Source organism: Rhodovulum sp. DZ06, from assembly GCF_050586345.1.
Taxonomy (GTDB): domain Bacteria; phylum Pseudomonadota; class Alphaproteobacteria; order Rhodobacterales; family Rhodobacteraceae; genus JBOCEF01.
Window position 1 is genome coordinate 18,700 of record NZ_JBOCEF010000013.1, and the last position, 55,168, is coordinate 73,867.

A 55,168-nucleotide genomic window follows, 5' to 3' on the forward strand; every position below is an offset into this window, starting at 1 on the left:
GCTGACAACCCCCCCCCCCGCCCCCCTTCCCCGTAAACGGGCGGGGGGGGGGGGGGGCCCCCCCCCCCCCCCCCCCCCCCCCCAAACGCCCCCCCCCGCCGAAGGAAGGCCCGGCCGCAGGCCGGCGCCGACCGGAGGCAGGCGGCGGGAGGGAGAGCCCGCCCTCTCACCGCCGCGACCCGGCCCCCGCCCCCGGCCCCGCGGTCAGGCGTTCTCGTCCACGTGCAGGTTGTCCCAGGCGGCGTTGATATGCGGCACCCGCAGCGCCCGCCGCTCCCCGAGGTAATCGCAGGCGGCCAGCGCCTGGTCGATCAGGTAGGGCGCGTGATAGCCCGCGAAGCCGATCCCGGCCTTGGGGTAGAGCGTGTTGAGCAGATGCGCCAGCACCTCCTCCGTCGCCTCGACCTTGTAGCGCCGGGCCACGCGCAGGAAGATCTTGATGAAATCCTCGCGCGTCGGGCGGTCCACCAGGATCTTGTAGTAGATGCGGCGCAGACCGGCCGAATCCACCAGCGTCTGCGGCGGGATGTTGGTCGAGAAGATCAGCAGCGCGTCGAACGGCACCTGGAAGCTGAGGCCCGATTGCAGGTTGAGGTAGTCCACCCCCTCCTCCATCGGGACGACCATGCGGTTGATGAACTGCTGCGGCGTCTCCCGCTGGCGGCCCATGTCGTCGATGATCATCACGCCGTTGGACGCCTTCATGTGCAGCGGCGCCTGGTAGACCCGGGTCGTCGGGTTGAACGACAGGTCCAGCATCGCCACCGTCAGTTCCGCGCCCGTCACAACCGCCGGGCGGCGGCAGCGGATGTAGCGCAGGTCGGCGCCGTCCAGCGCGTCGAGCTCGTCCTGGTCCACCACGTCCAGCGGCTCCAGCGGCGTGTGCACGGTCGGATCGAAGAACAGGATCACCTCGCCCCCGACCTCGACCGCGTGCGGCACGTAGATCTCGCCGCCCAGCGCCCGCGTCAGCGCGTGGGCGTAGGAGGATTTGCCGTTGCCCGGCGGGCCGTAGAGCAGGATCGAGCGCCCGGAGTTCACCGCCGGGCCGAGCCGGTCGAGCATCCCTTCGGGGATCACCAGGTCGCCGAAGGCGCGGGCCAGCTGGTCGCGCCCGACCCGGTGGCTGCGCACCGATTGCGAGGCGATCATCGCCTTGAACTGGTCCAGCGGCACCGGCGCCGGGCCGGTGTAATCGAGCCGCGCGATGGCCTCGAGCGCCCAGGCGCGGCCCTTCTCGGTCAGCTCGTAGCGCATCTCCGAGCGCATGTCGCCGCCGAGCTGGCCGAGGGGCGCGATCAGCCGGTCGGTGCGCATCCCCTCCATCAGCTCGGCCACCACCGCGCCCGACAGGCGGGTGATGCGGCTGATCGCCGACAGCTTGTCGGCGCCGCGCCGGTACATCACCCGCGCGACAAGCTCCACCAGGAAGGGACGGGTCAGGCCCGTGTCCTCGATGGTCTGTGCGCCGAGGGGGGGCTCCGGCGTCTCGGCCCCCGGCGCGTCCGCCGTCATGTTCATGCGTTTTTCTCCGGCTTCTGTCCGGCCGCCGCCCGGTCTTCCGCCGGCCGCCCGGAGGGGGCGCGCCGGGCCGGGCGGTCCTTCGGCGCCAGTGAAGCCGAGCCCGGCCCCCGAGGCAAGCGCCCGCGGGCGCGCGGGACAATCTTGTCATGGAGGAGTCAGGGAAAATTGTTGATAGTGCGGGGGTGTTCAGGCCCCTGCGGGCCGCCAATACCTTCCCCGACCGCGCGCCGCCGCACATCAAGGCGCCCGGACCCGGACGAACGGAGCGTTTCATGAACCTGTTCTCGGACAAAGCCGCGGACGCGCCGGGCCGCGCCGCCAAGGATGCGCCCGCCCCGGGCGATGCGACCCCGGGCGATGCAAGGCCGGGCACCGGGGAGACCGCCGGGTCCGCGCCCGCCGGGTCCGCGCCCGCCGGGACCGAGGCGCCGGCCAGCCTGCCGATCCTCGACTACGCCGCCTATTACGAGGCCGCCGAGACGCCCCTGCCGCCCCCCGCGCCCGAACCGCAGCCGGGCGCCGCGAGCACCCGCCGCACCCGCCGCGCGGCGGGGGATGCCGAGACGGGGGACGCCGACGCGCGGCCCGGGGGGACCGCCGGGGCCGGGGCCGGGGCCGGGGGCGCCGAAGCGGACGCCGGGGCCGGGCGCCGTCCCGGCCCGCCGCCGCGGATCGCCGCCGGGACGGGCTGGGCGCTGCTGCTGGCCCTCTCGGCCGTCGCCGCCGCCCTGGCCGCGGCGCTGCTGGGCACGACGCAGATCTTCATGTCCGAGATGATCCACGACGTGCTGCACCTGATCGACGGCGCCCGCCGGATCGCCGTCGGGCAGGTCCCGCACGTGGACTTCCACACCCCGCTCGGGCGGCTCAGCTTCCAGCCGGTGACCTGGGCGGCCGAGCTGTTCGGGCTGAACTGGGACCGCGCGATCCTCGCCGCCAACGGCCTCGTGGCCGCGGCGCTGCTGCCGCTGCTGGTCTGGGCCGGGCGCTCGCGCCTCGGGTTCTGGCCGGGGCTGGGACTGGGGATCTTCTGCCTCTACCTGTGCTTCGCCCTGACCTGGCGCTTCGATTACGAGGCCTCGACCCTGGCGATGAGCTACAACCGCTGGGGCTGGGCGCTGGCGCTGCCGCTCTCGGTCCTGATGATCGTGCCGCCGCGGATGCAGTCCCGGCGCGCGGCGGACTGGGTGGACGCGGTGCTGATCGGCCTGGGGGCCGCGGCGCTGGTCTGGCTGAAGATCACCTATGCCGCGGGGGTCGCGCTGCTGTGGCTGGCCTGGGCGGCGGCGGGCGGGCGGCGCATGGTCGCGCTGCGCTCGGTCCTCGTCGGCATCCCGGCGATCGTGATCCCGGCGATCATCGTCGCGGGCGGCCCCGGCGCCGCCATCGGCATGGCCGAGGGCTATTTCGGCGACCTGATGGACGTGCGCAATTCCAACATCCGCGCCTCGGCCGGGGCGCCGCCGCTGGCGATCCTGGCCGCGCCGGTGCACGCGCCGCTGGCCATCATCTGGGTTGTCGCGGGGCTGCTGCTGCTGAAGGCGGGCCTGCGGCGCAGCGCGCTGATGTGGTTCGCGGCGATGGCCGGGACCACGCTGATCGCCTGGCAGAACTACGGCAACAACCAGGTCGGGCTGGTCGGCCTGGCCGCCTGCCTGCCGGTCTTCGCCGTCGTCATCGGCGCGGTGCGCCCGGACGTGAAGCTGGCCGGCATCCCCGCCGACACCGCCCTGCGCGCGATGACCGTCGCCGTGGCGCTGGTGGCGGCGCAGCAGGTGCTGCTGCTCAACCGCTCGATCTTCGTCGGCTACCGCGAGGCGGACGGCCTGCGCGAGCATCCCTTCGTCGCCCTCGGGGCCCCGGACCTCGCCATCAAGACCTCGCTGTCGGGGGTGGTGGCGGAGCAGTCCATCGTCCCGCCGCGCACGGCGCCCGAGAACCTCGCCCCCGACCAGCGGCGGCGGGAGCTGTTCGGCACCCTCGGCGCCCGCACGCTGGGCGGGCGGGAGTTCCCGGACTGCACCGTGCGCCGCGGCATCCCGCAGGTGCAGGAGGCGTTGCAGGAGGCGATCGCGGCCCGCCCCGCGCTGCAGGGCCGCACGATCCTGGTGGCCGACATCGTCAACCACATGTGGATGTCCGTCGGCGCCCCGCCGCAGGAGGGGGTGCAGATCTGGCAGTACTCGCCCCATGGCGACACCATCGCCGAGGCCGAGCTGTTCGCGGTGCCGACCTGCGCCATCGACACCTCCAACCGCAACCAGGCCATCGACGAGGCGCTGGCCCGCGGCGACCGGCTGACCAGCGTGCTGTCCCTGCCGCTGTGGGAGGTGTTCGAGACCGCGCCCGCCCTGCCCGCGCCGGGGAACTGAGGCGATGCCGCGTCCGGGAACCTTCCGGGGCGTGCTGGTCCCGCTCCTGATCGCCTGGGCGCTGCTGGCGGCGGTCGAGCTCGGGGCCGGGGCGCTTGCCGCCGCGACCTTCGAGGTCGACATGCTGCACTTGATGGAGGCGGCGATGCGCGGCCTCGAGGGGCAGCGGCCGCATGTCGATTACATCACCCCGATGGGCGACTTGTTCCTGGCGATGCTGACCGCGGGACGGGAGTGGTTCGGGCTGGGGCTCGGCGCCTCCTTCGCCTTCGGCAACGTTCTGGCAGGGGCCGCCGTGGTCCCGCTGGCGGCGCTGGCGGGGGCGGCGCGGCTGGGCAAGGGCCCGGGGCTGGCGTTGGGGCTGTTCGCGCTGCTGCTGGCGATGGCGCTGACGCCGAAGCTGGGCGCCTCGTCCGAGAGCTTCGCCATGGCCTATAACCGCTGGGGCTGGGCGCTGGCGCTGCCGGTCATGGCGCTGATGCTGCTTCCGCCGCAGGGGCCGCGCGCCCCGGGCCTGCGCTGGGCCGAGGGGCTGGCCGTCGGCGCCGCGATGGGCGCGCTGTTCTGGATCAAGGCGAGCTTCGCCGCCGGGCTGGTCCCGCTGTGGCTGGCCTGGGTCTTCGCCGCTGCGGGGGGCCGGGCGGCGGCGGCGAGCGCCCTCGCCGGGCCGCTGACCGCGCTGCTGGTCCCGGCGCTGGTCTATGCCGACCCCGCCGCGCCGCTGACCATGATCCCGGCCTATGTCGCGGATCTTCTGGGCGTCGCCGGATCGGCCTACCGGCCCGAACAGGTGCTGGGGCTGGCGAGCATCCTGTCCGCGCCCGACCGCATGTTGCTCTCGCTCGGGCTGCTGATCGGGGGGATGAGCCTCTTGCGCGCGGGGCTGCGGCGCCACGCGCTGCTCTGGGCCGTGGGCGCGGCGGGGATGATCGGGACCGCCTGGCAGAACCACCTGTCCGAGCTGACCGGCGCCTTCGCCTTCGCCGCCGTGCTGCCCGCCGCGGCCGAGGCGATGCGGCGGCAGGCTCCGGACGCGCTGGTGCTGGGCCTGCCCGCCCCGGCGGCGCTGCGGGTGATGGCGCTCTGCGCCGCGGCGCTGGGGGCGCAGCTTTCGGCCTATCACTTCCGCTCGGCCTTCAGCGGCTGGCACGCGGCGGGGATGGCGGAGACGGGGACGGAAGCGACGATCCGGCCCCTGCCCGGCGGCCCGGCGGGGGACATCGCCTTCACCCGCTTCGCCGAGGGGCCGACGGGCACGATGCTGGTTCCGCCGGGGCCGGTGGACCGGCTGCGCGGCGCCTGCAAGCTGGTCGGCGGCGTGCCCGAGACTCTGGAGGATCTGCGCGCCGCCGTCGCCGCGCGCCCGGACTTGCAGGGGCGGACGATGCTGGGGGCGGATATCGTCAATGTCGCGCGCCTCGCCGCCATGGCCCCGGCGCAGACGGGGGTGCAGATCTGGATGTTCGACATCCATGGCGACGCGCTGGACCGCGCCGACCTGCTGGCCGTGCCGGTCTGCCCCTTCGACACCGCCAGCCGCGCGCGGGCGCTGGACGAGGCCGAGGCGCGGGGGCTGGCGCTGACGCCGGTGCTGGAGACCCCGCTCTGGACGCTGCTCGCCGTCTCGCGCTGAGGCGGCGCTGAGGCGGCGCTGAGGCGGCGCTGAGGCGGCGCTGAGGCGGCGCTGAGGCGGCGCTGAGGCGGAGCTTCAGAGGTCCGGCGGATGCGACAAGGGCCCCGGGATCACGCCCGGGGCCCTTTTCTGCGTCTGTTCCTGCGCGCTTCTCAGCGCTTGTCGAAGCGCACCGCCACGTATTCGCCCGGCGCGTCGCACAGGGCCCCGTTGACGGCGCCCGGAACCCGCGCGTCGACCTTCTTGCCCGAGCGGCGGGCCAGCCACTTCTTCCACTCCGGCCACCAGGAGCCGGGGGTCTCCTCGGCGCCCTCCATCCACTCTTCGAACGTGGCGCAGGAGAGGTCCTTGTTGGTCCAGTACTGGTACTTCTTGGCCGCGGGCGGGTTGATGACGCCCGCGATATGGCCCGAGCCGGCGGCGACGAAGGTCATGTCGGCGTTGGTGTGGTTCAGCACGCCGCGATAGACCGAGGCCGCGGGCGCGATGTGGTCTTCCTTCGACACCTGGTGGAACACCGGCACGTCGATATCCGCCGGGGACACGCGCACGCCGCCGAGCGTCAGCTCGCCCGTCGTGAACTTGTTCCCGTTATAGAAGGTCTCCAGGTAGAAATGGTGGACCTTGGCGGGCATCGCGGTGCTGTCGGCGTTCCAGTACAGCAGGTCGAACGGGAACGGATCCTTGCCGAGGTAGTAGTTGTTGACCACGTAACCCCAGATCAGGTCCGAGGCCCGCAGCATGTTGAAGGCGTTGGCCATGGATTCGGCCGGGAGGTACCCCTTCTCCATCTGCTCGTCGACGATCTGCAGCGTCTGCTCGTCGACGAAGACCTGCAGCTCGCCCGCGTCCTCGAAATCGGTCAGCGCGGTGAAGGCGGTCAGGGACTTGACCCGGTTGTCGCCCATCTTGCGCATGTAGGCCAGCGCGGTCGAGGACATGGTCCCGCCGATGCAGTAGCTGGTGAGGTTGAGCTGGTCCTCGCCGGTCTCGGCCAGCACCTTGTCGATCGCCTCGAACAGCCCGGTGCGCATGTAGCTTTCCCAGGTCTCGTTCTTCTGCGCCTCGGACGGGTTGACCCAGGAGATGAGGAAGACCGAGAAGCCCTGGTCGGTCAGCCACTTGACCATCGACTTCTCGGGGTTGAGGTCGAGGATGTAGTACTTGTTGATCCAGGGCGGGCAGAACAGGATCGGCGTCGCGTAGACCTTTTCCGTGGTCGGCGCGTACTGGATCAGCTCCATCACGTTGTTGCGGTGGATCACCTTGCCCTCGGTCAGGGCCATGTTGCGGCCCACGGCGAAGGCGTCCATGTCGGTCTGCCGGATCAGCAGCTTGCCTTTGCCCCGCTCCAGGTCCTCGGCCATCATCTTCAGGCCGCGGACCAGGTTCTCGCCCTTCTGCTTGATCGTGGCGTCGATCACGTCGGGGTTGAGGGCGGCGAAGTTCGACGGGGACAGCGCCTCGATGAACTGGCGGGTGTAGAAGGCGACCTTCTTGCGGTCGCGGTCTTCCATGTCGCCGACCTCGACCGAGAGGTCCTGCAGGTACTTCGAGGTGAGCAGGTAGCTCTGCTTCATGTAGTCGAAGATCTGGTTCTTCTGCCATTCTTCGTTCTTGAAGCGCTTGTCGCCGCGGGCGGGCTCGACCACCGGGGCCTGCGGCTCGCCGAACCACGACATGGTCGCGCGGCGCCACAGCTCGAGCTGGTTGGTCCACAGCTGCATCGTGCGCTCGGCCACCTCCTGCGGGTGGGCCATCAGCGTCTGCTGCAGCTCCAGGAACGCGGGCATGGTGTTGAGCGGGTCGCCGTGGACCGGGTGGTCCTCGGACATGTTCTTCTGGAGCATCTTGAGCCAGATGTCGCGGCTCTGCTCCACCACCTGCGCCATGTTCTGCGCGAATTCGGCGGCGGTCTCCGCGCTTTCCTGCGCGGTCTTGGCCATATCTTCAGCGGCCGCGGCGGCCATGTCGTTCGGGGTGCGCGCGGCGGTCTGGTCGTCCTTCATGGCGTATCCTCCGTAGTCGCCTTGCTGTCGACCCGACGCGGACGGCTTCTGACGAGCGTGTTGCGCGGCCGGGTTCTCTCTGGCGCCGCGCACGCCGTGCCGGTATGGTCCCGCCATTATGACGAAGAACAGCCCGGCGCACAAACTCCACAGGCCCGCGCGACATGTTGAATGTTGCACTGCAACAGCCATGCCGCAATGCGGCAGAACGCCCGTCGCACGCGACGGGCGCGGGTTTTTTGCGCGTATCGGGCGTATTCGCATGGGAATCGCGCTGATCCTCTGCGCCCCGGCCCTGTCGGCCTGCGGCGTCGCGGGAGACGCTTTCGGCGGATACGACCTGCCGGAAACGGCGCGGGAGGTCCCGGACGGCCCCTGGCCGCGACTCGCCGACCATGATTTCCCGGACGAGGGGCCCGATCCCGCGGCCGGGCAGGCGCTGATCGCCGAGCTTTCCATCGACGCGGCAGCCGCCGCCGCCCGCGCCGAGGCGCTGGCAGGCCCGATCATGACCGAGGCCGAGGCTAAGCGGCTGCGCGACGCGGGGCGGCGCAGCCGGTAGGAAGATCGCCCCGCGAGCCGCGTCGCGCGCGCCGGACATGCTCCGGCCCCGCGCGGCGGCCTTGATCCTGGCGCGGACGGCGCCGCATCGCCTGCAGATCGGCCGAATTGGCCGCAGGCGCGCCCGAAAACCGGCCTGTGCTTGGCCGAGAATGCCGTTATAACCGCGCCCGAAACATTCGCGAGTCCGTCATGACCGACACCCCCGCCCTGGGCCACAACTCCCAGCCCGAGGAATTCTACCGCATCAAGCGGCTGCCGCCCTATGTCTTCGCCGAGGTGAACCGGCTGAAGGCCGAGTACCGCGCCGGCGGCATGGACATCATCGATTTCGGCATGGGCAATCCCGACGAGGACACGCCCAAACACATCGTCGACAAGCTGATCGAGACGGTCCAGAAGCCGCGCACGCACCGCTATTCGACCTCTCGCGGCATCCCGGGCCTGCGCAAGGCCCAGGCCGGCTATTACATGCGCCGCTTCGGGGTCGAGCTGAACCCCGAGACCGAGATCGTCGCCACGCTGGGCTCGAAGGAAGGCCTCGCCAACCTCGCCATGGCGATCACCGCGCCGGGCGACGTGATGCTGACGCCGAACCCGTCCTACCCGATCCATCCCTACGGGTTCATGATCGCGGGCGGCGCGCTGCGCCACATCCCGGCGCTGCATAACGGCGCGTTCGACCCCGAGGCGTATTTGCGCGAGGTCGACAAGGCCGCGCATCACACGGTGCCGAAACCGGCGGCGCTGGTGGTGAACTTCCCCAGCAACCCGACGGCGCAGGTCTGCGATCTCGACTTCTACACCGACCTGGTGGCGCTGGCGAAGAAGCACGGGATCTGGCTGCTCTCCGATCTCGCCTATGCCGAGATCTATTTCGACGACAACCCGCCGCCCTCGATCCTGCAGGTGCCGGGCGCCAAGGACGTGGCGTGCGAATTCACGTCGATGTCCAAGACCTATTCCATGCCCGGCTGGCGCATGGGCTTCGCGGTCGGCAACACGCGGCTGATCGCGGCGCTGACCCGCATCAAGTCCTATCTCGACTACGGCGCCTTCACGCCGATCCAGGTCGCCGCCGCCACCGCGCTGAACGGCCCGCAGGACTGCGTGGGCGAGATCCGCGCGCTCTACAAGAACCGCCGCGACGTGCTGATCGACGCCTTCGCGCGCGCCGGGTGGAACATCCCCTCGCCGCCCGCGACGATGTTCGCCTGGGCCCCGGTGCCGGAACCCTTCGCGCATCTCGGCTCGATGGCCTTCTCGAAGATCCTGCTGCGCGAGGCCGAGGTGGCCGTCGCCCCCGGCGTCGGCTTCGGCGAGTATGGCGAGGGCTTCGTGCGGCTCGGCCTCGTGGAGAACGAGCAGCGCATCCGCCAGGCCGCCCGCGGCGTGAAGAAGATGCTGGCCAATGCCGACGCCCTCATCGCGCGCGAGATGCAGGAACGCGAGGAGGCCGGCGCGTGAGCCGCGAGAACTTCAACGATCCCGGCGAGGCCTGGGACTGGGACGCCCAGCGCGCGGACACCGAGTGGGTGTTCCGCGACCTGAAGGGCAAGGGCATGGCCGAGGTCGGCATGTCCATCGACCTCGACATCCTGTTCGTCCCGCTCGAGGACGGCGGCGCCAATGCCGACGGCGCCGCCTGCGTCGCGGCCCTGAACAAGGCCGGTTTCGCCGCCGAGGCCTTCGAGGAGGACGGCGAGGTGCTGGTCGAGGCGACGGCGGAAGGGGCCGAGTTCACGCTCGACACCATCTGGTACGCCGAACGCAAAGCCACGGAAGTGGCGCTCAAACACGGCTACGCCCCCGATGGATGGGGCTTCGCCACGGACGACGCAGACGACGACTGAGCCGTCCATTTCCCTGCGCGCCGCTCCCCGGGCCTCCCGGGGGGCGGCGTTCGTTTCATGCCTTCCCGGGGGCGCGCCCCCCGGACCCGAGCCAAGGAAGACCCGCCATGACCGACCGCCAGACGCCTCCGCTCCGCCTCGGGATCGCCGGCCTCGGCACCGTGGGCGGCGGCGTGGTCGCCATCGTGCAGCAGCACGCCGCCCTGCTCGCCGCCCGCTCCGGCCGCCGGATCGAGATCACCGCCGTCTCCGCCCGCAACCGCTCCCGCGACCGCGGCGTCGACCTGTCGTCCTATGCGTGGGAGGACGACCCGGTCGCCCTCGCCCGCCGTCCCGACGTCGACATGCTGATCGAGGTGATGGGCGGCGAGGACGGCCCCGCGAAGGCCGCGATCGAGACCGCGATCGCCGAGGGCAAGCACGTCGTGACCGCCAACAAGGCGCTGATGGCGGTGCATGGCCAGGCGATGGCCGAGGGCGCCGAGGCCGCGGGCGTGGCGCTGCGCTATGAGGCGGGCGTCGCCGGGGGCATCCCGGTGATCAAGGCCCTGGGCGAGGGGCTGGCCGCCAATGGCGTCACCCGCGTCATGGGCGTGATGAACGGCACGTGCAACTACATCCTGACCGAGATGGAGAAGACCGGCGCCGACTACGCGGACGTGCTCGAGGACGCGCAGCGGCTCGGCTATGCCGAGGCGGACCCGAGCTTCGACGTCGGCGGCATCGACGCGGCGCACAAGCTGGCGCTGCTGGCCGCGCTCGGCTTCGGCACCCGCGTGGACTTCAAGGGCGTGGTGATCGAGGGGATCGAGCGGATCACGCTGGCGGACATCCGCCACGCCTCGGACATGGGCTTCCGCATCAAGCTTCTGGGCGTCGCGCAGATGACCGAGAACGGGCTGGAGCAGCGGATGACGCCCTGCCTGGTGCCCGCCGCCTCGCCCATCGGGCAGCTCGACGGTGTGACCAACGCGGTGCAGCTCGAGGGCGACATGGTCGGCGACGTGTTCCTGCAGGGGCCGGGCGCGGGGGCCGGGCCGACCGCCTCGGCGATCATGGCCGACGTGGTGGACGTGGCGCGCGGGCTGTCGGTTCCGGCCTTCGGGCTTCCGGCCGCGCAGCTGGCCGAGGCGCCGCGGGCGGGGGACCGGTCCTCGGCCGCCTTCTACCTGCGCCTGTCGCTGAAGGACCGCCCGGGCGCGCTGGCCAAGGTGGCCGCGGCGCTGGGGGAAGAGGGCGTGTCGATCCACCGGATGCGCCAGTACGACCATGACGGAGAATGCGCCCCGGTGCTGATCGTGACGCACGAGGCCCCGCGCGGGGCCATCGACGGCGCCATGGGCCGGATCGGCGCGATGGAGGAAAGCCTCGCCGCCCCGGTGGCGCTGCGGATCGAAGAGGTCTGAGGCGCTTCGCCGATGGGATGAGAGGGGGCCGCGGGGAACCGCGGCCCCTTTCGCGTTCGGGCGGGGGCGGCCCCGTCCCCTGCGGCGGCCCCGTCCCCTGCGGCCGCCCCCCGCGCCGTTCCCCGCCCCGCTACCCTGCGCCGCGCCCGGTTTCGCTTGGCCCCGGCGCCGCCCCCCGGTAAACCTTCCCACGCGCGCCGCGAGGCCCCGCGGCGCCCGATATTTTCGCCCGGCAAGGCCCGCCGGGCGCCGCAAACGACTTGAGGAGCCCCGCCATGTCCGACGCCAGCGAAGACATCTTTCTCGACCGCATGCTCTCGCTCGGGCTCGCCCGCGTGTCCGAAGCCGCGGCCATCGCCTCGGCCAAGCTGATCGGCCATGGCGACGAGAAGGCCGCCGACCAGGCCGCCGTCAACGCGATGCGCGAGCAGCTGAACATGCTCGACATCAAGGGCGTCGTCGTGATCGGCGAGGGCGAGCGCGACGAGGCGCCGATGCTCTATATCGGCGAGGAAGTCGGCAACGGGAACGGCCCCGCGGTGGACATCGCGCTCGACCCGCTCGAGGGCACCACGCTGACCGCCAAGGACATGCCCAACGCGCTGACCGTCATCGCCATGGGCCCGCGCGGCTCGATGCTGCACGCGCCCGACGTCTACATGGAAAAGCTGGCCATCGGCCCGGGCTTCCCGGTCGACACGGTGACCATGGAGATGACCCCGACCGAGCGGGTCGAGGCGCTGGCCAAGGCCAAGGGCTGCACCCCCTCGGACATCACCTGCTGCGTGCTGGAGCGTCCGCGCCACGAGGCGCTGGTGAAGGAGCTGCGCGCCACCGGCTGCGCCATCCGCCTGATCACCGACGGCGACGTCGCGGGCGTGATCCACTGCGCCGAGGCCGAGAAGACCGGCATCGACATGTACATGGGCTCGGGCGGCGCGCCGGAGGGCGTGCTGGCGGCCTCGGCCCTGAAATGCATGGGCGGCCAGTTCTACGGCAAGCTGCTGTTCCGCAATGATGACGAGATCGGCCGCGCCCGCCGCGCCGGGATCGAGGACCTGGACCGGGTTTACACCCGCGACGAGCTGGTGACCAAGGACGTGATCTTCGCCGCCACCGGCGTGACCAACGGCTCGATCGTGTCCGGCATCCGCAAGGATGGCGAGTACCTGGAGATGGAGACGATCCTGATGCGCTCCAAGACCGGGTCGGTGCGCCGCCTGTTCTACCGGACCAAGGACGTCTGATCGGCGCCCCTTCGCCCGCCCCGGCGGACCTGAACGCCCCCCCGCGCGCGCCTCGCGCGGGGGGGCGTTCTGCGTTTGCGGGGCGTCCCCGCGGCGTCTGCAGGGCGTGAGCGGGCCGCAACCGCCCGTCAAATCGCCCCGGGCGGCGGCGGGGCGGCTTGGCCCCGCGACCGGGCCGTGCTGCGCTGCGCCCAGCGTAGAAATGACGGGGGCGACGCGTGTCCAAGTACAACTCCGACGACGAAGAGGCCGAGGCGACGGCCGAGATCCTGGCGATGGCCCGCGCCGACATCGACTCGGGCCGCACCAGGGAAGGCGCCGAATACGATGTCGAGGCCTGGTGCGTTCCCGAATATCTCGACAGCCCCCCGGACCTCGCCGCCGCCCATGCCGCGCTCGGGGCCGCCGGGTATCGACACTGGACCCCGGAGGACCCGCCGGAGGACGAGAATTACGTGCTGGTCACGGTGCTGCCGCGGGTGGTGAACACGCCCGAGACCGTGCTGGCGGCGCTGCGCGCGCTCGACGCGCTGCTGGCCCCGGCCGAGGTGGTGACCAAGGCCTGGACCCTGCGCCCTCCCGCCCCCCGCACCGGCGAGGAGCTGCTGGCGCGCTGGAGCTTCGAGGGCCAGCGCAACCGCACCGCCTGGACCCGTGACCGGATCCTCCGCCGCGCCCCGCGCCGGAAGGGGGCGCCGCTGACGCTCGACCTGCAATTCGACCCGCTGCTGCCGGGCGCCGACTATGACGGTCTGATCGCGGCGCTGCGGGCCGAGGGGCTGGAGGCGGCGCGGATCGAGGGCGAGGCGGGCGACTGGATCGAGGCCTCGGCCCCGGACACCCCCTTCACGGTCGATGCGATCTGGGCGCTTGAGCGGCGGGCTTCGGAACTCGCCCTCCTCCACGGGTTCCAGCCCGACGGCTGGGGCGTGATGCTGCCGCCGCTGGGCGGGCTGGCGGGGCTGGAGGAGCGGGCGCGCAGCTGGCTGGACGTGATCTTCGGCGGGGGGCGGCGGATGCCGCTGGACTGAGACGCCGCCGGGCCGAGCCCTTCCCCGGGCGAAAAACGCCCCGCGCCGAAGAAACGGCGCGGGGCGCGACAGGGAGGGCCTCGATGGTCCGGGGCGCACGCCCCCCGGCGCCGCCCCGGACCGGCCGGGCAATCAATGGATCGAATGGCCTGCTGAAATCGGCGCCCGGCGACGCGCGCGCCGCCGGGCCTGGAAACGCTGCGCTTACTTCGCGGTGATCACGTCCATCACCAGCTTGCCGCCGGGCTTGATCGGGCCGTCCTCCTTGGCGCCGAGCGTGTATTCGAAGACGCCGGTCTGCATGCCGCCACCTTCGCCGTGGACCATCAGCATCAGCATGTCGCCGGGCTTGACCTCCTCGGTCAGGATCGCGGCGACGTCCATGGTCTCGCCCTTGCGCAGCGGGGCGTGGCCGACCACCGGGCCGGGCTTCATCGCGGCGTCGGTGCGGTGGACCACCAGCCAGCCATTGGCCGGGGCCATCACCTGCTGGGCGCTGACCACGCCGTTGGCGACGGACTGGTCCATGGCTTTCACGCCCGCATGCATGCCGTGATCGTCGGCAAGGGCGGCGGTCCCGGTCAGCATCAGGGCGGCGGCGGCGGCGGCGGTGGAGAAGGTCTTCATCATCAAGCTCCGAAATCTGTTGCGTGGGGGGCCGCCCGAGCGGCCCGGATGCAGGAAGACACGCAAGGCGCCCGGCGATGGTTTCAGGCCGCGACGAAAATTTTTCGCGCCCGGCCGGGGGGCGGGGCGTGCATTGCGGGTTGCGCCGCGGCGGCGCGGGGCGCGAGACTCGGCCCCGGCGCCCCCGTACACGCGGGGGCGCCCCCGTTTCCCCGGCCAAGGCCCGTCCCCGCCCATGCGTCCCACCGCCCCCCGTCCCACGCGGCTGCTGCTGCACCTGCGCCACCTCGTCGGCGCGCGGCGCAGCGCGGGGGCGGATGCGCGGCTGGCGGTGCTGCTGGCCGCGGTGGCCGGGGCGGCGAATGCGGGCGGGTTCATCGCGCTCGGCGAATATGCCAGCCACATGACCGGCTACCTGAGCCAGGCGGCCGACGGTGTGGCGCTGGGGCGGGGGGCGATGATCTGGACCGCCGTGCGCGCGGTCCTCGCCTTCACCTGCGGGGCGGCGCTGGCGCCGGTGCTGATCGGCTGGGCGAGGGCGCGGCGGCCGCGGGCGCTCTATGCCGCGCCGCTGGCGGTGCAGGGAGGGCTGCTGCTGGGCCTCGCGGCGCTGGGGCTGCTGGGGCCGGACTGGGACGCGGCCGAGGTGACGTTGCTCTGCTTCGTGATGGGGCTTCAGAACGCCACGATCACCCGCATCTCGGGCGCCGTGATCCGCACCACCCACGCGACGGGGATGGTGACGGACCTCGGGATCGAGCTGGGCTGCGCCCTCGGGCAGGTCCTGCCCTTCGTCGAGGTGCGGCGCCCCGACTGGGGCAAGGTCCGGCTGTTCGGCGCGGTGCTGGCGGCCTTCGTCGCGGGCGGGATCGTCGGCGGCCTCGGCTACGGCGCGGTCGGCACGTCCTTCTCGGCCCCGCTCGGGGCGCTGCTGCTGGCCATCGCCGTCCCGCGGCTGGCGGCGGGACGGCGGCGCGCGGCGGACGCGGGCGGGATCACTCCGCCGGAACGTTGAGCGGCTTGCCCTTGTCGACCACGTGGGTGGTGATGACCACCAGCACCTGGCCGGTGTTGTTGGTCAGCCCGCCATGCACCAGCCCGCGCGGGAAATGCGCGGTCATGCCGTCCGAGAACGGGATCTCCTTGCCATTGCCCGCGGTCAGCATCCCGCCGGTTTCGACATAGAGGAACTCGTCCCCGTGATGGGTGTGGCGGGGCACGGTCGCGCCAGGCTTCAGGGTCAGGCGCGCGACCCGCACCTCGGTCCCCTCGACGCCGGCGAGGTCCACGCGGCGCAGCTCCTCGCGCAGCGGGGCGGGATCTTCGGCGAAGGCGGGGGCGGCGAGGCCGAGGACCAGCGCGGCGGCGGCGATGCATTTCATGACTATTCCCTCCCAGGACGGTCCGGGGGCGGACCGGCTGGGGGCATCATGGCCGCAGCGGAAAAGTTTACGCAACGTTTTCGCAGGCTTTCGAAACCTCTGGCATCCTGCGCGGCGGCGCCGTTCCCTGTGGTTGATCGCGCCCGGGGATGGGAGTACCGTGCGCGCAACAATTGAACGCTTGTTCACCGGCAGCAGACCGGGCCCGAGCGACAAGGAGGACCCGCCATGACCACCGAAGATCCCGTCGTCATCGTCGGCGCCGCCCGCACCCCGATGGGCGGCTTCCAGGGGGAGCTGTCCGCGCTGACGGCCTCCGAGCTCGGGGGCGCCGCGATCAAGGCGGCGCTGGAGCGCGCGGGCGTCGAGGCGACCGCCGTCGACGAGCTGCTGATGGGCTGCGTGCTGCCCGCGGGCCAGGGCCAGGCGCCCGCCCGCCAGGCCGGGTTCCACGCGGGCCTGGGCGAATCCGTCCCCGCCACGACGCTCAACAAGATGTGCGGGTCGGGCATGAAGACGGTGATGGCCGCGCATGACCAGATCCTCGCCGGCTCGGCGAAGGTGATGGTCGCGGGCGGCATGGAATCGATGACCAACGCGCCCTACCTGCTCCCGAAGATGCGCGGCGGCGCGCGGCTGGGGCATGGCGAGGTGAAGGACCACATGTTCCTCGACGGGCTCGAGGACGCGTATGAGCCGGGCCGCCTGATGGGCACCTATGCCGAGGACTGCGCGACGAAGTTCCAGTTCACCCGCGAAGCGCAGGACGAATACGCGCTGCGCTCGCTGTCCAACGCGCTCGAGGCCGGGAAATCCGGCGCCTTCGCCGGGGAGATCGCCGCCGTGACGGTGAAGACCCGCAAGGGCGAGGTGACGGTGGCCGAGGACGAGCAGCCGAAGAACGCCCGCCCCGACAAGATCCCCACCCTGAAGCCCGCCTTCCGCAAGGACGGCACGGTGACGCCCGCCAACTCCTCCTCGATCTCGGACGGCGCCGCGGCGCTGGTGCTGATGCGCAAATCCGAGGCCGAGGCGCGGGGGCTGCCGATCCGCGCCACCATCCGCGGCCATGCCTCCTACGCCGCCGCGCCGGGCGACTTCCCCACCGCGCCGGTGCCGCCGATGAAGGCGATGCTGGAGCGTTGCGGCTGGTCCGTGGAGGACGTGGACCTGTGGGAGGTGAACGAGGCCTTCGCCGTGGTGCCGATGGCCGCCGAGGCGATGCTGGGCATCCCGCGCGAGAAGCTGAACGTCAATGGGGGGGCCTGCGCGCTCGGCCATCCCATCGGCGCCTCGGGCGCGCGGATCCTGGTGACGCTGCTCCATGCGCTCGAGACCCGCGGCGGCAAGCGCGGCATGGCGGGCATCTGCATCGGCGGCGGCGAAGGCACGGCCGTCGCGCTCGAATTGGAGTGAGGCAATGGCTAGGATCACGTCTTTCCACGAGGGTCAGCACAACCCCAATGCACGGCCGCATACCGAAACAGAATGCAGCTTCTCCTTTGTGGAAGTGCATGGCGAGCCGATGGTGAATCTCGCTACGTTCGGCTCGAAAGACCGACAGAAGAAGGGTTCCACGAGCCAAACTATCCAGCTCGACAGAGAGGCCGCATTGGCCTTGGTCGAGATTCTTCGACGGCAGTTTGATGACATCTGAAGAGCGGCCATGAGTAGCGAGAAAGGGGGCGTTTCTCCGCCTGCCAAAGAGGCGGCCCCGGGCTTCGACCCCGAGGCGCAGGCCGTCGGCGACACCGCCCAGGCCGAGGCGCTGGCGCAGGGCATCGCCCCTGCCGCCGCCGCCGAGGTCGGGGCGGCGGCCGCCGCCGCGGCGGACATGTCGGCGGCGGAGTATGCCGAGCTGCGGCTGTCGGACCGGCCCGACTGGCTTTACCTGCTGCGGGAGTTCCAGGAGCTGTACCGGCGGCGCAGCGCGGGCGGCTCCAAGCCGATCCGCAGCCACATGAAGGCCGTGCGCGACGCCATCGGCAAGGTGATCGCCGCCGACGCCCCGGTGCGCCCGCGCGCGCCCGAGACCAAGCCCGTCACCGCCCATTTCGCCCGCGCGCTCGACAACGGGCGGATGCAGGTCACGGGATCGGTGGTGCGCAGCCTCGAGCATGTCGCGCCCGAGCTGTCCTGGCTCTACGGCTATGACAAGGTGCCCGCGGGGCTGGGCCGCAAATACGCCTATGCCGAGATCGCCGGGCCCTTCGGCCCGGTGGTGTCGGAACACGTGATCCTCGGGCTCGTGCTGTTCGGCCCGTCCTGCACCTACCCGGCCCATGCCCATGACGGGCTGACCGAAAGCTACGTCACCCTCTCGGGCTCGGTGTCCGAGAACGACGCGGGCGTGTTCGCCCCCGGCTCGCTGATCTTCAACCCGCCGGGGCGCACCCACCGCATCACCACCGCCGACCACGAACCCTCGCTGCTCGCCTATGCCTGGCATGGGCCGGCCGAGGTTCTGTCGGGCCAGAAGATGGTCTTTTCCCGCCCCCGCGGCGCGCGAAAAAGATCATCGACATAAATGTTCACTCGCATAACAATGCGCCGCTGATCCGGGCCGGGGAGGGCCGACCATGACCGCACCGAAAAAGACGCTGACCGAGATGCTGGCCGAGGCCGAGGCGGCGGTGGAGACGCTGACCGTCGAGGAGGCGCAGCCGCTCCTGGGCGTCGACGGGATCACCTTCGTCGACATCCGCGACGTGCGCGAGCTTCAACGCGACGGGATCGTGCCGGGCGCCTATCACGCCCCGCGCGGGATGCTGGAATTCTGGATCGCCGAGGACAGCCCCTACACCAAGGACGTGTTCCAGACCGGGAACAAGTTCGTCTTCTTCTGCGCGGGCGGGCTGCGCTCGGCCCTTGCAGCCCAGGTGGCGCAGACGCTGGGCCTGGAGGTGGCGCATGTCGAGGGCGGCTACGGCGCCTGGAAGAAGGCGGGCGCCCCGACCGCGCCCAAGCCCGAAAAGAAGGGCTGAGGGGGGGACAGGAATGCTGACTGAAGAACAGGAGATGATCCGGGACGCGGCGCGGGCTTTCTCGCGCGACAAGCTCGCCCCCGGGGCCGAGGCGCGGGCCGAGGCGGCGCTGATCGAACCGGAGGTGCGGGCGGAACTCGCCGCGCTCGGGTTCCTTGGCATGACCATCGACCCGGACTGGGACGGGGCGGGGGCGGACTACGTCTCCTACGCCTTGGCGCTGATGGAGATCGCGCATGGCGACGGGGCCGTGTCGACCATGGTGTCGGTCCACAACGCGCCGTTCCTCGCCATCCTCGACCGTTTCGCGAGCGCGGAGCAGAAGGAGCGCTGGCTGCGCCCCGCCGCGCGCGGCGAATTCATCGGCTGCTTCGCGCTGACCGAGCCGCAGGCGGGGTCCGACGCGGCGGCGGTGAAGACGCGGGCCGAGAAGTCGGGCAATGGCTGGAAGATCAACGGCGCCAAGCAGTTCATCTCCTCGGCCCGGATCGGGGGGGCGACGATCCTCTTCGCCGTCACCGATCCGGCGGCGGGCAAGAAGGGCATCAGCGCCTTCATCGCCCCCAATGACGCCGAGGGGTTCCATGTCTCGAAGGTCGAGGCGAAGTCGGGCCAGCGGGCCTCCGACACCTGCGCGCTGGCCTTCGACGACCTCGCGCTGCCCGCCGACGCGCTGATCGGGGCCGAGGGCCAGGGCTACGCCATCGCCCTGTCGTCGCTTGAAACCGGCCGCATCGGCATCGCCGCCCAGTCCGTGGGCATGGCGCAGGCCGCCTTCGACCACGCGCTGGCCTATGCCCGCGAGCGCCAGTCCTTCGGCAAGCCGATCTTCGAGCACCAGGCCGTGCAGTTCCGCCTCGCGGACATGGACACCCAGCTCGAGGCCGCGCGACAGATGGTGCTGAACGCCGCCCGCATGAAGGACGCCGGCATCCCCTGCCTGCGCGAGGCCGCGATGGCCAAGCTCTTCGCCTCGGAAATGGCCGAGCGCGTGTGTTCCGACGCCATCCAGGTCCTGGGCGGCTACGGCTATCTCTCCGACTACCCGGTCGAGCGGATCTGGCGCGACGTGCGCGTCTGCCAGATCTACGAGGGCACGTCGGACATCCAGAAACTGATCATCGCGCGCCAGATGGGCGCGTGACCCTGAACGGGAGGAAAAAACAATGAAGCTTTCCAGCGAAATCGCCGCCGTCATCACCGGCGCCGCCTCGGGCCTCGGCGAAGCCACCGCGCGCCGCCTGGCCGCCGAGGGCGTGAAGGTCGCGATCTTCGACAAGAACGCCGAGCTGGGCGAGGCCGTGGCGAAGGAGCTCGGCGGCGTGTTCTGCGACGTCGACGTGACCGACCCGGCCAGCGTCGCCGCGGGGTTCGAGAAGGCCCGCGCCGCCCATGGGCAGGAGCGGATCGCCATCAACTGCGCCGGCGTCGGCTGGGCGGCCAAGACCATCGACCGCGAGGGGAACCCGCACAACGCGGACATGTTCCTGACCACGCTGAAGATCAACCTGTTCGGCACCTTCAACGTCGCCTCGCAGGCCGCCGCGGGCATGGCCACGGCCGAGCCGCTGACCCAGGACGGCGAGCGCGGGGCGATCGTGAACACCGCCTCGGTCGCCGCCTTCGACGGGCAGATCGGGCAGATCGCCTATTCGGCGTCGAAGGGCGGCGTGGTGGGCATGACCCTGCCGATGGCGCGCGACCTGTCGCGCACCGGCGTGCGGGTCAACACCATCGCCCCGGGCCTGTTCCTGACCCCGATGCTCAAGGGTCTGCCGCAGGAGGCGCAGGACAGCCTCGGCGCCCAGGTGCCGTTCCCGGCGCGGCTCGGCGATCCGTCGGAATACGCGGATCTGGCGCATTTCATGGTCACCAACCCGATGATCAACGGCGAGACCGTGCGCCTCGACGGCGCGATCCGCATGGCGCCGAAATGATCGGCGCGGGCCGAATGGCGCCGAAGTGATCGGCGCGGGCCGCGGGACGTCGGGGCCATCCGCCCGGGCGCCTGGGGGCGCATCATGTTGAAAGCAAAGGGGCGGCGCAGCGATGCGCCGCCCCTTTCGCATCCGCGGGCCCGGGCCTATATCGGCTGCAGGGGCGGCGGCGCCATGCCGGCGGACGCCGCCCGGCAGGAGACCGCCATGCACGCCCCCTCCCCCATCCGCTCCCCCATCCGCGCCGCCCTGCTTCCCCTCGGCCTCGCGCTCGGCCTCGGCGCCTGCGCCGCGCCGCTGGGCACCGCGCCGCTGCCGGACCGCCCGGTCGACGACGGCTTCACCCTCTCCGAGCACGGCGTTCCGGGGACCGACCTGCGGATGCAGTACTGGTCCCGCGCCGCCGAGCACGAGGGGCGGCTGGCGGTCTGCTCGGCCGTGGCGGTGCACCTCGCCCACGCGCCCTACGCCCGGGAGACGGCGCAGCGGATGATCGCGGGCGCCCGCGCGGTGATCGAGGGCGAGACGGCGCTGCGCGGCATGGGCGGCCGGGTGACGGCGGTGTATGATCGCAGCCTTCCCCGCCCGAAAACGGCGACCTGCGTCGCCACCGAGCTCCCCTGGCGCTGGGACGCCGCGCCGGAGGTGGTGGTGAAGCCGCCGCGCTCGGTGTCGCTGGGCAAGCGCGGGTTCGAAGGGGCGCCGATCCTCCTGCCCTGACCCGCGCCCGGCGCGCCCGCCCGACGCCCGCCCCGGCCCCATCGCGCGCCCGCCGCGCCCCCGCACCCCGATCCGGGCCGCGGGGCGTGAACGGGTGCGCGGCGCAATTGACGCCACGGCCGAAAACGCGCGGTTGCGGCCGAACAGGCCGCCCGCCATGGTCGGCGACCTGAACGATTTCCCGGGAGGGAGAGGTCATTTCCATGCGCCTTCACGCACGCATCTGCGCGGGCCTCGCCGCCGCGGCGCTGTCCGGCTGCTCCGGCGCCGCCGGGATCGCCCAGCGCCCGGCCGAGGACCGCGACGTCGATTTCACCTACCGGACCTACACCCAGAACTGGACCGCGGGCGACACCTACAAGCACTGGTTCCGGGCGTATAACGACGGCTACAGGATGACCATCTGCGGCGCGACGGCCTACAGGACCGGCGCCTCGCTGTTCGAGGACGAGGTCGCGCGGATGATCCTCGACCGCACCCGCCTGCGGGTCGGGAAGGACACCCTGTTCACCGGGGTGCGGGAGCGGTTCAACGTGGTCGAGGACCCCGGGCTGGCCCGCCCGGCGCGCGCGAAATGCACCGCCACCGACCTGCCCTTCACCGTGAACGGGTCGGAGGCGCTGTCGATGCAGGGTCCGCGCCGGATCAGCTATGGAAGCTGAGCCGCGCCGGCGCGGGGGGGAGCGAACGAAAAGGGGCCGGGGCGCATCCACGCCCCGGCCCTTTTTTCCGGCGAAGGATCGCCGCGATCAGTTGTTGGCCAGGATGTCCACGATCAGGCTGGTGGCGGTGGCGATCAGGAACAGCTCGCCATCCATCCGCACGTAGACATGGCCGCGCGGCGGCGGCGCCAGGCCGCGGTCGCGCCAGCCGTCGATGATCACGTAACGGTCGCGCGGGGCATGGTCGCCGCGGGCCCAGCGGCGGCGCTCCTCGTGGCGATGGTCATGGCCATAGCCCTTCTCGGCGCAGCGGCCCTGCTTGGCGAGGCCCGGCGGGCAGCCCTTGGGCGCGGCGACGGCGACGGATCCGCCGAGCACCGGGGCCACCGGCCCGAGCGCGAGGCCCGCCGCGACCGCCGCGGCGCCGAGCGCCCGGGCGGAGGGAAGAACGGATTTCAGGGTCCTGGCATGCAGGCGCATGGGAAGCTCCTTTCATCAATCATCCGGCCGTCAAAGACGCGAAGGGGCCCGGGCGCGCCGGGTCCCTCCCGCGCGTCCGGGCCCCCTCAGGCCGTGACGTTCACTTAATGCGCCGCGCGGCGGCCTCAAGGCGCCGCAGCGTCAATCAGCGCATCGATCACCGCGCCGACATCCGGTCATTCGCCCAGCAGGGCGGCCATGCGCGGCGGCTTCGGGGCGCCGGCGAGGCGCACCTCGTAGACATGCATCCCCTCGATCACCCGCTGGACGTAGTTGCGGGTCTCGCGGAAGGGGATCGTCTCCATCCAGTCGACCATCGCCTCGACCCCGCGGCCCCGCGGGTCGCCATAGCGTTCGAGCCAGGTGCGCACCCGGTGCGGCCCCGCGTTGTAGCCCGCGGCGACGAGCGGATAGGCGCCGAATTCCTCGATCAGCCAGGACAGGTAGGTGCGCCCGAGGGTGGCGTTGTAGCGCCAGTCCTCGGTCAGGCGGTTGAATCCATAGGGAATGTCCAGCTTGCCCGCGACCAGCTTGGCGGTTCCGGGCATCAGCTGCATCAACCCGCGGGCGCCGGCGGGAGAGATGGCGCGGGGGTTCAGCTCCGTCTCCTGCCGCGCGACGGCGAGGGCGAGGGCGACGGGGACCGGGCCGTCATGGCGCGCAAGCTCGGTCACCGGGTAATAGGCGGCGGGCAGCAGCCCGCCCTCCCGCGCCGCCATCTTGGCGGTGCGCACGGCGATGTCGGGGCGGCCGATCTCCAGCCCCAGCCCGGCGAGGGCGGCGAACTGCGTCTCTCCGCGCGCCTCTCCGGCCAGCGACAGGAAGAACCAGCGCGCCAGCCGGTCCTCTCCGGCCGCGTGCAGCAGGAGGGCGGCGCGCATCAGGTGCGGGGGGCCGAACTCCACCTCGGGCATGTGCGGCACGGGGTATTCGGCGATCAGCACCGGGTCGGGGGCGCCGCCGAGCTTCTCGGCGGCGAGCTGGCCGTAGAAGCTGGTCTGGTGCAGGGCGGCGGCGGCATAGGCCTCGCGCGCGTCCGCGGTCCGGCCCAGCGCGTCGAGCGCGCGGCCCCGCCAGTAGCCCGCGCGGCCGAGGGAAATGGGCGTCTCGACGGCGGCGGCGAAGCGCTCGAAATGGGTCAGCGCGCGGTCGGGCCGGTCCAGGAAGCGCAGCGACAGCCAGCCCGACAGCCATTCGAGGTCGGCATAGTCCGACCCCTCGGACAGGTGGTGGCTGGAGGCGATGCGGTAGGCATGGGCGTATTGCCCGTCCCGCTGCGCCTGGCGGGCGAGGATGCGGCGCCGGTCGGCCCAGACCTCCGGGCGGCCGAGGGCGGCGGCGGAGGCGGAGCGTTCCAGCAGCATCTCCTCGGCCCCGTCCCGCAGGCCGCGGGACCAGCGCCAGTCGAACCGCTCCCACGCCAGGCCCGGGTCGTCGGCGTAGCGGGCGGGGACGGCGGCGACCAGCCCGTCGACGCCGCGCGCGCGGGCGTTGAGGCCGGAGCGGGCGCGGGCGAGCGCCTGTTCGGCGGGGCCGAGCCGGGCGGCGGCGCGCTCCGCCTCTCCGGCGAGGCCGCGCCACAGGAGCATGTCGAGCCGCTGCCAGTGGAGCTTCGAGAGGGTCTGCGGATGGGCGGCGAGGAGGGCGTCTTCCTCGGAGGGGGTGAGGGAGAGCTCCGTCCAGGCGCGGGCGGCCTCGGCCTCGGCCGCCGCGCGGTCCCCCGCGGCGGCGAGGGCGCGGGACAGCGCGAAGGCGCCGATGCCGGTGCGGGGGGCCTCGGCCTCGAAGAAGCGGCGGATGGCGCCCGCGGGCAGGTTGGGGGGCATGGCCCGCTCGGCCTCGGCCCGCAGGCGGGAGGCGCCGGGCCAGCCGGAATGATCGGCCAGGAAGGCGGCGTAGTCGGACCAGGAGGGGGTCCCCTCGCGCAAGGACAACCAGTCGGCGAGGGCCCTGGCGGCGGGGTCGGAGGCCGCGGCGGCGAGGGCGCGCAGGGCGTCGATCTCGCCCCCGTTCGCGGCCTGGACCATGGCGGCGACCGAGGCGGCCTCGGAGGGCGAGGGGCGCGCGACCTTCGCCGCCGCGGGAACGGCGAAGGCGAGGGCGAGCGCGAGGCCGGCGGAGGCGGCGGCGCGCAGGGCGCGGCCGCGCGGCGCGGCGCGGGCGGCCCGGGCGTCGGCTGCCGGTGCGGCGGATTCGGGTGTCATGACTGCTGCGATCCCCATTCGTGTTTTGGGAAACGCTAACACGGCGGCCTTGGGCGCGCGATGAAGGCGCGCGCGCGATTTCGTGAGCCGAAGCGGGGGCGCGGGGAATGGGATGGAGGGCATGAAGGGAGGGGGGAGCGCGTCGCCTCGGGGGGCGCGGGGCCCCCGCTCGGCCCCGCGCGCCGCGCCGGGGCGCGGCGAGGCGCCCGGGATGGCTGGCGGGGGCGCGGGACGGCGCGCGGCGGGACCCTGCCGAGACGCGCCTGAAGGGAGGGGCCTCCCTTCAGGTCGCAGGTCCAAGGGTCGGTCGGCCCCGGACCGCGTCAAGGACAAGCGGGCTGCGCCCGTCGCCCGCGCCTGCGGCTTGGCGATCCTTGACCCGGCCCGGCGCCTCTCGCGTGGATGGCGGGCCGGGGCGCGGCAGGCGCGCCGGGGCGGTGCAGGCCGGGGCCGTCAGCCCCCTGCGCTCAGGGCAGTTTCGGCAGAAGTTCCGCGAGGATGGCGGCGATGCGGCGCCCGGCATGGGCGGCGTTCTCCAGCACCTCCTCGATCGTGTCGGGCTGCTGCTCCGGCCCGCCATCGGCGGCGTTGGTGATGGCCGAGAGGCCGACGCAGCGCATCCCGCAATGGACCGCCGTCACCGCCTCGAGCACCGTGGACATGCCCACCGCGTGCGCGCCGATGGAGCGCATCCAGCGCCGCTCGGCCGAGGTTTCCAGCGACGGGCCGGCGATGCCGCAATAGATGCCGGAGGGGAGATCTTCTCCCGCCGCATCCGCCGCCGCCAGAGCCAGCGCCCGCAGATCCGGGTCCCAGGCGCGGGACATGTCGGGAAAGCGCGGGCCGAGGGCGTCGTCATTCGGCCCGGTCAGCGGGTTCACGCCGGTGAAGTTCAGGTGATCCTCGATCAGCATCGGAACGCCGGGCTTCAGCGCGGGGTCCAGCGCCCCGGCGGCGTTGGTGGCGACCAGGGCGTCGGCCCCCATCCGCCGCATCAGGCGCACCGGCAGGGCGATGTCCTGCGCGCTCCACCCTTCATAGAGATGCACGCGCCCCTGCATCAGCGCCACGCGCCGCCCGTGCAGCCGCCCGATCACGAAGCGCCCTTCATGCATCGGCGCGGTGGAGACGGGGAAATCCGGGATCTCGCCATAGGGGACGAAGACCGGGTCCTCCACCGCCTCGGCCAGCTGGCCAAGGCCGGAGCCGAGCACCAGCGCGACCTCGACGGGATCGCCGATGCGCGGGGCGACGGCCTCCCAGGCGGCGGAAAGACGGGCGGATTGATCGGGAAGCATGGCGGCTCCGTTTGTGATCACAGGACTGTCGGCGGTGTGACGCGCCGGTGCGCGCAGCGCGCCGCGGGCGGCCGAGCGGGGGCTTCACGCCCCCCGAGACCGCCCGCCCCCGGCGCGAGGCTCAGGCGATGGAGGCGGCGATTTTCGGGGTCAGCTCTTTCACCTGCTCCAGCGTCGGGGCGATGTCGAAGCTCTCGAGCTTGCCGCCGCGCACGATGCGCCGCCCGCCGACCCAGACATCGGTCACATCCGACTTGCCCGCCGAATACACGAGATGCGTCAGCGGATCGAACAGCGGCTGCGCGTGCGGGCGGTTCACGTCCACCAGCATCAGGTCGGCGTATTTGCCGACCTCGAGAGACCCGGTCACGTCCCCGAGGCCCATCGCCTCGGCGCCCGAGAGCGTCGCCATCCGCCAGGCCTGCTCGGTCGTCACCAGCGTCGCGTCCTGCGCGGCGCCCTTGTGCAGCATCGCCGCCAGACGCAGCGCCAGCCACATGTCGATATCGTTGCCCGAGATCGCCCCATCCGTCCCCAGCGTCACCCGCACCCCGGCCTTGAGCATGTCCGGGATCCGCGCGATGCCGCTGGCCAGCTTCAGGTTGCTCACCGGGTTATGCGCGACCACGGCGCGGGTCTCGGCCAGGATCGCGATCTCCTCGTCATCGAGATGCACGCAATGCGCCAGCACCGTCCGCTCATCCAGGATCCCCAGCTTGTGCATGTGCCGGATCACCGTGTTCCCGTAGCGGTTCAGGATGTCGGCGTTCTCGGCCTGCGTCTCCGCCGCGTGGACCGAGTACAGCCCGTTGTAGCGGCTGCTGATCTCGTGCGCCTTCTGCAGCCCCTCCGGCCCCACGGTGTAGGAGCCATGGGGGAACACGCCCGGAACCATCATGTCGGTGCGCGGGAACGCCTCGAAGAAGTCGATGCATTCCTGCGCGCGCCCCTCCGGCCCCCGCTTGTCCATGCCCGGGAAGTCGAAGAACAGCCCGCCGCAGGAGGTGCGCAGCCCGATCTCCGCCCCCGCATGGGCCGACTGCTCGGGGTGCCAGAACATGTCGATGACCGAGGTGCAGCCGGTCAGCGCCAGCTCCGCGAAGCCGAGGCGCGCGCCGATGCGGCAGGTCTCCTCCGACAGGATCGCGCCCTCGGCCTTCCACACGGTCTGCAGCCAGGGCTCCAGCGGCAGGTTCTCGACCAGGCCGCGGAACAGGCTGTCGGGCGCGTGGCAATGGGTGTTCACCAGGCCCGCGGCGACCACGCCGCCCTGCGCATCGATGGTTTCCGCCGCCCGCGGCTCGGCCTCGCCCCCCGGGATCAGCGCCTCGATCCGGCCGCCCGAGACGGCCAGCGCGCCGCGGAAGGGGGCGGCGCCGTCGGCGCCGGGCACGATCCAGGCGTTGCGGATCAGCAGGTCGGTCATGAGTCGGACTCCTTGAACGGGTGCGGCCCCGCACGCGGCATTCGGCGCGCCGGGGGCCGGAGCGTACTGCGCCCCGCCCCCGCAGGCCAGCCCGCCCGCACGCCGCTGGCCCTTGATTTTACGGGGGAATAACGGAATCCGCGGAAATGGGCGCTTGAAAACGCGCCACGCCCAATGAACAGTGAGTTGCGCAGGCAGTTCTGCGGCCGCGAATAGGATACGGTCGCGCGCGGCCCTCCGTCTGCATCGCAACCAGAAGTCACTTTCATGACGATGACGAGCACATTCGCTTCGCTGAGCTTCGAAAGCGCGTCCTACGCGCCGTCGCCGCGACGCCGCGACGAGGTCTGGACGACCGAGCGATGCTTCATCCGTGAGCTGTACAACACCCCCTCCGACCCCGAGGGCTCGCTGGCCGAGGCCCGCGTGCCGCCCGGCGTGACCACCGTCCTGCACCGGCTGGTGGACGTGCACGAACGCTACGTGATCCGCGAGGGCCGCGGCCGGATGGAGGTCGACGGCGTGACGCGCGACGTGAAGGCCGGGGACAGCGTGGACATCCCCGCGGGCGCGCGGCAGCGGATCCGCAACACCGGGCCGCTGGACCTGGTGTTCCTGTGCTTCTGCACCCCCCGCTTCGTGCCGGAGTGCTACCGGGACCTCGAGAACGACTGACCCCGCCCCGGGCCGCCCTCCCCGCGGCGGATCGCGGCCCCTTCAGCCGATGTCCGACATACCCTGAAGCCGGCCCCGCAGCCGTTGCAGGACGCCGGTCGCGCAAGGGCGCGCCCGCGCCGCCCGAGTCCGGCGTCCGCCGCCGGTTGCACCGCCGCCCGGCGCCCATTAAACTTGGCCGCCCGAGCCGACCGGAGCGCGCCGCATGCAGAAAACCGCCAAGATCTCCCTGCGCCTGTCCTCCGAGGTGGTCGACGCGCTCTCGGCCCAGGCCGAGGCCAAGGGGTTCGGGATGACCGAGCATGTCCAGCGCCTGCTGGAACGCCGCGCCGCCAAGTCCGGCCACATGGCGCCGGACCACGCCGCCGCCATCCGCCTGCGCTGGGACGTGGTGGAGAAAATGCAGGCCCTGGCCCGGAAACTCGACGCCAAGGGGCGGTTCGACGCGCATTTCACCCTCTCCGTGTTCCGCGCGGCGATGGAGGACGAGGCCCTGCGCGCCCGCTACGAGGAGGCGATCGGCGGCGACGCCTACGGGGCCGAGGCGCCCGGGCGCTCGCCCTTGAACATGAATCTCGGCTCGGCCATCCGCCGGGCGGTGGGGGCCGAGCCGATGCGCGGGCCCGGCGGCGCCCCGCTGCGCGCGCAGGTGCGGGGCGAGCCGATCCAGACCTACCAGCTGCTGGTCAAACCGGCCTGAGCCCCACCGGCGACGGACACCGGCTGCACCGGCGGCAGGCGCCGCGGCGCAGCCGCCCGACACGGGATCGCCGACGCCCGCGCCGCGTTGCATCGACGTCGGACGCAGCCGCCCGGCCGGCGCCGGGCGCCGGTCGCCACGCCCGCGCGCAACCGGCGGCGGACACGCGCTGCAGACGCCCCGACGACACGTCCCGCGCGCGCCCCCTCGCCCCCGGCGCGCGGCGCGGATAGACTGCGCGCCATGCGCCGTCGCCTCGCCCTCGCCGCCGTCCTGCTCTGCGCCCTGCCCGCCGCCGCGGGCGGGATCGCCTGGCGCGCGAGCCTCGAGGACGGGCTGTCCCGCGCCCGCGCCGCCGCCGCCGCCAAGCTCGAGGCCGCGGCCCAGCGGCTCGACGGGCAGATCGCGCGCTACCGGCAATTGCCGCGCGTGCTCGCCGACGCCGCCCCGCTGGCCGAGGCCGCGGCCGAGCCCACCGTCGCCCGCACCGCCCGCCTCAACGCCCTGCTGGAGCGGATCGCGGACGTGACCGGCGCGCTCGACATCTACGTGATGGACAGCGCGGGGTGGACCGTGGCGGCGTCGAACTGGGCCTCCGAGCAGACCTTCATCGGCCGCAACTTCGCCTTCCGCCCCTATTTCCAGCGCGCGATGGATGGCGGGCTGGGCAGCTACTACGCCCTCGGCACCACCTCGCTCCAGCGCGGCTGGTACTTCGCGGGGCCGCTGCGCCTCGACGCCGCCGCCATCGGGGTGGTGGCGGTGAAGGCGGACATGGACGCGGTCGAGGACGCCTGGCGCGAGGAAGAGGGCCTCGTGTTCTTCACCGACCCGGACGGGGTGGTGTTCGTCTCCAACCGCCACGGGCTGGTGTTCCGCTCGCGCGCGCCGCTGGCCGAGGACGCCCGCGCCCGGATCGAGGAGGCCCGGCGCTACCCGGGGCGGGAGATCGCGCCGATGCCCGTCATGGCGCGCGCCCCGGCCTGGGATGGCGGCGATCTCGGGACGCTCAGCCTCGAGGGGCCGGACTGGGCGGCGCTGGACGTGGCGATGCCGCGCGCGGTGATGGCCTCGGCCCACCAGCCGCGGCTGGGGATGACCGGCCACGCGCTGATCGACGTGGCCCCCCCCGCCGCCGCCGCCAAGGATGCCGGGCTGGCCGCCGGGGCCGCGGCGCTGGCCATGGGCGCGCTGCTGCTGCTGCTGGTGCAGCGTCGGGACGCCGCGCGGCGTCGCCTGGCGATCGAGACCCGGGCGCGCGATGAGCTCGAACGCCGCGTGGACGAGCGCACGCGCGACCTGACCGCCGCCAACGCCGCGCTGGAAGGCGAGATCGCCGAGCGCCGCGCCGCGGAAGAGGCGCTGCGCCGCGCCCAGGCCGACCTGGTGCAGGCCGGCAAGCTCTCGGCCCTCGGGCAGATGTCGGCGGGCATCAGCCACGAGCTGAACCAGCCCCTCGCCGCCATCCGCAACTTCGCCGAGAACGGCGCCGTCTACCTGTCGCGCGGGCGCCCCGAGAAGGCGGCGGGGAACCTCGAGCGCATCGCCGAGCTGACCGCCCGCATGGACCGCATCATCCGCAACCTGCGCGCCTTCGCCCGCAAGGAAGGGGAGCCGGCCGCCGACGTGGACCTCGGCCGCGTCGCCGCCGACGCGCTGGCGCTGATGGATGCGCGCATCGCGGCCGAGCGCGTCGCCGTGCGCTTCGACCCGCCGCCCGAGCCGGTCATGGTCCGCGGCGGGCAGGTGCGGCTGCAGCAGGTGGCGCTGAACCTGATCGGCAACGCGCTCGACGCCATGTCCGGTCAGCAGGCGCCGGAGCTGGAGATCGAGGTCGCGCCCCCGGACCGCCCCGGCGCCCCCGCGCGCCTGTCGGTCCGCGACCGCGGCCCGGGCCTGGCGCAGGAGGCCGAGGGGCGCATGTTCGACCCGTTCTTCACCACCAAGCCCGTGGGCGAGGGGACGGGGCTGGGCCTGTCGATCTCCTACGGCATCGTCCAGAGCTTCGGCGGCCGCATCCGCGGGCGCGACCGCGATGGCGGCGGCGCCGTCTTCACGGTCGAGCTTCAGCCCAGCGCCGCCGCCGCCGCATCCGCCAGCATCGAGGCCGCCCAATGACCCATCCCGCCCCTGCCCCGGCCGCGGGCGCCGATCCCGCCGCCGCCGCGGGCGCGCCCGGCGCGGATGACCCGCGGATCCTGCTGGTCGACGACGAGGCGGCGCTGCGCGAGTCGCTGGCGCAGGTGCTCGACCTCGCCGGCATCCACGCGGACGAGGCGGGGAACGTGGACGAGGCGCTGGCGATCCTGTCGCCCGACTATCCCGGCGCGGTGATCGCCGACATGCGCATGCCCGGGCGCGACGGCTTCGCGCTGCTCGACGCGGTGCGGGCGCTCGACCCCGACCTGCCGGTGGTGATCCTGACCGGCCATGGCGACGTGCCGATGGCGGTGAAGGCGATGACCGCCGGGGCCTATGATTTCCTGGAGAAACCCTGCCCGCCCGCGCGGCTGGTGGAGATCGCCCGCCGCGCCGCCGAGAAGCGCCGCCTGGTGCAGGAGAACCGCGCCCTGCGCGCCCGCATCGACGCGGCCGAGGCCGGGACGCTCGAGGCCGCGATCCTCGGCGACGCCGAGGTGACGCGCGCCTATCGCGCGCGGCTGGAACGGATCGCCGCCGCCGGGCTCGATGTGCTGGTGCTGGGCGAGACGGGGGCGGGCAAGGAGCTGGCGGCGCGGGCCATCCACGCCCGCTCGGACCGCGCGCGCGGCCCCTTCGTGGCGGTGAACTGCGGCGCGCTGCCCGCCGAGATCGCGGGATCGGAGCTGTTCGGCCATGAGAAGGGCGCCTTCACCGGCGCCGCCGCCCGCCGCATCGGCAAGTTCGAACATGCCGAGGGCGGGACGATCTTCCTCGACGAGATCGAATCCATGCCGCTCGACCTCCAGGTCAAGCTGCTGCGCGTGTTGCAGGAGCGGGAGCTGGAACGCCTCGGGGGCAACGAGGCGATCCCCCTCGACGTCCGCGTCATCGCCGCGACCAAGCCGGACCTGAAGGCGCTGGCCGAGGCGGGCAAGTTCCGCGAGGACCTCTATTACCGCCTCGACGTCGCCCGGGTGCGGGCGCCGCCCCTGCGCGAGCGGCTGGAGGACGCGCCGCTCCTGTTCCGGCACTTCGTGCAGCAGGCGGCCGAGCGGCGCGGGCGCCCGGCCCCGGCGGTGGAGGCGGCGGACCTCGCCCGCCTCTCGACCCATGACTGGCCGGGCAATGTGCGCGAGCTGAAGAACGTCGCCGAGCGGTACGCGCTGGGGCTGGGGCTGCAGCTCGGGCCGACGGGCGAGGGGGCCGAGGACGCCGCGCCGCCCCGCGGGTTGGCCGCGCAGGTGGAGGCGTTCGAGAAATCGCTCCTCGAGGCCGCGCTGCGCCGGTCCGGGGGGCGCGCGTCCGAGGCGGCGCAGGCGCTCGAGCTGCCGCGCAAGACCTTCTACGACAAGCTCGCCCGGCACGGGATCAAGCCCGAGGCGTTCCGGGGCTGAGGGCCGCGCCGACCCCGCCCCGTCGCCCCCCGCCCCGTCGCCCCCCGCCGCCGCCAAGGGTGAATCCCGCCATGCGCAAGGCGCATGCGCCGGGGCGGGAACCTGTGCGGAAGCCCGCACATTCGCTCGCGCAGCATGTGCGGGGGACCGCACAGATCCCGCATGGGGCGTGTTTCAACCCCGCGCGGCGAATGCCTGCCATGCGCATGGCGCAAGGCCCCGCGGGCGCCGGTTACGGTTTCTCAAGACTTGGCACGGGGCCTGCATGGGCTTGTCCGAGCCCCCATCGCGGGGCCGGCGCCGCCCCGACGCGCGGCGTCACGACCCGAAACGACCAGCATGATCCCCAGGGAGGACCCCCATGCGCAATCTGATCGCCGCGGCCGCCGCCGCCGTCATCGCCCTTTCCGCCCCGGCCGCCATGGCCGCCTGCGACGACGGCGAGATCCTGATCAAGTTCAGCCACGTCACCAACACCGACAAGCACCCCAAGGGCATCGCCGCCACCATGCTGGCCGATCGCGTGAACGCCGAGATGGACGGCAAGGCGTGCATGGAGGTGTTCCCGAACTCCACCCTCTACAACGACGACGCCGTGCTGAAGGCGATGCTGGCGGGCGACGTGCAGATGGCCGCCCCGTCCCTGTCGAAATTCGAGAAGTTCACCAAGAAGTTCCGCCTGTTCGACCTGCCCTTCATGTTCAAGAACATCAACGCGGTGGATGAGTTCCAGAACTCCGAGGCCGGGCAGAAGCTGCTGAATTCCATGACCCGCCGCGGCCTGCAGGGCCTCGCCTACTGGCACAACGGCATGAAGCAGATGTCGGCCAACAAGCCGCTGCTCGTCCCCTCGGACGCCGCCGGGCTGAAGTTCCGCGTGCAGTCCTCGGACGTGCTGGTCGCGCAGATGGAGGCCATGGGCGCCTCGCCGCAGAAGATGGCGTTCTCGGAGGTCTATGGCGGCCTGCAGACCGGCGTCGTGCAGGGCCAGGAGAACACCTGGTCGAACATCTGGGGCAAGAAGTTCTTCGAGGTGCAGGACGGCATCACCGAGACCGACCACGGCATCATCGACTATCTCGTCGTCACCTCGGTCGACTTCTGGGACGGCCTGCCCGATGACGTGCGCACCCAGCTCAAGACCATCCTCGACGAGGTGACCGCGGCCCGGAACTCCGAGTCCACCAAGGTCAACATGGCCGCCAAGCAGTCGATCATCGACGCCGGCGGCGTGGTGCGCGAGCTGACCGACGCCCAGCGCGCCGAGTGGGTCGCCACCATGAAGCCGGTCTGGTCGAAATTCGAGGGCGACGTGGGCGCCGACGCCATCGAGGCCGCCCAGGCGATCAACGCCAAGCACTGATCGGGCCCGTCCCGATCCAGCGCGCCTTCCGGCCGGGTCCGTCCCGGCCGGGAGCAGGGCCCGGAACGCGCCGCCAGAGCGCCCGGCCCGACCGGACTTTCCTTTCCGAACGAGTGGACAGGCCGCCGCGGCGGGGCGCTTCGCCCCGCCCGGCGCGCGCCCGCCGCCGCGCCGCCGCCGCCCTGCCGCCGCCCCGCGCGCCCTTCGCCCGCGCAGGCGCCCCCGAGGAGCCCCGAGGACCCCATGACACCGCAAGCCCCCGCATCGCGGCTTGGCCGCGCCATCGATTCCGCCGAGGAGACGCTGATCGCGATCACCATCGGCGCGATGACCCTGATCACCTTCGCCAACGTCGTCGCCCGCTTCGGCTTCAACGACAACATCCTCTGGGCGCTGGAAATGACCAGCTTCCTGTTCGCCTGGCTGGTGCTTCTGGGCGCCAGCTACGCGGTCAAGAAGAACGCCCATCTCGGCGTCGACGCGCTGGTCAACCTGTTCGGCCCCGCAGGGCGCCGGGCCCTCGGCCTGCTCGCCGGGGTGCTGAGCGTGCTCTACGCCGCGCTGCTGCTGAAGGGCGGCTGGGACTTCTTCGCCCCCTTCGCCAACCTCTCGCCGACCTCGGGGCGGTTCATCCCCACGGGGTTCGAGGACGTGCGCGGCCAGGGCTGGTACGAATCCCTCGACATCGACATGCCCGCCTTCCTCAACCCCCTCTTCTCCGAGTGGTTCAACGAGGGCGAGCGCTACGAGAAGATCCCGCTGCTGATCCCCTACGCGGCGCTGCCCGTGGGCATGGCGCTGCTGCTGCTGCGCTTCGTGCAGGCCACGATCCGCATCTGGACGGGCGAGAGCCTGATGCTGATCGCCAGCCACGAGGCGGAGGACGCGGTCGAGGAAGCCTCGCGCAACGCCGACAAAGACGAAGACGGGGATGACGCCCCGCGCAAGGAGGCCTGAGCCATGGACGTCGCCCTTCTTTTCGCGATGATCATCGCGATGCTGCTGATCGGCGCGCCGATCGCGGTCGCGCTGGGGCTCAGCTCCACCGTCTTCCTGCTGCTCTACTCCGACAGCTCGCTCGGCTCCATCGCCCAGACGCTGTTCGACGCCATGGCCGGGCACGCCACGCTGCTGGCGATCCCGTTCTTCATCCTCGCCTCCTCCTACATGTCCACCGGGGGCGTGGCGAAACGCATCATCCGCTTCGCCATCGCGCTGGTCGGCCACCTGCCGGGCGGCCTCGCCATCGCGGGCGTGGTGGCCTGCATGATGTTCGCCGCCCTGTCGGGCTCCTCCCCGGCCACGGTGGTCGCGGTCGGGTCCATCGTCATCGCCGGCATGCGCCAGGTGGGCTACACCAAGGACTTCGCCGCGGGCGTGATCTGCAACGCGGGCACGCTCGGGATCCTGATCCCGCCCTCGATCGTCATGGTCGTCTACGCCACCGCCACCGAGGTGTCGGTCGGCCGCATGTTCATGGCGGGCGTGATCCCGGGCCTGCTGGCGGGCGTTATGCTGATGATCGGCATCTACGTGGCCGCCCGTGTGCGCAACCTGCCCAAGGGCGACTGGCCCGGCTGGGGCGAGGTGATGACCGCGGCGCTCGACGCCTCCTGGGGCCTGTTCCTGATCGTCATCATCCTCGGCGGCATCTATGGCGGCGTGTTCACGCCGACCGAGGCCGCCGCCGTCTCGGCCGTCTACGCCTTCTTCGTGGCGATGTTCATCTATCGCGACATGGGCCCGCTGGCGGGCAAGCCCTGGCTGCAGGAGGGCGAGCGCGCGGTGGGCGAGCTCGGCGCGCGGATCTGGGGCTTCGCCATCGTCGCGGTGATCCTGTACCTGTCGCTGTCGCTGATGCTGGGCTTCGCGGCCTGGATGGCGCTGGTCGGGGCCGCGGGCTTCACCGCGGTGATCCTGTTCGCGGGGCGCCTGCTGGCGCTCGGCGGCCAGGCGGGCGAGCGGGCGGTGATGCTGCTGATCGCGGCGCTGACCGTGGTTCCGTCGCTGATCGCGCTGTTCGCGGGCGTCTCCGTCGGGGCCACCGTCGGCCTGGCGCTGTTCCTGTTCGTCGCCGCCGCCCTGCTGGCCTTCGCCCTGCGCGAGGCGGGGGACAAGCTGGCCGCGACCGGCCAGGACTTCAACGCCTCGCTCGGCCTCGGCGGCAAGGCCATCGCCCGCGGGCTGGGGCAGCTGGCGCTGCTGTTCTTCCCCGCCGCGATGTCCAAGGCCAACCGCGACTCGCTGTTCGAGGGCGGCAAGCTGACCGTCACGCTGCTGTTCATCATCGCCAACGCGCTGATCCTCAAGCACGTTCTGACGGATGAGCAGATCCCCCAGCAGATCGCGTCCTCGATGCTCGAGGCCGGGTTCGGGCCGATCATGTTCCTGGTGATCGTCAACGTGATCCTGCTGATCGGCGGCCAGTTCATGGAGCCGTCGGGCCTGATCATCATCGTGGCGCCGCTGGTGTTCCCGATCGCGATCAGCCTCGGGATCGACCCGATCCATCTCGGCATCATCATGGTGGTGAACATGGAGATCGGGATGATCACGCCGCCCGTGGGCCTCAACCTCTTCGTCACCTCGGGCGTGGCGGGGATGCCGATGATGCGGGTGGTCAAGGCCGCCCTGCCCTGGCTGGCGATCCTGTTCGTGTTCCTGATCATGGTCACCTACATCCCCTGGCTGTCGACCTGGCTGCCGACGACCTTCATGGGGCCGGAGATCGTGGTGAAGTAACCGCGCCGCGCATGGCGGACCGGGACGCCCGGCGGGGAAAACCTCGCCGGGCGTTCGTTTTTGGCGTATGCCCGGGGGAACCCGGATCCGGAGGCCGCCATGACCCTCGCCCCCCTCGCCCTCGTCTACTGGCTCGACCTGCTCGGGACCTTCGTCTTCGCGCTGTCGGGGGCGACGCTGGCGGTGCGCAAGGGGATGGACGCGTTCGGGATCGCGGTGATGGCGCTGGCCGCCGCCCTGGCCGGAGGGGTCGCGCGCGACGTGATGCTGGGCGCGACGCCGGTGGCCGCGCTGGCGGACCCGACCTATCTCGCGGTCGCGCTGGCCGCGGGGGCGCTGGCCTTCTTCGCCCACCGGGGGATCGAGCTTCTGTCCCGCCCGGTGATGGTGCTCGACGCCATGGGCCTCGGGCTGTTCGCCGTCGCGGGCTGCCGCAAGGCGCTGGGGATGGGGCTGGAGCCGCTGCCCGCGGCGCTGCTCGGGGTGCTCTCGGCGATCGGCGGGGGGGTGGCGCGGGACCTGCTGGCGGGCGAGACGCCGCGGGTGCTGTGCGAGGACGTCTACGCGCTCGCCGCCCTGCTGGGCGCGGGGGTGGTGGTGATCGGCGACGGGCTGGGCCTGCCCTTCGCGCCGGTCGGCCTCGGGGCCGCGGCGCTGGCGGCGGGGGTGCGGGTGATGTCCGTGCGCCGCGGCTGGCAGGCGCCCCGGCCGAAGGGACGCTGACGGAGGCCGCGCCCCGCGCCCCGCGCCCGCGCCGCCGGCGAAACCAGACCTTTTCCCGGCGCAACAAAACTTGACCCCGGCGCGCGCCTGCGCCCCCTTTCCCTTGTCCCCGGCCCGCCCGATGCTGGCCGCCCACCCCGAAGGAGGCCCCCTTGCGCGCCCACCTGTTCCTGATCGCCGCCGTCGCGGCCGAGGTGATCGCCACCACCGCGCTCGCGCGCTCCAACGGCTTCACCCGCCTGTGGCCCAGCGTGGTCTGCGTGGTCGGCTACGCGCTCGCGTTCTGGCTGCTGGCCGAACCGCTCAAGACCATCCCCACCGGCGTGGTCTACGCGATCTGGTCCGGCCTCGGGGTGGTGCTGATCGCCCTCGTCGGCTGGCTCTGGGCCGGGCAGGTCCTGGACCTTCCGGCGATCCTCGGCCTCGCGCTCATCCTCGCGGGGGTGCTGGTGATCAACCTGTTCTCGCACAGCGTCTCGCACTGACGCCCCCGCCATTCCGGAGACCCCCATGCCAGACGCCCCCCGCGCCATCTTCGACCTCGACGGCACCCTGATCGACAGCGTCCACGCCCTGCGCGTGGCCGGCCTGTCCCTGCTGGAGGAGCTGGGGCGGGAGCCGGTGGACGTCGCCACCTACAAGACCTTCGTCGGCAAGGGCCAGAAGGTGCAGGTGGAGCGGCTGCTGACCCATACCGGCGGCATCCCGGACGGCGATGTCGAGCCGTGGCTGGCGAAGTACCGCGCCGCCTATGACCCGCGCGCGGGCGGCGCCGGGCCCTATCCCGGCGCGGTCGCGGCGCTGCGGGCGCTGGCCGATGCGGGTTGGCGGATCGGGGTCTGCACCCAGAAGCCCGAGGGCAAGGCGCGGCTCGCCCTCTCGGCCTTCGGTTTCGACATGGTGGAGAGCGTGGTCGGCGGCGACACCATCCCCGGCGCGCTGAAGCCCGATCCGCGCCTGCTGGAACGCGCGCTGGCCCCGCTCGGGGCGGGCGAGGCGATCTATGTCGGGGATTCCGAGACCGACGCCGAGACGGCGCAGAACGGCGGCCTGCCCTTCATCCTGCACCTGAACGGCTACCGGCATTCGAGCCCCGACGCCCTGCTGCCCACCGCGCGGTTCGACGACTGGGCCGACCTGCCCGCCCTCGCCGCGCAGGTGGTGGCGGAGCATGACCCGGCAGGCTGAGCGCCGCCCTCAAGACGCATTCAACGACGTCAGGACACTTTCAGGGCCGCGCGGGTTTTCCGCGCGGCCTTCGCGCTCTTCCGCGCCCGCGCTTTTCCACGCCCTTTCTTTTTCCACGGGCCCTTTCGCCCCCGGAGGCCCCCATGCGCCGCCACGCCCGGGGTCGACGACCTGCGCGCCGCCCTCGTGACCTTCCAGGATGCGCAGAGCGGGCGGAACGAGCCCGATCTCGACCCCGATGACGCCATCCCGACCCGCGGCAGCACCGTCCGCCAGCAGATGACGACCGATTTCGCCGCCGTGCAGGCCGGTTTCAACGGGGTCGATACCTACAGCGCCTCGAACGAGGCCCTCACCGCGGTCGACCTCTAACCTGCCCGACGGCCTGTATGGCGACCGCGCGGGCTGGTCCGACGGCGCCATCAAGACCACCGTGCTGATGAACAACGACCTCGCGCGGGACCGCGCCTGGTTCGCCGGGCAGGAGGCCTGGCTCGGCGCCCGCTCGGACCAGACCGGGGTGCTGCTGAACATCCTCACCCAGGCCGCCTGTTTCGACACCCGGGAGCCCGCCTCGCGCCCCCTCGGCGCCCCGGGCGATCCCCTGGCGCCGTTCGACATGGAGCCGATGCTCCGCCGCCTGGAGCAGCACCCGACCATTCCCGACCTAGTCTACCAGCGCCCGGCGACGCTGGAGGAGACGGCGGACGTGTTCCGCATGATCGGGGAAGTGAAGGGGCGGGAGATGCTGGACCACGGCGTCGTCACCGCGGCGCTGGGGGCGGCGGGGCTGACGCGCCCCCCCGCGACGGATTTTCCCCACGGGGCGCCGCCGGACGGCTTGCGCCCGCGGCGCGCTCCGGGTTTGTTGACGCCGCAACGCCACACCCGACGCCAACCCCCGGGGGAAGATCCATGGACACCATTTCCGACCAGCGCGCCTTCGGCGGCCGCCAGCTCGTGCTGCGCCACAAGGCCGAGACGACGGCCTGCGACATGACCTTCTCGGTCTTCACCCCGCCGCAGAAGGGCCCGCGCCCGGCGGTGATGTACCTCTCGGGGCTCACCTGCTCCCACGCCAACTGCACCGAGAAGGGCGGCTTCCAGCGCATCGCCGCGGACCTGGGCCTGATCGTGATCTGCCCAGACACCTCGCCGCGCGGCGAGGGCGTGGCCGATGACGAGGGCTATGACCTCGGGCAGGGCGCGGGCTTCTACGTGGACGCGACCGAGGCCCCCTGGGCCCCGCATTTCCAGATGGAGAGCTACATCACGCGCGAGCTGCCCGAGCTGGTGCGCGGCGCGTTCGACATCTCCGCCATGGGGGTGTTCGGGCATTCCATGGGCGGGCACGGCGCGCTGACCCTGGCGATGCGCCACCCGGGGCTGTTCGGCTCGGTCTCGGCCTTCGCGCCCATCGTCTCGCCGCTGAACTGCCCCTGGGGCGAGAAGGCGATGACCGCTTACCTGGGCGCCGACCGCAAGGCCTGGGAAGGGCACGATGCCTGCGCCCTGGTGAAGGCCCGCGGGTTCGAGGGCGAGATCCTGGTGGACCAGGGCATGGCCGACAACTTCCTGGCCGGAGAGCTGAAGACCCACCTGTTCCAGCAGGCCTGCGCCGAGGCCGGGCAGGCGGCGACGATCCGGATGCAGGCGGGCTACGACCACTCCTACTACTTCATCGCCAGCTTCATGGAAGACCACCTGCGCCACCACGCCGCCGCGCTGGCGGGGTGAGGACCGGGCCCCGGCGCCCGGGGCATGGAACGACGAAAGGGGCGGCCCCGGCGGGCCGCCCCTTTTTCATGTCCCGCCCCGCGGCGGCGGCGTCAGACGCCGGTCTGGCGCATCATCACCCCGAAGGTGCGGAAGATGAGGACGAGGTCGATGCCCATCGACATCTCGCGCGCATAGCGGGCGTCGTCGATGGCGCGCGCGGCGAAGGAGCTGTCGTTGCGATCCCCGGTCTGCCAGAAGCAGGTCAGGCCCGGGCGCATGGTGTAGTAGGCGCCGCCCGGGTACATCTCGGCCTGCTCGGGCATGAACGGGCGCGGGCCGACCAGCGACATGTCCCCGCGCAGCACGTTCCACAGCTGCGGCAGCTCGTCGAGCGAGGACTTGCGCAGCACGCCGCCCCAGCGGGTGATGCGCGGGTCGCGGCGCAATTTCTGGCAGCGGTCCCACTCGGCCTTCGCGGCCGGGTCGGCGTCGAGATAGTCGGCCAGCGCCTTGTCGGCGTCCACGACCATCGAGCGCAGCTTCCACAGGTTGAACAGCTTGCCGTCCTTGCCGACCCGTTTCTGGTAGTAGAAGGCCGGTCCGCCGTCGGTACGCACCAGCAGGGCGAGGAACAGGATGACGGGCGCCACCATGGGCGCGGCGAGCAGGACGAGGACAATATCCATCGCCCGCTTGCCGAAGCGCCGGTATGCGCCGCCGCGGGACAGGGCGATCGCCTCGGCCTCCGCGGGCGCAGCCTGCGCGTCTGATCTTACAGATTGGAGCAAAACAACCCCCGGTTCATGATCAATAAGGTCCAGAGAAACCTGAACTGTCAGAGCATTGAGGCCCGGCCCCGAAAGAACGGTTTTCCGCGCCCCGCCTCCGACGTCCCACCGTCGGGGGCGCGGCGCCCGCCGCTTGATGGCTGGCCGAGTCCATCCCACGCCCCAAATCAGACCATAAATGCCCCCACCGCTCAACTGCTTTCCGCCAGCGCATTTAATGCTTTAGACGCGGCTGCACGCGCGCTGAACGGCGCCAATAAAGAAAGTACAATCCATGTGAATTAAGTGAATAGCGCGGTCATGACGCGCGAGTCGTCCCGGCGCAAGACGGCTATGCGCGCCGCGAATATCGGTCGCGTTCAGGGTGCATTCAGACGCCCGCCGCGGCGGCGCGTCGCCGCAGGCGCCCCGGCGGGCGGGGAACCACGGGCGCGGCGCAGGGCTTCGACCCGCCCCGCGCCGGGGTCGAAACCCCCTCGCGAAGCCCTCCGCGACGCCCCGGGGGGCGCCCCCGCGGGCGCCGGACCGCCCCGCGGCGCGGCGCCCGGGGTGCGGCGCCTCGGCAACGGGGCGGGACTTTCCGCCATCCCCGGCGCCGCGCCCGGCGGCGCGACCGTGGAAAACGGCGCCGTCATCGGGCAACACTTCGGCAAAAGACTTGATGCATCGCGACAATGCGAAGGAATGGGGCCTTGAAGAATCTTGCTTTTCTCGCGCTCGCCGCGGCCATCGCCGCGCCGGCCGCGGCCCAGGACGGGTACTACTCGATCAAACCGGGCGACGTGCTGAACGTCACCGTCCTCGAGGATCCGAACCTCTCCAGCCAGGTGCTGGTGCGGCCCGACGGGCGCATCTCGCTGCCCATCGCCGGGTCGGTGATGGCCGAGGGCCGCTCGCCCGAGCGCCTCGAGGCCGTGCTGCGCAGCCGCTTCGCCTCGGGGTTCGAGCTGACGCCGACGGTGACCGTCGCCCTCGCCTCCACCCGGCCCGAGTCGCCGCAGGAGCAGATGGACGAGGTCGAGACCCACACCTATTACGTGTTCGGCCAGGTCGGCCGCCCGGGTCCGATCACCGTCGAGGCCGAGAAATCCCTCTCGATCCTCAAGCTGATGGCCGTCGTGGGCGGGGCCGCGCCCTTCGCCGACGCCGACCGCATCCAGGTGCGCCGCACCGCCGAGGACGGCACGACGGAGATCATGCTCTTCGACTACACCGCCCTCGAGGACGGTCTCCCCGTCGAGGATATCGAGCTGCAGGACGGCGACGTGGTGTTCGTCCCCGAGCGCAGCCTGTTCTGAGGACGGCCCGCAGGGGCGTCCATCGCGGGAGATCGGGATGAGCATTCAGAGGCTGCACGGCTCCGCCGCGGCGGTCGCGCTCGCCGCAGCGGCGGGCGTGGCGCTGGCCGCGGTCGGCGCCATCGCGCAGGAAGACGCCGAGGCGCCGGCGCGCGGCGCGCGGGTCGGCGCGATCCCCGAGGCGCGCCCGCTCTCCGAGGCGCTGAGCCCGGCGGAGATCGCCCGCCTTCGCGCGGCCGAGGCCGAGGCCGCCGCGGCGGCCGAGGCGCAGGCGGCCGAGGATGCGGCCGCCGCCGAGGCCGAGGCGGCCGAAGCCGCGGCGGAAGAGGAAGAGGAGGAGCCGACCCTGGCGGCCCGCCGGGGCCCGAGCCTTGGCGGCTTCGGCGCGGGCGCGGTGAACCAGGACCCGGAGCGGCGCTTCGACCTGACCCTGTCGACGGGCGTGTCGTTCAACAGCGGCGGCGGGTCCAACACCTCGGACTCCATCGTCTCGGCCAACACCAACGCCCGGCTGATGTACACCTCGGTCACCTCCGACAGCGCGCTGAACATCGGCCTGTCGGCGGGGTTCCGCGCCCTCGGGGGGAACGAGACGGACCGCAACGTGGTCCCGATCCCGGACCTGAGCGTGGGCTACAGCCAGGCCATCGACAGCACCACCTCGTTCTCCACCTCGTTCTCGGCCCGGCTCGACCAGGTGGCGTTCACCGAGGCGGACACGATCAGCATCATCACCGACCCGACCTCCGGCCTGCCGATCGGCTTCGTGCAGATCGAGGGCGACGAGGGCGACGCGCTCAAGCTCGCGCTCGGGGCGGGGATGTCGCTGTCGCACGCGATCAACCCGCGCAACCAGCTGTCGTTCGGGCTCAACCTCTCGCGCACCGATTACGTCGACGAAACCTCGCCGGCGCTGTCCTCCTCCACCGCCGGGTCGCTGAGCCTGAGCTGGAGCCACCAGTCCCAGCCGACGCTGTCGCACTCGCTCAGCGCCGTGACCTCGGTCAGCCAGACCGACAACGCCGCCGACCAGCGCAGCCTGACCGTCGCGGTCACCGGCGGCGCCAACTGGTCGGTGAACCGCCGGCTGTCGATGCAGGGCTCGCTCGGCCCCAGCCTGACCTTCTCCCAGCGCACCGTCGGCGGGGTGGACGAAACCTTCACCTCGCCCGGCGTGCGGGCGCTGGCGGGGCTGACCTATTCGGGGGCGCGCAGCTCGCTCAGCGCGTCCTTCTCCAACGCGGTGAACCCGGACAGCGACGGCGCCGGCATCGCCAACATCACCGCCTTCACCATCGGCGGGCGGCTCCAGCTCGACGCCGACAGCTCGGTCGGGGCCAACGCCTCGCTCGGCTGGCAGCAGGCGCTGTCAGGGGACGAGAATTCGGCGCAGGAGCGTCTGACCGCGGCGACGGGGGTGAGCTTCAGCACCCGGCTGTTCGACGAGATCAGCGCCTCGGTCGGCTACCGGCTGTCCTGGTCGGACGAGAACGCGGGTTCGGATGTGTCGCACCGTGTCTCCTTGACCTTCAGCCGCGGTTTCACGTTCCTTCCCTGAGCAGCGGCCGACGCCCGGCGCCGGCCGCCGCGCACAGGTGAAGGCCACGCTCGGGAGACCGCCATGAAGATCGAAACGCTGGACCTGCCGGGGCTGACCCTGATCACGCCGCCCCGGTTCGGGGACCATCGCGGCTGGTTCCGCGAGACGTGGAACCAGGGCCGGATGGCCGAGGCGGGGCTGGATTTCCCGTTCTGCCAGGACAACCATTCCATGTCCGCGGAACCGGGCACCCTGCGCGGGCTGCACTACCAGGCCCCGCCCAGCGCGCAGACCAAGCTGGTGCGCTGCACCCTGGGCGCGATCTGGGACGTGGCGGTGGACGTGCGCACCGGCTCGCCGACCTTCGGGCAATGGCGCGGCGTGCGGCTCGACGCCGAGGGCGGCGCGCAGCTGCTGGTGCCGCGCGGCTTCCTGCACGGGTTCCTGACCCTGACCCCCAACGCCGAGGTGCAGTACAAGGTCGACGGCCTTTATGACGCCGCGGCCGACGGCGGCGTGGCCTGGGACGACCCGGACCTTGCCATCGACTGGCCGCTGGCCGAGGCCGGCGTCGACGCCCCGATCCTGTCGGGCAAGGACGCCGCCCAGCCGAAACTGGCCGACTGGACCTCTCCTTTCACTTACGAATCCTGATTACGGACGCGCGCATGAAACTCCTCGTCACCGGCGGCGCCGGCTTCATCGGTTCCGCCACCATCCGCCACGTGATGCGCGACCACGGCTGCTCGGTCGTGAATGTCGACAAGCTGACCTATGCCGCGACGCCCGAGGCGCTGGAGGATTGCGCCGACAGCCCGGACTACACGCTGGTGAAGGCCGACATCGCCGACGCCGCGGCGATGAAAGCGGTGTTCGAGACGCACCAGCCCGACGCGGTGATGCATCTTGCGGCCGAATCCCACGTGGACCGCTCCATCGACGGCCCCGCGGCCTTCATCGAGACCAACGTGGTCGGCACCTTCACCCTGCTCGAGGCCGCGCGCGACTACTGGAACACGCTCCCGGGCGCGAAGAAGGAGGCGTTCCGCTTCCACCACATCTCCACCGACGAGGTGTACGGGACGCTCGGCCCGGACGATCACCCGTTCATGGAGACCACGCCCTACTCGCCGAACTCGCCCTATTCGGCGTCCAAGGCCGGGTCCGACCACCTGGTGCGCGCGTGGCACGAGACCTACGGCCTGCCGGTGGTGACCACCAATTGCTCGAACAATTACGGCCTGTGGCAGTTCCCCGAAAAGCTGATCCCCGTGGTGGCGCTGAACGCGAAGGACCGCAAACCGCTGCCGGTCTATGGCAAGGGCGAGAACATCCGCGACTGGCTGCATGTCGAGGACCACGCCCGCGCGCTGTTCACCGTGCTGACCAGGGGGCGGCTGGGCGAGACCTACAATATCGGCGGCAACGCCGAGAAGATGAACATCGACGTGGTGAAGTTCATCTGCGCCTGGATGGATGACCGCTTCCCGGATGCGGGGGCGCATGAAGACCTGATCGAATACGTCACCGACCGCCCCGGCCACGACCTGCGCTATGCCATCGATCCGACCAAGATCCGGGACGAACTGGGCTGGGAGCCGCAGGAGACCTTCGAGACCGGCATGGACCGCACCCTCGGCTGGTACATGGACAACGAGCCGTGGTGGCGCGCGATCCGCGAGGGGCGCTATGACGGCGGCCGCCTCGGGGGGGTGAAATGAGCATCCTCGTCATCGGCCGCGACGGCCAGCTGTCGGAATCCCTGCTGCGCCTCGACCCGACCCTGACCGCCTATGGGCTGGACAAGGTGGACCTGACCAAGCCGGAAGAGGCCGAGGCCGCGGTGATCGCCGCCAAGCCTTCGCTGGTCATCAACGCCGCCGCCCATACCGCCGTCGACAAGGCCGAGACCGAGGAAGACCTCGCCTACGCCATCAACGCCTCGGGGGCCGAGGCCATCGCCCGCGGCGCCGCGAAGGTGGGCGCGGCCTTCGTCCAGATCTCCACCGACTACGTCTTCCCCGGCGAGAAGGACGGCGAGTGGACCGAGGACGACCCGACCGATCCGCTCGGGGCCTATGGGCGCACCAAGCTGGCCGGGGAGCAACTGGTGGCGGCGGCCAACCCCCGCGCGGTGGTGATCCGCACGGCCTGGGTCTATTGCGATTACGGCGCGAATTTCGTGAAGACGATGCTGCGCCTCGCGGATCGCGAGCGGCTGACGGTGGTCGCCGACCAGTGGGGCAAGCCGACCAGCGCCGTGGACCTGGCCGAGGCCATCCTCGCCATCGCGCCGCGCCTCGCGGCGGCGCCCGCCGGGGACCCGGTCTTCGGGACCTACCATTATTCCGGGGCCGGGACGGTCAACTGGGCCGGGTTCGCCGAGGCGGTGTTCGAAGAGGCCAGGGCCCGCGGGATGATCGAAAGCGCCCCCGAGGTCGCCCATATCCCGTCCTCGGACTACCCGACGCCCGCGAAGCGCCCGGCGAACTCCGCCATGGATTGCACGAAATTCGAGACCACGTTCGGCCTGAAGACGAAGCCCTGGCGCGAGTCGCTGGGCGCCGTCCTCGATATTTTGAACAAGGGAGATTGAGCGCATGAAGGGCATCATCCTCGCCGGAGGCTCCGGCACGCGGCTGCACCCCGTCACCAAGGGCGTGTCGAAACAGCTGCTGCCGGTCTATGACAAGCCGATGATCTATTACCCGCTGTCGGTGCTGATGCTGGCCGGGATCCGCGACGTGCTGATCATCACCACCCCGCATGACCAGGACCAGTTCCAGCGCCTGCTGGGCGACGGGTCCGAGTGGGGGATGAACCTGGAATACGCCGTGCAGCCCTCGCCCGACGGCCTGGCGCAGGCCTTCATCATCGGGCGCGAATTCGTCGGCGGCGACAACGTCGCGCTCGTCCTCGGGGACAACATCTATTACGGCCACGGCTTCGCGGACCTTCTGTCGGCGGCGGCGGCGCGGCAGACCGGGGCGACCGTGTTCGGGTATCGCGTCAGCGACCCCGAGCGCTACGGCGTGGTGCATTTCAACGACGAGGGCCGCGCGCTCGACATCGAGGAGAAGCCCGCCAAGCCGAAATCGAACTACGCGGTCACCGGCCTCTATTTCTACGACAACGACGTGCTGGACATCGCGGCGAACGTGAAGCCCTCGCCCCGCGGCGAGCTGGAGATCACCGACGTCAACAAGGCCTACCTGGAGCGCGGGGACCTGTTCGTCGAGATGATGGGCCGCGGCTACGCCTGGCTCGACACCGGCACGCACAAGTCGCTGATGCAGGCGGGCGCCTATGTCGAGACGATCGAGGAGCGGCAGGGCCTCAAGGTCTGCTGCCCCGAGGAGATCGCCTGGCGCAAGGGCTGGATCGACACCGAACAGCTGATGGCCCTCGCCGCGCCGCTGAAGAAATCGGGCTATGGCGTGTATCTCGAGCGGATCGTGGCCGAGAAGGTCTACTGACCGCGCGTGCGTCGCCCCGGAGGGGCGCGAGGGGGTCGCCCCCGGAGGGGCGCGTGGGGATCGCCCCCGGAGGGGTGCGAAGGGGGCGGCCGCCGGGCCGCCCCTTTCGCATGCACGCCCGCGAAACCGAAAGTTCATGCTTCACGCTCATAAACCTCGTCAGCGAATGGGTATGACGAGGGTGAGGACATGGTTCCAGCCGCCGATGACGCGCGATGGTCGCGCGTCCTTCAAAGCTCCACCGACCTTGCGAATGTCAGCCTGGCCACCCGGCTCCTGGTGTCGCGCCTGCGGCGCGAGGCCGACGAGAATCCTGCTTCCGTTGCGTCCGCCACGATCGAGCTGCGGGAGTTCTTCGTGAAGAACCCCTTCGCGCAGCCCGACATTTCAAAGCTCTGAGCGTCGGAGAGTTTGATGAAAAATGCGCTTCTTACGACCGACCAGGTCGCGTCCCTGATCAACGCCGGAGAGACCCTCCTGCTCGCCGGGTCCGAGGAGGCCCTCTCCGTCCTGCCCCGGGGCAAGTGGATCGGCGGCACCTCGGTCTATTTCCTGACCGAGAGCGGCGGCATCGTCGACCGGGAGCGGGTGTTCTGCACCCGCATCTCCGAGGCCGTGGACGCGAACACCAGGATCCTGAGCGCGGAAGAGCTGCCGCGCCTGTCCGAGGGGCGCTACAAGCAGGGCTTCTCCGCCATCTTGATCCCCGCCTTCTGCGAGGCGCACACCGCCTTCGCCATGGAAGGCTCGCGCTATCCCGGCGTGTTCGAACAGCCGCTGATGGGCTGGATCGCGGGCGTGCACCTGGACGAGATCGGGACCCGCAAGCCCAAGGTGTTCGACGGCGCGACCGGCGCGGCGCACGAGGAAGGCGCGGCGATGCTCTATGTCCAGCTGCCCCCGGCCCGGCCCGCGCGGCTCGACATCGTCAACATCTTCAGCCAGGGCGACGAGATGGTCGTCACCTTCGACAAGAACGGGTTCGAGGCCCGGCGCGCCGTGGTCAACGGCGAGGCGGTGAACCTGGCCGAGTACCTGGTGGAGCGCCGGATCGACACCCGCCTGCCCTTCGTCGCCAACTATGCCGGGGCGCTGATCAACGTCTCGGTGCAGGAGGTGGACGAGGAGGAGGGCGTGGTCCGCTTCTACGCCCCGGTGGTGAAGGGGGTGGAGTACCGCCTCGCGCTGGAGCTGGAGAATTACGCCGACGCCTTCGGCGCCCGCCTGCGCGGCCAGGGGGCGGATGATTTCTCCTGCAACTGCATCCTCAACTACCTGTACGGAGAGCTGGAGGGACGCCGGGCCGGGGCCTGCGTCGGTCCGGCCACCTTCGGCGAGATCGCCTACATGCTGCTGAACCAGACCCTGGTGCGGATGCATGTGGACGGCGCCGCCTGAGACGGCGGCGGGGCGGCGTCCCTCCCACCGGGGACGTCGCCCGCAAAACGCCCCCGATCAGCGGGGCGCGCAAGGAAAAGGCGGGGCCGCCGGGCCCCGCCTTTCGCGTTCTGCGCGCTTCGCCCCGCGCCGGGGAACGGGGGACGGGGGACGCCCCCCCGCGCGGCGCGCTCAGTACAGGTCCACGCGGAAGCTGCCCTGGCGCCAGTTCAGCCCGGCGATCCAGACCAGCCGCTCGGCCGCCGACAGGCCCCCGGGCGCGGTCTCGCCCGCCCCGGCCGCCACCGCCTCCAGCGCGGCGCGCGAGCCCGGGCCGAAGGCGCCGTCGGCCTCGATCTCGGCCCCCATCTCGCGCAGCAGCATCTGCGACGCCTGGTCGAGGAATTTCGGCGGCAGCTTGTCCAGCAGCCCCCGCGCCGCGTCCCGCGCCTCGGGGTTGCGCAGCGCCGCGGCCTTGCCCGCCCGCAGCGCCATGTCCGCCGGGCCGAACCCCGTGGGCCGGGCGCGCGCGATCAGGAAGGCGGCGTTGGCCCCGCCCCAGGCGTCGCCGCGCGACAGCCCCTCGTCATACCAGCGGATCGCCTCGACCGGGTCCGGGCCGCCGCCGATCTCTCCGGCCGCGTACATCCGCCCGATATTGGTGGGCGCGTTCGGGTGCCCGCCGGCCGAGGCCTTGCGGAACCAGGCCAGCGCCGCCTCGGGGTTCTTGGGCTGATCGCCGAGCCCGTTGCGGTGCACCAGCCCGAGATTGTTGAACCCGTAGATGTCGTCGCGCCCCGCGCTTTCGCGCAGGTGGCGCAGCCCGCGCACCGGGTCGTACCACTTGCCGTCCTTGTCGAGATAGATCCACCCCAGCTCGTTCATCGCGAAGGTGTGGCCAAGCTCGATCGCCCGGCTCAGCAGGTCATAGCCCTGCGCGCGCAGCGTCTCGGAGGTTTCGTGCCGCACGAACTGCTTGCCCAGCGCGTGATAGGCGTAGGGATCGCCCTTCTCGGAGCCGACGACGTACCAGACCAGCACCTCGTCCGAGACCCTGGTCTCCGCCTCGCCCCCCGTCGCGGCGGGGCGCTGCGCCTCGAGGATCCCGGTCGCGTACCAGGCCCGGGTGTGCTCCAGCGCGCGGGCCTTGTCATAGGACGCGCGGGCGGCGTCGAAGTCGCGCAGCGCGACCTGGGCGCGGCCGAGCTGGTAGTGGAAGCGCCCCTCGTCCGGATGCGCCGCCACGGCGGCCTCGCAGGCCGCCAGCGCCTCCTGCGGGCGGATCTCGTTCGGGTAGCGCACCAGGCCGACCCCCTCGGGGTCGAGGTAATCCCCGGCGGCGAGGTCGCAGGGATCGGCCTGGAGCTGCAGCTCCACCGGGCGGCGCTCGCCCTTCGCGATCACCTCGAACCGGGCGGTCAGCAGCCCGTCATGCCCCTCGGCCGGGACCTGCCCGAAGGCAGGGTTGAAGGTCAGGCTCCCCATCTCGCGCCCCGTGACCGGCCCGAGACCGACCGAGCGCCAGCCCGCCTCGCCCGAGATCGCCAGCCGCCCCCGTTCGGGCAGGGCGGCGATCTCCAGCCCCGCATCCGCGGGAAGCTCCAGCGCCGCGCGCAGGGCGTCCCCGAGGCGGATCTCCCGCTCCAGCGCCGCCGACAGCACGGCGGGTTCGCCCGCCGCGGCGTCCTGCGCCTGCGCGGCGGCGGCGGCCTTCGCGGCGGCGGCGTTCATCACCCGGATCGAGCGCGCGGCCCCGCCCCCGGCGCCCGGCTCGGCGTTCATCGCCGCGAGGCGCGCTGCGGCGCCCCCGAAATAGATCGGTTCGACCAGGGTCGAGCTTTCCCAGGGGATCTGCCGCCCGCGGGTTTCGGCATAGACCGTGCGCCGCACCTGCTCGAGCACCGAGGAGGCGGGGCGGTCGCCGAGCTCGCGCGCCGCCGAGACGAAGGCCGAGGTGAAGGGCGAATTCTCGCCCGCCCCGTCCAGCGCCACCTCGCCCGGCGAGGTGGAGAAGGCGAGCAGCGTGTTGACCGGCGCGGTCATCGGCGAGAACCCGTCCTGCCCCTCGAACAGCTGGTTCGAGAGGCCCGTGGCCAGCTCCACCTCGCCGAACGGGTTGTCGCGGCACGAATCGAGCAGCACCACCTGCGCCCGGCTGCGCGCCCCGAGGATCTTGACCACGTTGTCGAGGGTGACCGTCTCGTAGGCCACGTCGCGGGCGTTGGACAGGTCCGCGTCGACGGGAACGATGAAGTTCTTGCGCCCGATCTGCAGGCCGTGGCCGGCGAAATAGAACAGGACCTCGGAATTGGCGGGGATCGTGGTCAGCGCCTCGCGCAACAGGTCCTCGAAGCCCCGCCGCCCGAGATCGTAGCGGTCGAGCACGAGATAGCCCTGCCCGCGCAGGAACTCGGCCATCAGCCGGGCGTCGGCGGCGGCGTTCTTCAGCGGCTGGCCGAAATCATAGGCGCTGTTGCCGACCACGATGGCGACGCGCCGCTCGGCGCGGCGTTCAAGGTCGATGGTCACGTCGGGAAGGCCGATCACCCCCGATCCGCGCACCATGGCGGCGAAATCGGGGGCTTTCGGGGTCTCCTGCCCCGTCGCGACGACGGGGAGGAGCGCGCAGAGCGCGGCGGCGAGGAGGCTGCGATGGGCCATGGCTCGGACTCCTGGAATGGGAGGCCGGGCGCGCGCCCCGGGGCGCGACGCCCGGCGCTGCGTGTCAGGAAGGGGTCAGGGGCGGGCGGCGATCACCAGCCGCCGCCGCCGCCGCCGCCACCTCCGCCGCCGCCGCCATCGCCGCCTTCATTGATGCCGAGATTGGCCCAGGGGTCCTGCTCCGGTTCGGGCTCGGGCTCCGGTTCGGGCGCGGGGGCGGGGGCGGCCGCAACCGCGGCCGGGGCCGCCGCGGGGGCGGCGGCCGGCGTCGGCGCCGGGGTTCGCGTCGGCGTCGGCGCGGGCGCGGCGGGCCTGGCCGCGACCGGGGCCACCGCCTCGGGCTGGCTGTCGATCGCGACCGGCCCGGCCTCCTGCTTCAGGCGGGCGACCAGCGTGGGCGAGTAGTGGCCGTTGGACGGCGCGCCGATATCGGCCTGGAACTGGCGGATCGCGCCGCGGGTCTGGCGGCCGACGAAACCGTCGACGGCCCCGGCGTTGTAGCCGAGCTTGTTGAGCGAGGCCTGGATCACGGCCTTGTCCATGTCGGAAATCGGGACGTCGGCCGCGGGCCAGCCGGCGACCGCGGCGGGCTCCGGCGTGCGGGTCGGCGCGGGGGCGCAGCCGGCGGCGAGCGCCGCCGCGGCGACGCCGACGACGATCGACGCCCGGCGATGAAGGCGAGGCATGGGAAACTCCAATCTCAATCTTTTCGCGTCGCCCGCCTGGCCCGGAATTCGGGGGCTCACGGTCGGCGCGCGACGCCTTTGCGCTCTCAATGGTTTCCAAGGTGGGCCTTCCCCGGAGAAAGCGCAAGGTTTTCCCAAACCCGGGCGCCCCGAGGAGTTTCTGCAACGCAGCACGCGATGACGCAGATTTCACGCCGCATCTGCGAAGAACCCGGTTGCATTGTACCGGGCCGGGCCGCAAAGTTGCGCCATGGTGTCTGAAGAACTCAAAAAAGAGCTCGCCACCGGCGACGCGACGCCGGACGCGGTCGGGCGTAGATTGCGCCTGTTGCGGGCGTCTCTTGGCCTTACGCAGGCCAAGATGAGCGCCCTGATGGACGCGTCCATCAAGAATTACCAGCACATGGAGCGCGGATCGACCTATCCACGCCCGGCCCATGTCAAGGCGATGTTCGAATCGTCCCGAATCGATTTCAACTTCATCTACTACGGCGACTTCACGCGACTGCCGCTTGACGTCTCCGACAGCATGCAGGCCTTCCTGGAACAGCGCCGCTCGGCCTGATATTTCAGAAACTGTTCATGCAAAACAGCCCGGCGGCGGCCCCGATTCGGCCGCGTCTTCAAGAATGGCCTCCAGCACCGCGGGCGGCAGCGCCCCGACGGCGGAGGTGCGCCCGAAGACCAGCCCGGGCGTGCCGATGAAGCCGAACAGCCAGGCGAGATCGGCGCTCTGCGCCAGCGCCGCGACGGTCCGGGGCGCGCGCATGTCCGCCACCAGCCGGTCGCCGTCCAGCCCCGCATCCCCGGCCATCTTCGCCAGCCGCGCGTCCGAGGGGCGCCCGCGCAGGGTCATCAGCACGTCGTGCATCGCCCGCCACGCCTCCGGCCCCTGCGCCCGCGCCGCCTCGCCCGCATGGGCGAGCGGGACCGAGACGCCGCCCAGCGCGGGCCAGTTGTGGACCCGCAGCGCGATCCGCGCGTCCGGGCCGGCGGCGCGGGCGAAAAGGTCCGCCTCGACCGCCTTGCACACGGCGCAGCGGTGATCGGTGAACATCGCCACCGGGACCTTGCCGGGAACCGGGTCGAACAGCGCGGCGCAGAGCGCGTCGGGGCCGGGCGCGACCGGCTGCGCGCCGCCCCCGCCCCCGCCCACGCCCACAAGCGCGGCGCCGCCCCCCGTCCCGCCCTGCACCAGGGCGCGGTACCCGGGCAGGCGCGAATGCGGGCGGAACTGCATCGCCGGGTTGCCGCGCCCGTACAGCGCCGCGCCCCCGGCGACGCCGAGCAGCAGCGCCCCGCCGCCGAAGCTGAGCGCATCGCGCCGCGACCAGCTCACGTGCCGCAGAAGGTGGCGCGGACCTCCTCCTCCTTCGCCGGGGGCTGCGCGTAGCGGTCGCCCGCGGGGCGGTCGGCGAAGGGCGCGGCGAGGGCCGCGTGAAGCGCGTCGAACGGGGCCATGTCGCCGTCCTGGGCGGCGCGCAGGGCCTCCTCGACCAGGTGATTGCGCGGGATGATGGCCGGGTTCACCTGGTCCATCGCCGCGCGCCGCTCGCCGTCGCTGCGGGCCTCCTCGGCCAGCCGCGCGCGCCAGCGCACGGCCCAGGCGTCGAACGCCCCGGGCTTGCGGAACAGTTCGCGCACCGGGCCGTCGGTCTCGGGCCCGCCCTCGGCCCGCAGCGCGCCGAGGCCGCGGAACGCCAGGGTGAAATCGGCCTCCCCGGCCTCGAGCGCGGCGAGGAAATCCTCGGCCAGCGCGTCGTCGCCCTCGCGCGTCTCGGTCAGGCCCAGCTTGGCCTGCAGCGCGCCGCGCCAGGCGTCCGAGAAGGCGCCCGGGAACACGTCCAGCGCCTCCTGCGCGGCGGCCACGGCCTCCTCCTCGGTCTCGCCCATCAGCGGCAGCAGCGCCTCGGCCAGCTGCAGCAGGTTCCAGTGGGCGATCTTGGGCTGGTTTCCATAAGCGTAGCGCCCGTGCCGGTCGATCGAGGAATAGACCCGGCCCGCGGCGTAGGCGTCCATGAAGGCGCAGGGGCCGTAGTCGATCGTCTCGCCGGTCACGGACATGTTGTCCGTATTCATGACCCCGTGGATGAAGCCGAGCGAGAGCCATTTCGCCACCAGCTTCGCCTGCGCCAGCGACACCGCGCGCAGGAAGGCGGCGGCGGGGTTGTCGGCCTCGAGCGTCTCGGGCCAGGCGCGTTCGGCGGCGTGGTTGAGCAGGATCTCCAGCCCCTCCCTGTCGCCGCGCGAGGCGAAGTACTGGAAGGTGCCGACGCGGATATGGGCGGTCGCGACCCGCACGATCACGGCGCCGGGCAGCGGCGCGTCGCGCAGCACGACCTCTCCGGTGCGCAGGACCGCGAGGGCGCGGGTGGTCGGCACGCCGAGCGCGTGCATGGCCTCCGAGACCAGGTATTCGCGCAGGGCGGGGCCCAGCGGGGCCTTGCCGTCGCCCATGCGCGAATAGGGCGTGCGGCCCGCGCCCTTGACCTGGATGTCGCGGCGCGCGCCGTCGGGGCCGACCACCTCGCCCAGCAGCACCGCGCGCCCGTCGCCGAGCTGCGGGACGAAATGGCCGAACTGCGCCCCGGCATAGGCCATGGCGATCAGCGCGGCCCCCTCGGGCGCCGCGCGGCCGGTCAGCGCGTCGCGGCCCTCTTCCGAGGCGAGGCGCTCCGGGTCGATCCCCATCTGCTCGGCCAGGGGTCGGTTGAGCGCGAGGAAGGCCGGATCCGGCGCCGGGGCGGGCGGCGCGGGGGAATAGAAGCGCTCCGGCAGGCGGGCGTAGCTGGTGTCGAAGGCGAACAGGGGCTGGGTCATGCAGCCGATTTGGGGCGAAGACCATGGCGCGGCAATGGCGCCGCGGCGACGCGGGCGCGAAACCCGCCGCCTCACGCGGATGTGAGGGGGCGGGGGTCGTGGAGTCCCCGGCGCCCGGCGCGGGGGCCGGCGGCGCGCGGGCCGCGCGGATCAGGCCGCCCTGCCGGGTTTCGCCGCCTCCCGCGCCGCGTGGGCGGACAGGCGCCAGACCGCGTCGTCCCAGGCCTCCTCCTGCAGCAGGCGGCGCATGTCGCGGGCGAAGGCGGTCCAGTGGCCGGTGAAGCGGCGGGCATGCTCGCTCTCGGCCTCGACCCCGGCGACGGCGGCGTCGCGCAGGGCGCGGGCATGTTCGTCGATGGCCGGGCGGGGCGCGATGCGGGCGGTGCGCGCCAGCAGGCGGCACTGCCAGGGGAAGGAGTTGAGGAAGAACGCCGCCCGCAGCCGCGCGGCGTTCGGGCGGCCGTCGATCAGCGCCCGCATCCCGGTCAGCAGCGCGATGGTGGAGCGCCGCTTGCCGTCG

Annotated in this window: 53 protein-coding genes (1 of these 53 cut by a window edge); 39 read left to right on the top strand and 14 right to left on the bottom strand. The window is 72.1% G+C overall.

Translation table 11 applies throughout. From position 1 onward, the window contains the following. Positions 1-204: 204 nt before the first annotated feature. Complete coding sequence (locus tag ACQ5SO_RS08070; protein ID WP_430941075.1) at positions 205-1,521, bottom strand: ATPase; 1,317 nt, start codon at positions 1,519-1,521, stop codon at positions 205-207. 275 nt (positions 1,522-1,796) lie between these two features. Here ACQ5SO_RS08070 and ACQ5SO_RS08075 point away from each other — a divergent pair, with 275 nt between their 5' ends. Next, positions 1,797-3,896 carry a hypothetical protein gene (locus ACQ5SO_RS08075; protein WP_430941076.1) on the top strand — a complete coding sequence of 700 codons (2,100 nt, stop codon included), beginning with the start codon at positions 1,797-1,799 and terminating at the stop codon, positions 3,894-3,896. 4 nt (positions 3,897-3,900) lie between these two features. After that, positions 3,901-5,529, top strand: a complete 1,629-nt coding sequence (locus tag ACQ5SO_RS08080; RefSeq protein WP_430941077.1) for a hypothetical protein — start codon at positions 3,901-3,903, stop codon at positions 5,527-5,529. A gap of 152 nt (positions 5,530-5,681) precedes the next feature. On the opposite strand, the gene ACQ5SO_RS08085 is transcribed toward ACQ5SO_RS08080, so the two are convergent. Then, complete coding sequence (locus ACQ5SO_RS08085; protein ID WP_430941078.1) at positions 5,682-7,538, bottom strand: PHA/PHB synthase family protein; 1,857 nt, start codon at positions 7,536-7,538, stop codon at positions 5,682-5,684. A gap of 262 nt (positions 7,539-7,800) precedes the next feature. Here ACQ5SO_RS08085 and ACQ5SO_RS08090 point away from each other — a divergent pair, with 262 nt between their 5' ends. The 6 genes from ACQ5SO_RS08090 to ACQ5SO_RS08115 all read left to right on the top strand — a co-directional run bounded on the left by ACQ5SO_RS08090 (position 7,801) and on the right by ACQ5SO_RS08115 (position 13,636). Then, positions 7,801-8,100, top strand: coding sequence for a hypothetical protein (locus ACQ5SO_RS08090; protein WP_430941079.1), 300 nt, complete (start codon positions 7,801-7,803; stop codon positions 8,098-8,100). Positions 8,101-8,291: 191 nt separating this feature from the next. Further along, positions 8,292-9,566, top strand: coding sequence for an LL-diaminopimelate aminotransferase (locus ACQ5SO_RS08095; RefSeq protein ID WP_430941080.1), 1,275 nt, complete (start codon positions 8,292-8,294; stop codon positions 9,564-9,566). Next, a complete protein-coding gene (locus ACQ5SO_RS08100; RefSeq protein WP_430941081.1) occupies positions 9,563-9,952 on the top strand; it encodes a ribonuclease E inhibitor RraB in 390 nt (129 codons plus the stop codon). Before ACQ5SO_RS08095 ends, ACQ5SO_RS08100 begins: the two co-directional genes overlap by 4 nt. Positions 9,953-10,059: 107 nt before the next feature. After that, positions 10,060-11,358: a homoserine dehydrogenase gene (locus ACQ5SO_RS08105; RefSeq protein ID WP_430941082.1), complete on the top strand. Its 1,299-nt coding sequence runs from the start codon at positions 10,060-10,062 to the stop codon at positions 11,356-11,358. Between the two features lie 275 nt (positions 11,359-11,633). Continuing rightward, positions 11,634-12,605, top strand: a complete 972-nt coding sequence (glpX, locus tag ACQ5SO_RS08110) for a class II fructose-bisphosphatase (protein WP_430941083.1) — start codon at positions 11,634-11,636, stop codon at positions 12,603-12,605. Between the two features lie 218 nt (positions 12,606-12,823). After that, the gene (locus tag ACQ5SO_RS08115) at positions 12,824-13,636 is read left to right on the top strand and encodes a hypothetical protein (protein WP_430941084.1); all 813 of its coding nucleotides are present in this window, start codon (positions 12,824-12,826) and stop codon (positions 13,634-13,636) included. 204 nt (positions 13,637-13,840) lie between these two features. Here ACQ5SO_RS08115 and ACQ5SO_RS08120 read toward each other — a convergent pair whose 3' ends face one another. Continuing rightward, entirely contained in the window at positions 13,841-14,263 is a 423-nt protein-coding gene (locus tag ACQ5SO_RS08120) for a DUF7282 domain-containing protein (RefSeq protein WP_430941085.1), read from the bottom strand. Between the two features lie 235 nt (positions 14,264-14,498). On the opposite strand from ACQ5SO_RS08120, the gene ACQ5SO_RS08125 reads away from it, so the two are divergent. Next, positions 14,499-15,278 (top strand): YoaK family protein, encoded by a 780-nt coding sequence (locus ACQ5SO_RS08125; protein WP_430941086.1) that lies wholly within the window; start codon positions 14,499-14,501, stop codon positions 15,276-15,278. Here the strand turns inward: ACQ5SO_RS08125 and ACQ5SO_RS08130 are convergent. Further along, positions 15,259-15,645 (bottom strand): cupin domain-containing protein, encoded by a 387-nt coding sequence (locus tag ACQ5SO_RS08130; RefSeq protein ID WP_430941087.1) that lies wholly within the window; start codon positions 15,643-15,645, stop codon positions 15,259-15,261. The genes ACQ5SO_RS08125 and ACQ5SO_RS08130 overlap by 20 nt on opposite strands. A gap of 228 nt (positions 15,646-15,873) precedes the next feature. On the opposite strand from ACQ5SO_RS08130, the gene ACQ5SO_RS08135 reads away from it, so the two are divergent. The 8 genes from ACQ5SO_RS08135 (at position 15,874) to ACQ5SO_RS08170 (ending at position 21,948) form a co-directional block, all read left to right on the top strand. Next, positions 15,874-17,061 carry a thiolase family protein gene (locus ACQ5SO_RS08135; protein WP_430941088.1) on the top strand — a complete coding sequence of 396 codons (1,188 nt, stop codon included), beginning with the start codon at positions 15,874-15,876 and terminating at the stop codon, positions 17,059-17,061. Between the two features lie 4 nt (positions 17,062-17,065). Next, complete coding sequence (locus ACQ5SO_RS08140) at positions 17,066-17,302, top strand: hypothetical protein (protein ID WP_430941089.1); 237 nt, start codon at positions 17,066-17,068, stop codon at positions 17,300-17,302. A 177-nt stretch (positions 17,303-17,479) separates the two neighbouring features. Continuing rightward, a complete protein-coding gene (locus ACQ5SO_RS08145) occupies positions 17,480-18,172 on the top strand; it encodes a dimethylsulfonioproprionate lyase family protein (RefSeq protein WP_430941139.1) in 693 nt (230 codons plus the stop codon). Positions 18,173-18,224: 52 nt separating this feature from the next. Further along, the gene (locus ACQ5SO_RS08150; protein WP_430941090.1) at positions 18,225-18,629 is read left to right on the top strand and encodes a rhodanese-like domain-containing protein; all 405 of its coding nucleotides are present in this window, start codon (positions 18,225-18,227) and stop codon (positions 18,627-18,629) included. A gap of 13 nt (positions 18,630-18,642) precedes the next feature. Further along, positions 18,643-19,773 carry an acyl-CoA dehydrogenase family protein gene (locus ACQ5SO_RS08155; RefSeq protein WP_430941091.1) on the top strand — a complete coding sequence of 377 codons (1,131 nt, stop codon included), beginning with the start codon at positions 18,643-18,645 and terminating at the stop codon, positions 19,771-19,773. Positions 19,774-19,795: 22 nt separating this feature from the next. Beyond that, the gene (locus ACQ5SO_RS08160; protein ID WP_430941092.1) at positions 19,796-20,566 is read left to right on the top strand and encodes an SDR family NAD(P)-dependent oxidoreductase; all 771 of its coding nucleotides are present in this window, start codon (positions 19,796-19,798) and stop codon (positions 20,564-20,566) included. Between the two features lie 207 nt (positions 20,567-20,773). Next, on the top strand, positions 20,774-21,286 hold the full coding sequence (locus tag ACQ5SO_RS08165) for a hypothetical protein (RefSeq protein WP_430941093.1): 513 nt from the start codon (positions 20,774-20,776) through the stop codon (positions 21,284-21,286). 203 nt (positions 21,287-21,489) lie between these two features. Beyond that, positions 21,490-21,948, top strand: a complete 459-nt coding sequence (locus ACQ5SO_RS08170; RefSeq protein ID WP_430941094.1) for a hypothetical protein — start codon at positions 21,490-21,492, stop codon at positions 21,946-21,948. 87 nt (positions 21,949-22,035) lie between these two features. Here the strand turns inward: ACQ5SO_RS08170 and ACQ5SO_RS08175 are convergent, their stop codons facing one another. The 4 genes from ACQ5SO_RS08175 to ACQ5SO_RS08190 form a co-directional block, all read right to left on the bottom strand. After that, on the bottom strand, positions 22,036-22,428 hold the full coding sequence (locus ACQ5SO_RS08175) for an RcnB family protein (protein ID WP_430941095.1): 393 nt from the start codon (positions 22,426-22,428) through the stop codon (positions 22,036-22,038). A 176-nt stretch (positions 22,429-22,604) separates the two neighbouring features. Next, on the bottom strand, positions 22,605-24,632 hold the full coding sequence (locus ACQ5SO_RS08180; RefSeq protein ID WP_430941096.1) for a lytic transglycosylase domain-containing protein: 2,028 nt from the start codon (positions 24,630-24,632) through the stop codon (positions 22,605-22,607). A gap of 467 nt (positions 24,633-25,099) precedes the next feature. Next, positions 25,100-25,930: a purine-nucleoside phosphorylase gene (locus tag ACQ5SO_RS08185; protein ID WP_430941097.1), complete on the bottom strand. Its 831-nt coding sequence runs from the start codon at positions 25,928-25,930 to the stop codon at positions 25,100-25,102. Positions 25,931-26,051: 121 nt separating this feature from the next. Then, the gene (locus tag ACQ5SO_RS08190; protein ID WP_430941098.1) at positions 26,052-27,356 is read right to left on the bottom strand and encodes an amidohydrolase family protein; all 1,305 of its coding nucleotides are present in this window, start codon (positions 27,354-27,356) and stop codon (positions 26,052-26,054) included. Positions 27,357-27,623: 267 nt separating this feature from the next. Here ACQ5SO_RS08190 and ACQ5SO_RS08195 point away from each other — a divergent pair, with 267 nt between their 5' ends. The 13 genes from ACQ5SO_RS08195 to fghA all read left to right on the top strand — a co-directional run bounded on the left by ACQ5SO_RS08195 (position 27,624) and on the right by fghA (position 40,020). Then, a complete protein-coding gene (locus tag ACQ5SO_RS08195; RefSeq protein WP_430941099.1) occupies positions 27,624-28,031 on the top strand; it encodes a cupin domain-containing protein in 408 nt (135 codons plus the stop codon). Positions 28,032-28,236: 205 nt separating this feature from the next. Further along, positions 28,237-28,731, top strand: coding sequence for a hypothetical protein (locus tag ACQ5SO_RS08200; RefSeq protein WP_430941100.1), 495 nt, complete (start codon positions 28,237-28,239; stop codon positions 28,729-28,731). 243 nt (positions 28,732-28,974) lie between these two features. Further along, complete coding sequence (locus tag ACQ5SO_RS08205) at positions 28,975-30,849, top strand: sensor histidine kinase (RefSeq protein ID WP_430941101.1); 1,875 nt, start codon at positions 28,975-28,977, stop codon at positions 30,847-30,849. Beyond that, positions 30,846-32,267, top strand: coding sequence for a sigma-54-dependent transcriptional regulator (locus ACQ5SO_RS08210; RefSeq protein ID WP_430941102.1), 1,422 nt, complete (start codon positions 30,846-30,848; stop codon positions 32,265-32,267). The genes ACQ5SO_RS08205 and ACQ5SO_RS08210 overlap by 4 nt, the downstream gene beginning before the upstream one ends. A gap of 361 nt (positions 32,268-32,628) precedes the next feature. After that, the gene (locus ACQ5SO_RS08215) at positions 32,629-33,630 is read left to right on the top strand and encodes a DctP family TRAP transporter solute-binding subunit (RefSeq protein WP_430941103.1); all 1,002 of its coding nucleotides are present in this window, start codon (positions 32,629-32,631) and stop codon (positions 33,628-33,630) included. A gap of 243 nt (positions 33,631-33,873) precedes the next feature. Then, positions 33,874-34,587, top strand: a complete 714-nt coding sequence (locus ACQ5SO_RS08220; protein ID WP_430941104.1) for a TRAP transporter small permease — start codon at positions 33,874-33,876, stop codon at positions 34,585-34,587. Between the two features lie 3 nt (positions 34,588-34,590). Next, the gene (locus tag ACQ5SO_RS08225; protein ID WP_430941105.1) at positions 34,591-36,372 is read left to right on the top strand and encodes a TRAP transporter large permease; all 1,782 of its coding nucleotides are present in this window, start codon (positions 34,591-34,593) and stop codon (positions 36,370-36,372) included. 99 nt (positions 36,373-36,471) lie between these two features. Then, positions 36,472-37,095 carry a trimeric intracellular cation channel family protein gene (locus ACQ5SO_RS08230; protein WP_430941106.1) on the top strand — a complete coding sequence of 208 codons (624 nt, stop codon included), beginning with the start codon at positions 36,472-36,474 and terminating at the stop codon, positions 37,093-37,095. A 152-nt stretch (positions 37,096-37,247) separates the two neighbouring features. After that, positions 37,248-37,580, top strand: coding sequence for an SMR family transporter (locus ACQ5SO_RS08235; protein ID WP_430941107.1), 333 nt, complete (start codon positions 37,248-37,250; stop codon positions 37,578-37,580). 25 nt (positions 37,581-37,605) lie between these two features. After that, positions 37,606-38,283: an HAD-IA family hydrolase gene (locus tag ACQ5SO_RS08240; protein ID WP_430941108.1), complete on the top strand. Its 678-nt coding sequence runs from the start codon at positions 37,606-37,608 to the stop codon at positions 38,281-38,283. A 186-nt stretch (positions 38,284-38,469) separates the two neighbouring features. After that, positions 38,470-38,655 (top strand): hypothetical protein, encoded by a 186-nt coding sequence (locus ACQ5SO_RS08245; protein ID WP_430941109.1) that lies wholly within the window; start codon positions 38,470-38,472, stop codon positions 38,653-38,655. Between the two features lie 67 nt (positions 38,656-38,722). After that, positions 38,723-39,283, top strand: coding sequence for a hypothetical protein (locus ACQ5SO_RS08250; RefSeq protein WP_430941110.1), 561 nt, complete (start codon positions 38,723-38,725; stop codon positions 39,281-39,283). Next, on the top strand, positions 39,199-40,020 hold the full coding sequence (gene fghA / locus ACQ5SO_RS08255; protein ID WP_430941111.1) for an S-formylglutathione hydrolase: 822 nt from the start codon (positions 39,199-39,201) through the stop codon (positions 40,018-40,020). Before ACQ5SO_RS08250 ends, fghA begins: the two co-directional genes overlap by 85 nt. A 92-nt stretch (positions 40,021-40,112) precedes the next feature. Here the strand turns inward: fghA and ACQ5SO_RS08260 are convergent, their stop codons facing one another. Further along, positions 40,113-40,688 (bottom strand): sugar transferase, encoded by a 576-nt coding sequence (locus ACQ5SO_RS08260; RefSeq protein WP_430941112.1) that lies wholly within the window; start codon positions 40,686-40,688, stop codon positions 40,113-40,115. Between the two features lie 794 nt (positions 40,689-41,482). Between ACQ5SO_RS08260 and ACQ5SO_RS08265 the strand changes: the two genes are divergently transcribed. From ACQ5SO_RS08265 to ACQ5SO_RS08300, 8 genes are all read left to right on the top strand, one after another. Then, complete coding sequence (locus ACQ5SO_RS08265) at positions 41,483-42,088, top strand: polysaccharide biosynthesis/export family protein (protein ID WP_430941113.1); 606 nt, start codon at positions 41,483-41,485, stop codon at positions 42,086-42,088. 37 nt (positions 42,089-42,125) lie between these two features. Then, positions 42,126-43,646 carry a hypothetical protein gene (locus ACQ5SO_RS08270; RefSeq protein ID WP_430941114.1) on the top strand — a complete coding sequence of 507 codons (1,521 nt, stop codon included), beginning with the start codon at positions 42,126-42,128 and terminating at the stop codon, positions 43,644-43,646. 63 nt (positions 43,647-43,709) lie between these two features. Continuing rightward, positions 43,710-44,282 (top strand): dTDP-4-dehydrorhamnose 3,5-epimerase, encoded by a 573-nt coding sequence (gene rfbC, locus ACQ5SO_RS08275; RefSeq protein ID WP_430941115.1) that lies wholly within the window; start codon positions 43,710-43,712, stop codon positions 44,280-44,282. 14 nt (positions 44,283-44,296) lie between these two features. Then, the gene (rfbB, locus tag ACQ5SO_RS08280) at positions 44,297-45,349 is read left to right on the top strand and encodes a dTDP-glucose 4,6-dehydratase (RefSeq protein ID WP_430941116.1); all 1,053 of its coding nucleotides are present in this window, start codon (positions 44,297-44,299) and stop codon (positions 45,347-45,349) included. Next, entirely contained in the window at positions 45,346-46,224 is an 879-nt protein-coding gene (rfbD, locus tag ACQ5SO_RS08285) for a dTDP-4-dehydrorhamnose reductase (RefSeq protein ID WP_430941117.1), read from the top strand. Before rfbB ends, rfbD begins: the two co-directional genes overlap by 4 nt. Before the next feature lie 4 nt (positions 46,225-46,228). Next, positions 46,229-47,104 (top strand): glucose-1-phosphate thymidylyltransferase RfbA, encoded by an 876-nt coding sequence (gene rfbA, locus ACQ5SO_RS08290; RefSeq protein WP_430941118.1) that lies wholly within the window; start codon positions 46,229-46,231, stop codon positions 47,102-47,104. A 189-nt stretch (positions 47,105-47,293) separates the two neighbouring features. Beyond that, positions 47,294-47,503: a hypothetical protein gene (locus tag ACQ5SO_RS08295; RefSeq protein ID WP_430941119.1), complete on the top strand. Its 210-nt coding sequence runs from the start codon at positions 47,294-47,296 to the stop codon at positions 47,501-47,503. A gap of 15 nt (positions 47,504-47,518) precedes the next feature. Next, on the top strand, positions 47,519-48,502 hold the full coding sequence (locus ACQ5SO_RS08300) for a DUF6976 family protein (protein WP_430941120.1): 984 nt from the start codon (positions 47,519-47,521) through the stop codon (positions 48,500-48,502). Between the two features lie 171 nt (positions 48,503-48,673). On the opposite strand, the gene ACQ5SO_RS08305 is transcribed toward ACQ5SO_RS08300, so the two are convergent. Both ACQ5SO_RS08305 and ACQ5SO_RS08310 read right to left on the bottom strand, forming a co-directional pair. Beyond that, positions 48,674-51,142, bottom strand: a complete 2,469-nt coding sequence (locus ACQ5SO_RS08305; RefSeq protein WP_430941121.1) for a caspase family protein — start codon at positions 51,140-51,142, stop codon at positions 48,674-48,676. Between the two features lie 92 nt (positions 51,143-51,234). Then, positions 51,235-51,828: a peptidoglycan-binding domain-containing protein gene (locus ACQ5SO_RS08310; protein ID WP_430941122.1), complete on the bottom strand. Its 594-nt coding sequence runs from the start codon at positions 51,826-51,828 to the stop codon at positions 51,235-51,237. 250 nt (positions 51,829-52,078) lie between these two features. On the opposite strand from ACQ5SO_RS08310, the gene ACQ5SO_RS08315 reads away from it, so the two are divergent. After that, on the top strand, positions 52,079-52,393 hold the full coding sequence (locus ACQ5SO_RS08315) for a helix-turn-helix domain-containing protein (protein ID WP_430941123.1): 315 nt from the start codon (positions 52,079-52,081) through the stop codon (positions 52,391-52,393). A gap of 15 nt (positions 52,394-52,408) precedes the next feature. Here the strand turns inward: ACQ5SO_RS08315 and ACQ5SO_RS08320 are convergent, their stop codons facing one another. From ACQ5SO_RS08320 to ACQ5SO_RS08330, 3 genes are all read right to left on the bottom strand, one after another. Next, positions 52,409-53,167 (bottom strand): DsbA family protein, encoded by a 759-nt coding sequence (locus tag ACQ5SO_RS08320; protein ID WP_430941124.1) that lies wholly within the window; start codon positions 53,165-53,167, stop codon positions 52,409-52,411. Then, positions 53,164-54,648, bottom strand: coding sequence for a protein adenylyltransferase SelO (locus ACQ5SO_RS08325; RefSeq protein WP_430941125.1), 1,485 nt, complete (start codon positions 54,646-54,648; stop codon positions 53,164-53,166). The genes ACQ5SO_RS08320 and ACQ5SO_RS08325 overlap by 4 nt, the downstream gene beginning before the upstream one ends. Positions 54,649-54,798: 150 nt before the next feature. Beyond that, positions 54,799-55,168: the end of a glycosyltransferase family 2 protein gene (locus ACQ5SO_RS08330; protein WP_430941126.1), read on the bottom strand. Its footprint extends 653 nt past the window's final position; 370 of the gene's 1,023 nt are visible here — the last part of the coding sequence; its start codon lies off the right edge, out of view; its stop codon occupies positions 54,799-54,801.

Coding starts and splice junctions, on each gene's coding strand:
- ACQ5SO_RS08070 (WP_430941075.1), bottom strand. CDS start 1,521: ATGAACATGACGGCGGACGCGCCGGGGGCCGAGACGCCGGAGCCCCCC.
- ACQ5SO_RS08075 (WP_430941076.1), top strand. CDS start 1,797: ATGAACCTGTTCTCGGACAAAGCCGCGGACGCGCCGGGCCGCGCCGCC.
- ACQ5SO_RS08080 (WP_430941077.1), top strand. CDS start 3,901: ATGCCGCGTCCGGGAACCTTCCGGGGCGTGCTGGTCCCGCTCCTGATC.
- ACQ5SO_RS08085 (WP_430941078.1), bottom strand. CDS start 7,538: ATGAAGGACGACCAGACCGCCGCGCGCACCCCGAACGACATGGCCGCC.
- ACQ5SO_RS08090 (WP_430941079.1), top strand. CDS start 7,801: ATGGGAATCGCGCTGATCCTCTGCGCCCCGGCCCTGTCGGCCTGCGGC.
- ACQ5SO_RS08095 (WP_430941080.1), top strand. CDS start 8,292: ATGACCGACACCCCCGCCCTGGGCCACAACTCCCAGCCCGAGGAATTC.
- ACQ5SO_RS08105 (WP_430941082.1), top strand. CDS start 10,060: ATGACCGACCGCCAGACGCCTCCGCTCCGCCTCGGGATCGCCGGCCTC.
- glpX (WP_430941083.1), top strand. CDS start 11,634: ATGTCCGACGCCAGCGAAGACATCTTTCTCGACCGCATGCTCTCGCTC.
- ACQ5SO_RS08120 (WP_430941085.1), bottom strand. CDS start 14,263: ATGAAGACCTTCTCCACCGCCGCCGCCGCCGCCGCCCTGATGCTGACC.
- ACQ5SO_RS08125 (WP_430941086.1), top strand. CDS start 14,499: ATGCGTCCCACCGCCCCCCGTCCCACGCGGCTGCTGCTGCACCTGCGC.
- ACQ5SO_RS08130 (WP_430941087.1), bottom strand. CDS start 15,645: ATGAAATGCATCGCCGCCGCCGCGCTGGTCCTCGGCCTCGCCGCCCCC.
- ACQ5SO_RS08135 (WP_430941088.1), top strand. CDS start 15,874: ATGACCACCGAAGATCCCGTCGTCATCGTCGGCGCCGCCCGCACCCCG.
- ACQ5SO_RS08140 (WP_430941089.1), top strand. CDS start 17,066: ATGGCTAGGATCACGTCTTTCCACGAGGGTCAGCACAACCCCAATGCA.
- ACQ5SO_RS08145 (WP_430941139.1), top strand. CDS start 17,480: ATGTCGGCGGCGGAGTATGCCGAGCTGCGGCTGTCGGACCGGCCCGAC.
- ACQ5SO_RS08150 (WP_430941090.1), top strand. CDS start 18,225: ATGACCGCACCGAAAAAGACGCTGACCGAGATGCTGGCCGAGGCCGAG.
- ACQ5SO_RS08155 (WP_430941091.1), top strand. CDS start 18,643: ATGCTGACTGAAGAACAGGAGATGATCCGGGACGCGGCGCGGGCTTTC.
- ACQ5SO_RS08160 (WP_430941092.1), top strand. CDS start 19,796: ATGAAGCTTTCCAGCGAAATCGCCGCCGTCATCACCGGCGCCGCCTCG.
- ACQ5SO_RS08165 (WP_430941093.1), top strand. CDS start 20,774: ATGCACGCCCCCTCCCCCATCCGCTCCCCCATCCGCGCCGCCCTGCTT.
- ACQ5SO_RS08170 (WP_430941094.1), top strand. CDS start 21,490: ATGCGCCTTCACGCACGCATCTGCGCGGGCCTCGCCGCCGCGGCGCTG.
- ACQ5SO_RS08175 (WP_430941095.1), bottom strand. CDS start 22,428: ATGCGCCTGCATGCCAGGACCCTGAAATCCGTTCTTCCCTCCGCCCGG.
- ACQ5SO_RS08180 (WP_430941096.1), bottom strand. CDS start 24,632: ATGACACCCGAATCCGCCGCACCGGCAGCCGACGCCCGGGCCGCCCGC.
- ACQ5SO_RS08185 (WP_430941097.1), bottom strand. CDS start 25,930: ATGCTTCCCGATCAATCCGCCCGTCTTTCCGCCGCCTGGGAGGCCGTC.
- ACQ5SO_RS08190 (WP_430941098.1), bottom strand. CDS start 27,356: ATGACCGACCTGCTGATCCGCAACGCCTGGATCGTGCCCGGCGCCGAC.
- ACQ5SO_RS08195 (WP_430941099.1), top strand. CDS start 27,624: ATGACGATGACGAGCACATTCGCTTCGCTGAGCTTCGAAAGCGCGTCC.
- ACQ5SO_RS08200 (WP_430941100.1), top strand. CDS start 28,237: ATGCAGAAAACCGCCAAGATCTCCCTGCGCCTGTCCTCCGAGGTGGTC.
- ACQ5SO_RS08205 (WP_430941101.1), top strand. CDS start 28,975: ATGCGCCGTCGCCTCGCCCTCGCCGCCGTCCTGCTCTGCGCCCTGCCC.
- ACQ5SO_RS08210 (WP_430941102.1), top strand. CDS start 30,846: ATGACCCATCCCGCCCCTGCCCCGGCCGCGGGCGCCGATCCCGCCGCC.
- ACQ5SO_RS08215 (WP_430941103.1), top strand. CDS start 32,629: ATGCGCAATCTGATCGCCGCGGCCGCCGCCGCCGTCATCGCCCTTTCC.
- ACQ5SO_RS08220 (WP_430941104.1), top strand. CDS start 33,874: ATGACACCGCAAGCCCCCGCATCGCGGCTTGGCCGCGCCATCGATTCC.
- ACQ5SO_RS08225 (WP_430941105.1), top strand. CDS start 34,591: ATGGACGTCGCCCTTCTTTTCGCGATGATCATCGCGATGCTGCTGATC.
- ACQ5SO_RS08230 (WP_430941106.1), top strand. CDS start 36,472: ATGACCCTCGCCCCCCTCGCCCTCGTCTACTGGCTCGACCTGCTCGGG.
- ACQ5SO_RS08240 (WP_430941108.1), top strand. CDS start 37,606: ATGCCAGACGCCCCCCGCGCCATCTTCGACCTCGACGGCACCCTGATC.
- ACQ5SO_RS08250 (WP_430941110.1), top strand. CDS start 38,723: ATGAACAACGACCTCGCGCGGGACCGCGCCTGGTTCGCCGGGCAGGAG.
- fghA (WP_430941111.1), top strand. CDS start 39,199: ATGGACACCATTTCCGACCAGCGCGCCTTCGGCGGCCGCCAGCTCGTG.
- ACQ5SO_RS08260 (WP_430941112.1), bottom strand. CDS start 40,688: ATGGATATTGTCCTCGTCCTGCTCGCCGCGCCCATGGTGGCGCCCGTC.
- ACQ5SO_RS08270 (WP_430941114.1), top strand. CDS start 42,126: ATGAGCATTCAGAGGCTGCACGGCTCCGCCGCGGCGGTCGCGCTCGCC.
- rfbC (WP_430941115.1), top strand. CDS start 43,710: ATGAAGATCGAAACGCTGGACCTGCCGGGGCTGACCCTGATCACGCCG.
- rfbB (WP_430941116.1), top strand. CDS start 44,297: ATGAAACTCCTCGTCACCGGCGGCGCCGGCTTCATCGGTTCCGCCACC.
- rfbD (WP_430941117.1), top strand. CDS start 45,346: ATGAGCATCCTCGTCATCGGCCGCGACGGCCAGCTGTCGGAATCCCTG.
- rfbA (WP_430941118.1), top strand. CDS start 46,229: ATGAAGGGCATCATCCTCGCCGGAGGCTCCGGCACGCGGCTGCACCCC.
- ACQ5SO_RS08295 (WP_430941119.1), top strand. CDS start 47,294: ATGGTTCCAGCCGCCGATGACGCGCGATGGTCGCGCGTCCTTCAAAGC.
- ACQ5SO_RS08300 (WP_430941120.1), top strand. CDS start 47,519: ATGAAAAATGCGCTTCTTACGACCGACCAGGTCGCGTCCCTGATCAAC.
- ACQ5SO_RS08305 (WP_430941121.1), bottom strand. CDS start 51,142: ATGGCCCATCGCAGCCTCCTCGCCGCCGCGCTCTGCGCGCTCCTCCCC.
- ACQ5SO_RS08310 (WP_430941122.1), bottom strand. CDS start 51,828: ATGCCTCGCCTTCATCGCCGGGCGTCGATCGTCGTCGGCGTCGCCGCG.
- ACQ5SO_RS08315 (WP_430941123.1), top strand. CDS start 52,079: ATGGTGTCTGAAGAACTCAAAAAAGAGCTCGCCACCGGCGACGCGACG.
- ACQ5SO_RS08325 (WP_430941125.1), bottom strand. CDS start 54,648: ATGACCCAGCCCCTGTTCGCCTTCGACACCAGCTACGCCCGCCTGCCG.